Raw genomic sequence first — 56920 nt, 5'->3', positions numbered from 1 at the left:
CCGATCTGCAACGGTTCCCGTGTCGCGTGCAGGCCGGAGGGCCGGGTATGCAGCACACTGCCGGCATAGCACAGGCGGGTCAGCGAATCGCGGTTGAGCAGGTGGGCATCGATGCGTGCCACTTGGGTGGTCATGTCGGCGCGGATGCCCATGGTACGGCCGGACAATTGGTCGACCAGCTTGAAGATCCGCAGATTCATGTCCTGGCCAGCGCCGGTCAACAGCGACTCGAGGTACTCGAGCATCGGCGGCATGACCATTTCGTAGCCATACAGCCGGAAGTTGTCCAGCAGGCTTCGGCGCAACTCTTCAATCTTGCGCGCCTCGGATGGCAACACGTCGGCAATGTTCTCGGGAAGAAGCCAGTTCGGCATGACAGGAAATACGGCTTAAGAATTAATATGAACCAGGCTCAGCGTCAGCAGGCCGCAAACAAAAACGGCCAGACCGACGAAACGGATCTGTCCGTCTGTCAGTCTGGCGATGCGATTAACGGTGTCGCGCCACTGGCGGGGAAACAGGAAGGGAAAAATGCCTTCGAGCAACAGCATCAGTCCCAACGCGACAGCCAAAGTGCTTTTCACGTGCGGCCCGCATTACTTCTGGCCGGCGGGCGCCGTTCCCGCCCCAGTGCTCTTGAAATACTTGAAGAACTCGGAATTGGGATCAATGACCATCATGTCATTGCGATTCTTGAAGCTGGCACGATACGCCTCGAGGCTGCGGTAGAACTTGAAGAACTCTGGGTTCTGGCCGAATGCCTGCGCGTAGATCTGGGTCGCCTTGGCGTCGCCGTCGCCGCGGATGTTCTCCGCTTCGCGATACGCTTCGGCCAGGATCACGGTGCGCTGGCGGTCGGCGTCGGCTCGGATTTTTTCCGACTCTGCCGCGCCGGTCGAACGCAATTCATTGGCGACGCGGGTCCGCTCGGCCTTCATCCGGTCGTACACCGAGGCGTTGATCTGTTCCACGTAATCCACGCGCTTCAGTCGCACGTCGATGATTTCCACGCCGATCTGCTTGGCTTCTTCGGCCACCTTCCTCTGGATGGCGTTCATCACCTTGCCGCGCTCGCCCGAAATCACTTCCCGCACTGTGCGCTTGGTGATTTCCTCGTTCAGCGCCGCCTTGATGATCTGCGACATGCGATCCTGCGCGCGGCGCTCGTCACCGGTGAAGCTGACGAAGTACAGACGCGGCTCGGTGATGCGCCACTTGACGTAGGCGTCCACCAGAATGTTCTTCTTTTCCGCGGTGATGAAGCGGTCGGCTTCCGGCGTATCCAGCGTCAGGATGCGCTTGTCGAGGAAAATCACGTTCTGGAAGGGCGGCGGCAACTTGAAGTGCAGGCCGGGCTCGTTGATCACTTTCTTGACTTCGCCCAGTGCGAAGACGATTGCGTACTGGCGCTGGTCGACCACGAACAGGGTCGACAGCAGTACCGACAGGATGATCAGTGCGGCGATGGTGTAGGAGACAAGGCGGTTCATCAGCGCGTCTCCCTGTCACGGGCGTCGCGGCCATCGCGGGTGCGCGAGTCCCTTTGTCGTGGAAGGTCCATGGATTGCAGTTGTTCCTGGGTCGGAGCCGGCGCCGCTGACTGGTTCGGCGCGGATGCTCCAGACGATTTCGTTGCCGATTCCGAGGCGACCTGGTTGATCAGCTTGTCGAGCGGCAGATAAAGCAGATTGCTGCCGCTGCGGCTGTCTACCATGATCTTGGTCGTGCTCGAGAAAATCTGCTGCATGGTGTCAAGATACAGACGGTCGCGCGTCACCGCCGGCGCCTTCTGGTACTCCACCAGCACCTGGCGGAAGCGGGCCGAGTCACCCTGTGCGTTTGCGACCACGCGCGAACGGTAGGCTTCGGCCTCCTGCAGAAGGCGCGATGCCGCACCGCGGGCACGCGGGATCACATCGTTGGCGTAGGCCTGGCCTTCATTCTTCTGCCGTTCCCGGTCCTGCCCCGCCTTCACCGCATCGTCGAAGGCCGCCTGAACCTGCTCCGGCGGCTGCACGCCCTGCATCGTCACGTTAGTGACCTGCACGCCGGCCCGGTAGCGGTCGGTGATCTGCTGCATCAACTGGCTGACGTCGAAAGCGACCTTTTCCCGCCCCTCGTAAAGCACGAAGTCCATCTTGCTGTGGCCGACGATTTCGCGGATCGCGCTCTCGGCGACCTGACGCACGAGCTCGTCCTGCTCCCGGTTGTTGAACAGCCAGTCGGAGGCATTCTTAAGCTTGTACTGGACGGCGAACTGGATGTCGATGATGTTTTCGTCATCGGTCAGCATCAGTGACTCGCGCGCCTGCTTGTTGCGAACGTTCGAGCGGTAGCCGACTTCCACCGTGCGCACCTGCGACACGTTGACCACCTCGTGGCTCTGGATCGGGTAAGGCCAGCGCCAGTTAAAGCCCGCGGGCGTCGAATGGCTGTATTTGCCGAAAGTCAAAACCACGCCGGTCTGACCTTCCTGCACGATGAAGAAGCCGCTGACGAGCCAAAGGAAACCGATAATGGCCAGGATCAGACCGATTCCGATACCCGCGCCGCGCGACTCGGGGTTGAAGCCGCCGCCGCCATCGCCCCGGCCGCCCTTGTTGCCGAAAAGGCGGTTCAGGCGCTGGTTGAACTCGCGCCAAAGCTGGTCGAGGTCAGGCGGACCGTCATTCGGTCTTCTGTCCTGGTTTTGGTTCTGGCCGTTGTCCTGAGAACCGCGTCCCCATCGAGGGTCGTTCAAGGAGAACTTCAGGCCGATTTTTTTGAATGGAGAAACAGGCATGCTCTCGCTATCCGGCTTTATTGTTAAAGGGTTGCAACGCTGGTTATTGTGAGTGCCTCTGACGAATGGGAACGCTAAGTCCGTATATCGTTATCGTGCGATTCCGTGACCGGCAGACGATCAAGATGCGCCACTGCGCCTGTCTTCGCGAATTCGGCGACGGCCCCGCGCAGCAAGTCAAGGCCCGTCCCAGTCTGGGCGCTTATGAAGACACGCCGGATTTTATCATATTCATCACGCTCCAAAGCCGGTTCCAGGCCCGCAGCGTCAATCTTGTTCCAGACCAGAATCTGCGGGATGTGGTCGGCTCCGATTTCGGCAAGCACAGCGTTGACCTGGTCGATCTGCTCCATGCGCACCGGGCTGGCGGCGTCGACGACGTGCAGCAGCAGGTCGGCATGAATCGTCTCCTCCAGCGTGGCGCGGAACGCGGCGACCAGCTGGTGCGGCAGTTCGCGGATGAAGCCGACCGTGTCCGAAATCACGATATTTCCGGCCTCGCCCAGATAAATGCGGCGGGAGGTCGTGTCGAGCGTCGCGAAGAGCTGGTTGGCGGCATACGCCTGCGCCTTGGTCAGTGCGTTGAACAGGGTCGACTTGCCGGCATTGGTATAGCCGACCAGGGAAACCGAGAACGTGCTGTTGCGGTCACGCGCCCGACGCTGCGTCTCGCGCTGCCGCTGCAGCTTGTCCAGACGCGTGCGCAGCATCTTGACGCGGTCGCCGAGCAGCCGCCGGTCGGTTTCGAGCTGGGTTTCGCCGGGACCGCGCAGGCCGATACCGCCCTTCTGACGCTCAAGGTGGGTCCAGCCGCGCACCAGGCGGGTAGCCAGGTGCTGCAGTTGCGCGAGTTCGACCTGCACCTTGCCCTCATGGCTCTTCGCCCGCTGCGCGAAGATATCGAGGATAAGGCTGGTACGGTCGATGACCCGGGTTTTCAGGTGGCGTTCAAGGTTGCGCTGCTGGGCCGGCGACAATGCATGATTGAAGATGACCAGCTCGAGCTGTTCGCGGGCGATCGCGTCAGCGATTTCGTCCGCCTTGCCGGAACCAACGAACAGTGCGGCGTCCGGGCTGGAGCGTTTCCCGGTGATGGTGACAGCCGGTTCGGCCCCTGCCGACTTGGACAGCAGGGACAGCTCTTCCAGGCTTGCGGTAAAGTCGCCCTTACCGAAATCTACGCCGACTAATGCAGCGCGCATAAGTGGGAAGGACGGGGTAGCGATGGATTATTCCGCGTCGGACTCGACATTGATGTTGACCGCACGGGCGGGTACCACTGTGGAAATGGCATGCTTGTAGACCATTTGCGTAACGGTATTGCGCAGCAGAACGACATACTGGTCGAAAGATTCGATATGGCCCTGAAGCTTGATGCCGTTGACGAGGTAAATCGAAACGGGGACGTGCTCTTTGCGTAAGGCGTTGAGGAACGGGTCTTGTAACAGTTGCCCTTTATTGCTCATGGCAGCTCCATGGTGTTGTTGTGATGTGGAGTTGGAGGCAACTCGAAGTATTTCAAGTGCCCCTCTATACAGTGAATTACGAATGTAATCGATTTTTGCGTTTCGTGCCAAGCGAAAGGCTATTTTTCGGATTTGGCAAAGGGATTCTTGCCTGAACGCAGTTCGATACGTAATGGAGTCCCGACCAGGGAAAAAGTTTCGCGGAAGTGCTTCTCCAGGTAACGCTTGTAATTATCGTCCAGCGCCTCCAGCGCGTTGCCGTGGATAACGACGATCGGCGGGTTCTGTCCGCCCTGATGCGCATAGCGCAGCTTGGGACGTATCGAGCCCTTGCGGCGCGGCTGCTGGTGCTCGACCGCCTCGATCAGCGCGCGCGTCAGGCGCGGTGTCGACAGTTTCGCCATCGCCGCCTCGTAGGCGGAATCGATCGATTTCAACAGCGGTCCGATGCCGCTGCCCTTGAGCGCGGAAATGAAGTGGAACTTCGCGAAGAACAGGAAGTTGAGCTTGCGCTCGATGTCCATCTTGATCTCGTCGCGCTTGTCGTTGTCCAGCCCGTCCCATTTGTTCACGCCGACGACCAGCGCACGGCCGGACTCCAGCACGAAGCCGGCGATATGCGCATCCTGCTCCGAAATATCTTGCTGCGCATCAAGCAGCAGCAGCACGACGTTGGCTTCGGAAATCGACTGCAGGGTTTTGACGACGGAGAACTTTTCGATCGCCTCGAATACCTTTCCGCGCCGCCGGATGCCGGCAGTGTCGATCAGGGTGTAGTGCTTGCCGTCGCGCTCGAAAGGAATCTCGATCGCATCGCGCGTCGTGCCGGGCATGTCGAACGCGATCACGCGGTCTTCACCGAGCAGCGTGTTGACCAGCGTCGACTTGCCGACATTCGGCCGGCCGACGATGGCGATCTTGATGCCCCTGGCAGCCGGATCCGGCTGTTCTTCCTGCGCCGGCCGCTGGGAGAGCGCAAGGTCAAGTGATTCGTTGACGAGATCGAGCACCCCGTCGCCGTGCGCTGCCGAGATCACGTAGGGATCGCCCATGCCGAGCTCGTAGAAATCGGCGACGACCGAGGTGTACTTCATGCCTTCGGCTTTGTTCACCACCAGCATCACGGGACGGCCGGACTTGCGCAGGAAATCGGTGATCGTCTTGTCGTGCGGCGTCAGTCCTTGCCGTCCGTCGACGATGAACACGACGACATCCGCCTCGACCACGGCCTGTTTCGTCTGCTTGGCCATCTCGTGCATGATGCCTTCCTTGGCAATCGGTTCGAAACCACCGGTATCGATGACCAGGAAGGGGCGTTCGCCCACGCGGCCCTCGCCATAATGACGGTCGCGGGTGAGTCCCGGAAGGTCGGCAACCAAGGCATCGCGCGACCGGGTGAGCCGGTTGAACAACGTGGACTTGCCGACATTCGGTCGGCCAACTAATGCAATAACCGGCTTCATCTAATTTTTAATCCGTTGCCAAGGCGACAAGCAGTCCCGCCCTGGTCTGAAAAATTGCGTTGTTCGGACCGGCCAGCGGGGATGCCGCGATCACCGGACTACCATCGGTGCCGGCCCGGGCAACCAGCGCGCCGTCTTCGCGCGAGAGGAAATGGATATAACCCTGGTAGTCGCCGACGGCCACGCTGCGTGCCAGCGCGACCGGGGTCGACAAGCCGCGATTGGCGAGCTTGTTGTTGCGCCACACGCCGCTGCCGGTATCGCGCGAGAACGCGTTGACCGTGCCCCGTTCGTCGGACGCATACACGTTCGTTTCATCCACGGCCACGCCGACGTCGCTCGACAACTCCTTCGCCCAGCGCGGGGCGCCGGTGGCGGCATCGAAACAGGCGACACGGCCCTGGTAAGCGACTGCGCAGACGTCGCGGCCGGCGACGAACGGCGCCCCGGACAGGTCCGCGATGCGCTCCAGCTCCGTGGTCCCCTTCGGGTCGCCAACCGCCACTTCCCAGCGCGGCCCGCCGTTGGTCAGCGCCAATGCGACCAGGCGGCCGCCCGGTAATGCGACGTAGGCAGCCGTTCCCGCGATCGTGATGCCGGGTGCGGTGCGCAGCGTCAGCGGCGGCGACGTGCGCTGCACCACCCAGCGCCGGGTGCCGGTCTCCGCCTCGTAGGCTGCGATGCGGTTGTCGACGCTGCGTACCACCACCAGCCCCTGCCCCACTGCGGGCGCGGAAAGGATTTCGCTCGATGCCTGGGTTTTCCAGCGCAGTTTGCCGTCGCCGTCGAATGCCATCAGGACGCCCTTTTCGGCCGCCACCGCCACCGTATTGCCGTCGCTGCCGACACCAGCGGTCAGCGGGGCACCGGCATTGATGCGCCAGATCGCCCGGCCGTTCGCGACGTCCAGTCGCGCAACGGTTCCGTCGGCCGCGGCGGCGAAGACGCTGTTGCCAACCACGGACGGCGTAAAGAAGAAGGTGCCGGCACTGCCGACGGAAGCCGACCAGGCTGTGCGGACCGCCAGGGTCTGTTTGAAATCCGCGAGCGCTGCCGGCGGGTTGCGCGGGGCCGGCTTGCTGGCGAACGGATTCAAGGACGAGCAACCCGCTACCATGGCGAGCACTCCGGCACAGGTCAGCTTTACCGCAATACGCATTTCTTCCCCTTGTTTAATTGTTATCAGGCGGCGCCTTTGGCCGGCACGCCGCCGAGAGCGTCCAGCTTCAACTGAATCAGCTGGCGGCCCGGGTTCTTATCGCTGGTCTTGTCGAGGGCCAGCTTGTAGGCGGCGCGGGCGTCGTCGATCTTCGATTGTGCAGCAAGAATGTCGCCGCGGCGGTCGGCAACCGCAGCCGCGAACTGCTCGGGGAAATCCCCCGCCAGCACCTTGAGCGCATCATCGAACGCCTTTTCGTCCAGCAGGACGCCTGCCAGGCGGATCTTCGCGATTGACTTGTATTCGTCGCTGCCATGCTCCGCCACCCATTGCAGCTGCGCCTTGGCGGTTTTCAGGTCGTTCGCATCGAAGGCACTCTTGGCCGCCGCGAGCGCGCCCATCTCGGCGTAGGCAGTGCCGCCGAACCTCGTGGTCATGTCTGCGGCAGCGCGCTGCACCCTGGCATTGTCCTTCGCGGTCACCGCGCGTTGCAACTCCTCGTACAGCTGGCCGGCCTGTGCAGCCTGCGAACGCTGGTAATAGTTCCAGCCTGACCAGCCGGCGTAGGCGGCCAGGACGATGATGAGCAGCCAGGTCACCAGGTTGCCATACTGGTTCCACCAAGCCTTGAGCGTCGCTAGTTGCTCTTGTTCTTCAAGATCGTATGCCATGATGTCCCGTGATTAGTGGTGATGATGATGGTGCGTCGGATCGTCGCACTCGTCGTCGCAAATAATGCTGTCCAGTACGAATTCGGCGACCGATTCGAACGGCACCGTCGTCTGATTGTTCTCGGCGTCGGCCGCACGCAGATTCTTGACCGCTGCCACGCCCTTGACAACCTCGTCCTCGCCGATGATGACCGCAAAACCGGCGCCGCTGGCGTCCGCGCGTTTCATCTGGGACTTGAAGCTGCTGCCGCCGACAGGCGACGCGCAATGGAGTACCACATCAAGGCCGCCATCGCGCAGTCGTTCCGCCACGACGAAGGCTTGCATCTGCGCTTCCTCGCCCTGATGCACGACGTACACGTCGCACTGGTTCGGTGCGAATTTTTCGCCGGATGCTTTCATCAGTTCCAGCAGGCGCTCGACGCCGATCGCAAAGCCGCAGGCCGGCGTCGGCTTGCCGCCGAACATCTCAATCAGCGGATCGTAACGCCCGCCACCGCATACCGTTCCCTGCGAGCCGAGCTGATCGGTGACCCATTCAAAGACGGTACGGTTGTAGTAATCCATGCCGCGCACCAGACGCGGATTGATGGTGAACGGGATGCTGTTGTGGCGCAGGATCTTCTGCACGCCCTCGAAGTGCGCGCGCGACTCGTCGCCGAGATAGTCGAGCAGCTTTGGCGCGCCGTTGACGAGCTCTTGCATCGTCGGATTCTTGGTATCGAGGATGCGCAGCGGATTGGAGTGCAGCCGGCGCTGCGCGTCTGCATCGAGCAACTCCTTGTGCTGCTCGAAGTACGCGATCAGATCGGCACGGTGCCGGTTGCGCTCCTCCGCGTTGCCGATGGAATTCAGCTCCAGCCGGATGTTCTGCAGGCCGAGATCGTCCCACAGGCGCTGGCACAGCACGATCAGTTCGGCATCGATGTCCGGCCCGGTGAAACCGAGCGCCTCGGCGCCGACCTGGTGGAACTGGCGATAGCGGCCGCGCTGCGGCTTCTCGTGGCGGAACATCGGACCCGCGTACCAGAGCCGCTTCGGGCCGTCGTAGGTCAGGTTGTGCTCGATCGCCGAGCGCACCACGCCGGCGGTGCTTTCGGGACGCAGCGTGAGCTGGTCGCCGTTCATGGAATCGACGAAGGAATACATCTCCTTTTCGACGATGTCGGTGACGGCGCCGAGTCCGCGCGCGAACAATGCGGTCGGCTCGACGATCGGCGTGCGGATCTGCTGATAGCCGTAGCTCTTCAACACCGATTGCACGGTGTTCTCGAACAGCTCCCACAGCGGCGCGTCGGCGGGCAGGATGTCGTTCATCCCTTTTACGCCGGCGATTTTTTCTGCTTTCTTGTTTTCAGACATGCTCATCAAAAGTAATGGACAGGCCGGTCATGCGCCGGTCGTCTCTTTCCCGTAACGGGTCTTCACATAGTCCAGCACGATAGCCTGGAATTCTTCAGCGATACGCTCGCCGCGCAAGGTCACCTTCTTTTCGCCGTCGACGAATACCGGCGCCGCCGGCGACTCGCCGGTCCCCGGCAGGCTGATGCCGATGTTGGCATGCTTGGATTCGCCCGGACCGTTGACGATGCACCCCATCACCGCGACATTCATGTTTTCCACGCCCGGATACTGCTTCTTCCATACCGGCATCTGGTCGCGCAGGTAGGTCTGGATCCTGTCGGCGAGCTCCTGGAACACGGTCGAGGTCGTGCGGCCGCAGCCCGGACAGGCAATGACCATCGGCGTGAACTTGCGCAGCCCCATGGTCTGCAGGATTTCCTGCGCCACCACGACTTCCCTGGTGCGGTCGCCGCCCGGTTCCGGCGTAAGCGAAATGCGGATGGTGTCGCCGATGCCTTCCTGCAGCAGCACCGACAGTGCCGCCGTCGACGCGACGATGCCCTTGCTGCCCATCCCCGCCTCGGTCAGGCCAAGGTGCAACGGATAGTCGCAGCGTCGCGCGAGCTCGCGGTACACCGCAATCAGGTCCTGCACGCCCGACACCTTGCAGGACAGGATGATCCTGTCGCCGGCCAGGCCGATTTCTTCGGCGCGTTGCGCGTTTTCGATGGCGGACGTGACCAGCGCCTCATACATCACCGCTTGCGCATCCCACGGCTCGGCGCGCTTCGCATTTTCATCCATGATGCGCGCCAGCAGCGCCTGGTCCAGGCTGCCCCAGTTGACCCCGATGCGCACCGGCTTGTCGTACTTGCATGCGACCTCGATCATCTGCGCGAATTGCGTGTCGCGCTTGGCGCCCTGGCCGACGTTGCCGGGATTAATGCGGTACTTGGAGAGCGCCTTCGCGCAATCCGGGAAATCGCTCAACAGCTTGTGGCCGTTATAGTGGAAATCGCCGACCAGCGGAACGTCCACGCCCATCTTGTCGAGCTGCTCGCGAATGGCGATCACTGCGGCGGCGGCTTCCGGATTGTTCACCGTGATGCGCACGAGTTCGGACCCGGCGCGCGCCAGGTCCTTGACCTGGATCGCGGTCCCGATTGCGTCGGCGGTATCGGTATTGGTCATCGACTGCACCACGACCGGGGCGTTGCCGCCTACGGCCACCTCGCGCGCGCCGTAACGGATCGCCACCCGGCGGGTCTTGTGGCGGGCAAGCGGACCGGAAGGAATAGGTGTAGAGATGGGTGCCATGCAGGTCTTACTTCAGGTTGAGGCGGGCAACGTTGCTTCTCGAGCCCGATTTCAATTCAAGGGGTGTGCCGCGCAAGGTCGCGTCCACGCCGGCAGCGTTGCCGATGACGACGGATACCGGTTCGGTCACTTCTACATTTTCCGTTTCACCCGCCTTCACCACGCGCGATACGATCACGCCGCCGTTGCCCGCCCGGCGCACCTCGACCCATGAATCTTCGCGCGCCTTGATCTGCAATGCGTCCTTGCCGACGGCTGAAAGCGATTCCGGTGCGGCTGCGGGCGCCGGCTTGGCTTCGGATGCCGGAACCGCAGGTACGGCGTCCTGGGCGCCGGCCGGCGCGGTAGCGGCAGGAGCGGGATTGGCGGCCGCAGCAGCCGGTTCCGCATGGCTCTCGTCCTTCCCCGGGGCTGGCTGCACCTGATCGCCGGCAGCGCCGGGCGCGCTCGAAGCACCAGTTTTGTCCATCGGCGCCGTGGCGGGGGTATCCGGCGTGCTCACGCTGCCGTGCCGCGCCGCCCAGATCCCGACTCCCAGCAGGATGACCAGCAGGGCCCCGACCACCCACCTGGAGGAAAGGCCGGGACGTTCGTTCATTGACGGCAGGCGGGCTTCGGAAAACGGCGTGGACAGGGTCTTCCTCGGCGCCAGGGAGTCGTGCACGAGCACGGTCTCGCCTCCCAGATCCGCAAGCAGCGGGGCCGCATCGACCTTCAACAGCTTCGCATAGGCGCGCACGAATCCGCGCACAATCGGCATGCCGGGCAAGGCGGGGTAATCGTCCTGCTCGATGGCGACGACCTGCCTCGGGGCCAGATTGAGCTGGCTGGCCACCTGCTCGACTGTCCAGCCGCGCTCCTCCCGGTAGGCGGCAAGCCGCGCGCCGGGCGATACCTTCTTCATGCCGGCATCCGGTTCAACCGGCATCGCCGCCGGCTGGTCGTTGACTTCAGAATCACTCATCGAATGCTCCGCGTTGATAGGCCGCGAATTCGGCGGAGCCCCCATGGCGGCGACGCAGCTGCGTCGCCAGGCTTGTTTCCGCCGCTCGGTCGCCGAGTTTGCGTTCTATCTTGATCGCCAGCCACAGCACGTCAGCGGTCAGCACATCCGCCTTCACCACGCGGCTGATATAGAAGCGCGCGCGCTCATAATCCGCCTGGTCGAAATAGATCCTGGCCAGGTTGGTATTGGTCGATGGATTGGCGGGGTCGTACTGGAATGCCTGCGATAAATAGCGCTCGGCCGCAGCCCGGTTCTTCAGCTTGAGACTGCAGATGCCGGCATTGTGCAGTGCCTTTGCCGGCGACTGATAGGCGCGGCTCTTCAGCGCCGCCTCGAAGTAATTGATCGATTCCTTTTCCCTGCCGTTCTGGCACAGGAACCACCCGTAGTTGTTGTTGAAGTCCGGGGTGTTTGGCGACAGGCGGATCGATTGCAGGAAGTTCTCCTCCGCCAGCTTGTTCTCGCCCATGTCCATGTAGATCAGCGCGCGCATGCTGTACGCATCGGCGAAATTCGGATCGGCGGCCAGCGCCTGCCGGATTTCATCGAGCGCCACGTTCATCTGGCGCTGCTCATAGTAACCGACGGCAAGCTGCAGGCGGATGCGCGCGCGCCGCTGGCTGTCGGTCTGGTCCGCGCTGGCGGGCGGCTCGTCCGGCACAACGGCACCGGGACCGGAAGCACATCCCGCAATCAAGCACACTGCAATGCCTGACGCAGCAAGCAATCGAACAAACCGGTTTGCTGTCACTTCGACACCTCGATGATACGACCGAAATTCTTGCCGAACTTCTTCTGGTATTCCGCCATTTTCTGCATGCGTTCCTGCACCCGGGTGCGGTCCTGCACCTCGCCCGCAAGCTGGCCGCACGCGGCGTCGATGTCGTCGCCGCGCGTCTTGCGAATGGTGGTCACGATGCCCGCATCCATGAGCACCTGCGCGAACGCCTTGATGCGCGCGTTGTTGGATCGCTTCAGGCCGGATTCGGGGAAAGGATTGAACGGAATCAGGTTGAACTTGCACGGCACCGGTGCGGCAGCGTTCTGCACCAGCGCAACCAGTTCGCGGGCATGTTCGTCGGTGTCGTTGACGCCGTCCAGCATGCAGTATTCGAAGGTGATGAAATCGCGCGGCGCGTACTCGAGATAGCGGCGGCAGGCGGCCATCAGTTCGCGCAGCGGATACTTCCGGTTCAGGGGCACGAGGCCGTCGCGCAACGCGTCGTTCGATGCATGCAGCGATACCGCCAGCGCCACCGGACAATCCTGCGACAGCTTGTCGATCATCGGCACCACGCCGCTGGTCGATACCGTCACTCGGCGGCGCGACAAGCCGTAGGCATTGTCGTCCAGCATCAGCTTGAGTGCGGTGACCGTCGGCTCAAAATTCAGCAGCGGCTCGCCCATGCCCATCATCACGACGTTCGTGATCTGACGCTCGCCCTTCGGGCCAGGCTCGATGCCCTTGGCCCGGCGCAGCGCGAATTCAGCCATCCAGAGCTGGCCGATGATTTCACCGACGGTAAGGTTGCGGCTGAAGCCCTGCTTGCCGGTGGAGCAGAAGCGGCAGTTGACCGCGCAGCCAGCCTGGGTCGACACGCACAGCGTGCCGCGGTTTTCTTCGGGAATGAATACGGTTTCGACCGCGTTGCCCTGACCGACGTCGAGCAGCCACTTGCGGGTGCCGTCAGCCGAGGTATGGTCGGTGATGACCTGGGGTGCGGTGATGAGCGCGCGCGTCTTGAGCTTGTCGCGCAGCGATTTCGCCAGGTCGGTCATCGCATCGAAGTCGCTCGCGCCGAACTGGTGTATCCAGCGCTGCAACTGCTTTGCGCGAAACGGCTTCTCACCCAACTCGCCGCAATAGGCAACGAGTTGCGCGGGATCGAGATCCAGCAGATTGGTGAGAGCCGTCATAAGTGTGTTTCATTATGCGTTCATCCTTGAATTGAGAGGCAGTCCAAGGTGAGCGCAATAGCAAGTTAGCGGGAATAAACGTTCAGAGCCGGGAAGAAATACGCAATTTCGACCTGCGCGGTCTCGGTAGCGTCCGAGCCATGAACGGCGTTGGCGTCGATGGAGTCGGCGAAGTCAGCGCGGATGGTTCCCTTGTCGGCCTTCTTCGGATCGGTCGCGCCCATCAGTTCGCGGTTCTTGGCAATCGCGTTCTCGCCTTCGAGCACCTGGATCATGACCGGACCGGAAACCATGAAGTCGACCAGGTCCTTGAAGAAGGGACGCTCGCGGTGCACGGCGTAGAAGCCTTCCGCTTCCGTGCGCGACAGTTGCGCCATGCGCGCGGCAACGATTTTCAGGCCGGCGTTTTCAAAGCGGGTGTAGATTTGGCCGATAACGTTTTTTGCGACTGCGTCCGGTTTGATGATCGACAGGGTGCGTTCGATTGCCATCTGTAAAAACTCCAATAAAAATAAAGGGTTAAGATTGCCACTTGAGAAATCAACTAACCTTCTATTGTAGCACGAAAGCCCATCGCTAAAGCCTTTCCACCGTTTCTTCCAGCCATTCGATACCAGAACTTCATCCTGCCGCAGCCATCCTATACTGCAGACATGCTATGCTTTTACCAGCAACTGTTGTTCAAACATTATCGGAGGCAATATGGACCATCAACTGCAGCAAACCTACGGCGCCACCCGCGACGCGCTGCTTGTGCGCCACCGCGTGCTGCGCAATACCTACTGGCTGCTCGCGCTGTCCATGATCCCGACCGTGCTTGGCGCATGGCTCGGCGTGCAGTTCAGGTTTACGTTCTTTGCCGGCAGCCCCTTCATCGGCTTCATGGTTTTTCTGGCAATCGCATTCGGTTTCTTTTATGCAATTCAGAGAACCAAGGATTCCGGACTCGGCATCGCCTTCCTGCTCGGCTTCACCTTCTTCATGGGCCTGATGCTCTCGCGCCTGATCGGTCACATCCTCGGCTTCTCGAACGGCGCCTCGTTGATCATGACCGCTTTCGGCGGCACGGCAGCGATCTTCGCGACGATGGCATCGATCGCGACCGTGTCGAAGCGTGACTTTTCGGGCATGGGGAAATGGCTGTTCGCCGGCGTGCTGGTGATTCTGGTCGCCGCGCTGGCCAACGTATTCTTGCAGCTGCCCGCGCTGTACCTGGCGATTTCGGTGCTCGCAATCGGCATCTTCTCCGCCTTCATCCTGTATGACGTACAGCAGGTGATCAATGGCGGGGAGACCAATTACATCACCGCCACCCTGGCGATCTACCTCGACGTGTACAACATCTTCAGCAACCTGCTGGCCCTGCTGGGCTTCGCCGGCGGCGAGAACGACTGAGCGCGCAGACAAGAAAGCCGGCCTTGATGGCCGGCTTTTTTTATTTTCGGAAAGACGTCACGCGAGGTCGAATACGGCGATCGATTCCACGTGAGCAGTGTGCGGGAACATGTTCACCACACCCGCCTGCCGCAGCAGGTAACCGCCTTGATGGACCAGGTAACCGGCGTCGCGCGCCAGCGTGGACGGATTGCAGGACACGTAGACGATGCGCTTCGGCTTCATGTCCGGCTGCGCCTCCCCCATGCCGACGATCGCCTGGCAGACGGCCAGCGCGCCTTCGCGCGGCGGATCGATCAGCATGCGGTCGAACCTGCCCAGCGCGGCGAACTGTTCCGGCGTGGCTTCGAACAGGTTGCGGCAATGGAAGGAGGTCTTTTGCGCCACGCCATTGGCCTGGGCATTCTCCAGCGCGCGCTCGGTGAGCGTTGTGCTGCCTTCGATACCGACCACCTCCCTGGCCTGGGTCGCCAGCGGCAATGTGAAATTCCCGAGCCCGCAAAACAGGTCTGCCACCCGGTCTTGCGGCTGCACTTCCAGCAACTGCAAGGCCTTGGCCACGAGTACGCGGTTGATATGGTGATTGACCTGGGTGAAATCGGTTGGCTTGAACGGCATGCGGATGCCGAACTCGGGCAATGCGTAATGCAGCTGCACATCGGCCGGATAGAAGGGATACACCGTGTCCGGACCCTTCGGCTGCAACCACCACTGGATCCGGTATTCGTCGGCAAACACCTTGAGCTTTTGCTCGTCCTCCGGCGTCAGGGGTGCCATGTTGCGCATCACTAACGCGGTAACCCCCTCCCCCACTGCCAGCTCGATCTGCGGCATCTGCTCATAGATGGTGAGCGATGCGACCAGCTTCCGCAGCGGCACCAGCATGGACGAGACATGCGGCGGCAGGATTTCGCAGGTTTTCATGTCGGCGATATAAGACGACTTGCGCTCATGGAAACCGACCAGCACGCCGCCCTTCTTTTGCACATTGCGTACCGATAAGCGAGCCCGGTAGCGGTATCCCCAGGTCGGACCAAAGATCGGACGCAGCATCCGTTCCGCCCGCACCTTGCCAAGGTGCCATAGATTGTCCTCGAGTACGCGCTGCTTGATCGCCACCTGCGCGCTCGGCTCCAGGTGCTGCATCGCGCATCCGCCGCAAATGCCGAAATAGGCGCACTTCGGCTCCACCCGGAGCGATGACTCGCGACGCAGTTCGGTCAGCGTCGCCGCCTCCCATTTCGGTTTCCTGCGGAAGGACTGGAAGCCGACGCGCTCGCCGGGCAGCGCGCCCTCCACGAAGATCACCTTGCCCGGCGTACCGTCCTCGTTCTGCTGGTGGCCCACGCCGCGGCCTTCCATGTCGAGGGATTCGATGTCGATGATATTTTGCTGCATGATCAGGAAAAATGAATGGCCGGGCACTGCCGGCCCGGATACTAAACAAGAGTTCGGCAGGGTTCAGGTCACGGCGCGGGCCGCCACGCCGCCAGGTATTCTTTCCAGTGCGGGCCGTCGAGCGCGCCGAGCGATGACCGGACCAGCTCGATTTCCGTATTGTACGCGTCGCGGGTGATGGCGCCGCGCATCAACTGGAAGCGGCAATACACCAGATAGGTGTTCACCACGTCGGTCTCGCAGTAGTCGCGGATTTCCTTCAACCGGCCTTCCTGGAACAGCGTCCACACTTGCGAGCCGTCCACCCCGAGCTTGCCGGGAAAGCCGCACAGCTTGGCAAGGTCATCGAGCGGCGCATTGGCACGGCCCGTATAGAGCGCAAGCAGGTCCATCAGGTCGAGATGGCGCGTGTGATAACGGCTCAGGTAGTTGTTCCACTTGAAGTCGCGGTCTTCCTCGCCCATTTCCCAGTAGCGGGACGCGACGACGCCGTTGATCATCGCGCGATAATGCAGGACCGGCAGGTCGAAACCGCCCCCATTCCACGATACGAGCTGCGGCGTGTACTTGTCGATGATGCGGAAAAAGTCGTTGACCAGCTTCGGTTCCTGGTCCTCCAAGCAGCCGATCGAACGGACGCGGAAGCCCTCGTCGTCGCGGAACACGCAGGAAATGGCCGCGACGCGGTGCAGGTGATGCTGGAGGAAATCGGAATTCGTTTTTTCGCGCCTGTCGGAGAAGGCCTTGGCGGCAACATCCGCATCGGACATCGACGACGGCAGGTCGTTCAGCACGCGCAGGCCGGCAACATCGGGAATCGTCTCGATGTCGAATACCAGGACCGGGATCACAACAATGCGTCCTTGCCGACGCCGCGGGCGGTCAGTGCGCGCTTGAGCTTGACCAGCGCTTCTTGCTGAATCTGGCGTACGCGTTCGCGCGTGACGCTCATTTCCGCCGCCAGCTCTTCAAGCGTGGCGGGATCGTCGTTGTCGAGGCCGAAGCGGCGCACGATCACCACGCGTTGCTTGTCCGGCAGCTTCTTGAGCCAATCGTGCACCAGCACCGTCATTTCATGGTGCTCGGCACGCGAGTCCGGGCCGTCCTCGCTGTCGCCCGGCAGCATGTCCATCAGGCTGGCCTGCGGATCGTTGTCCAGCGGCGCGTCGAGCGAGGTTGCATGTTCGGACAGCGCCAGGATGTCCTGCACATCTTCCACCGGGCGGTCCACCAGATGGGCAATGTCTTCCGCCGACGCATCCTTGCCGTCGTGATGCTGGGCTTCAAGATGGTATTTGGCGCGCAGGATCTGGTTCAGCTCGCGCACCATGTGAACCGGCAGGCGCACCGTGCGAGCCTGATTCATTATCGCGCGTTCGATGCTTTGCCGGATCCACCAGGTCGCATAGGTCGAAAAGCGGAAACCGCGTTCCGGCTCGAATTTGTCGATCGCGCGCATCAGGCCGAGGTTGCCCTCTTCGATCAGGTCGAGCAGCACCACACCGCGGTTGATGTAGTGCTTGGCGATCGACACGACCAGACGCAGGTTGTGCTCGATCATTTTCTGACGGGCTTCGAAATTTCCCTGCTTGGCCAGCGTCGCGTAACGGACTTCTTCTTCGACCGTCAGCAGCGGACGCGCGCCAATCTGGTTGAGATAGTGCTGTGTCGTGTCGGTCGAGAGTTCCGCGGCGAGCACGGTCTTGAGCTCATCCACCGGATCCGCGGCGGCGCGGCCGCGCTCTCCGCCGTCGTCCCCATCGTCGATCAGTTCCGTGTCGCCTTCGTCAGCAACATTGAGCGGAAGATCATCGGCCATGTCGTCCGACGTTGCATCATCATCGAGGGGATCGTGTGGACGGCGATTCATTTAGCGGCTTGGCAAAAATTTTGACGGATCGACTGGCTTACCTTGCTGACGAATCTCGAAATGCAGTTTTACTTCGTCGGAATCGGAGTTACCCATTTCGGCAATCTTTTGTCCCCTGGTCACATTTTGATCTTCTTTCACGAAGATGGTTTTATTGTGCGCATAGGCGGACAGCAGATTGTTGGAATGTTTGACAATCACCAGATTGCCATAACCACGAATACCGCTCCCAGCATACAGCACTTTCCCCGATCCCGCCGCTAAAACCGGTTGACCCATCTTGCCGGCAATATCAATACCACGCTTGCCCTCGCCGAAGTGGCCGATGATCTTGCCTTCGGCCGGCCAGATCCAGGCAATGTTTTCGTCATCCGGCAGGGGCACGGGCTGCGTTTCCTGCGGCCTTTCAGCGGGCTTCGGGTCCACCTTGGCGACCGGCGGCGTGCTGGCATCCGGCTTTTGCATTTCCGCCAGTGCAGCTTCGGAGTAAGGCCGTTTTTCCCCTTTCGGCCCGGACTTGTTCTGGCCGGGCGGCGTGCCGAGCGGCTTCACCTCGACGCCGGAATTGGTCGTCACGCTGCCGGTTTGCGGCGCGCCTTCCGGCGGCAGGACGCGCAATACCTGGTCGACCTTGATGTCGTTCGGATTGGCAAGGTTGTTCCAAGCGACGAGGTCGCGGTAATTCTGGCCGAAGTCGAGTGCGATCTGGATCAGGGTATCGCCGCGGCGCACCGTGTAATAGCCGCGCTCGGCCTGCTTGGTCACCGGCGCCGGAGCGGCGGGTTGCGCCACCGGTTTCGGCGGTTCCGCGGGGCGCACCGGTACCGGGCGATCCACCACCGGAGCCGGCTGGCGGGGCTGCATGGTGCAAGCGGCGAGCAATGCCGGCAATACGGTCCAGAATACGAAACGTGCTTTTTTCATTCTCATACTGTTAATCATTTGGCGCCGTCGCGTCGACCGGTGTTTCAGCTTGAAACAGGATCACACCACGCCGGGGCGCAAGGGGACGAAATGGCAATCTTCCAGCGTGGTATTCGTCCATTCGAATTTTCCGACGCGCTCGATCAACTGCAGCACCTGATGACGTGCCCCCACCGGGGCGACCAGGCGGCCGCCAATGGCCAGCTGCTCCAGCAACGCCTGCGGCACCTCGAGTCCCGCCGCCGCCAGGATAATACCGTCGAACGGCGCCGCCTGAGCAAGCCCAAGCATACCATCTCCATATTGCAGCCGGATATTGGCAATGCGCAGCGGACGCAGGTTGGACTTGGCCAGTTCATGCAGCGGCTTGATGCGTTCGATCGAATACACTTCCTTCGCCACCAGCGACAGCACCGCGGCCTGGTAGCCGCAGCCGGTGCCGATCTCGAGGACCTTGTTGAGTGCGCCGCCGTTTGAATTGGCGCGCATGACTTCGATCATCCGGGCGACGATATAAGGCTGCGAGATCGTCTGGTGATGCCCGATCGGCAGCGATGCGTCGATGTATGCCTGGCTGGCGAGCGCGGGTTCCACGAAAAGATGCCGGGGTACTGCCTCCAGCGCAGCCAGTACCTTCGCATCCTTGACACCCTGCTTCGCAACCCGCGCCACCATCGCCGCGCGTACCGTCCCGGACACCATAGGTTCGGCGCGTGCGGCGACCGGCGCTGCGGCGGCACGGGGCCGTTCGGCTGCCGGCTCCACCGGCCGCGGACGTACTGCTTGCTGCGCCACATTCTGCGCCGCGTTCTTGGTCGCGGTCTGCGGGGTGGCAACCTTCATCGACGCCACTGTCTGGCTGCGCGCACTCTTTGCCGGCTTTTCGACCACGGAAGACAGCGGCAGAGGGAAGCGTCTGTCCTTGCCCGTCATGACAATCCCATCTTGAGCATGTCGAGCTGCGCGTTGTGGGTCAGGTCGATCTGCAGCGGCGTTACCGACACGTAGCCGCCGGCGACCGCGTGGAAGTCCGTGCCTTCGCCGGCATCCTTTGCCCTGCCAGCCGGCCCGATCCAGAAAATCTCGCGTCCGTGCGGGTCCTGCGTCTTGATCACCGGCTCCGATTCATGCCGCTTGCCCAGCCGGGTCGGCCGGGTACCGCGAATACGCTCGTACGGAAGATTGGGGATATTGACGTTCAATAAATACGGTTTCGGCAGCAGCTCGAAGTGACGCTCGACGAATTCGCGGGCGACGCGCGCCGCGTCGTCGACATGCGCCCAGCCCTTCTCGACCTGGGAAAATGCGATTGCCGGGATCCCGAACAGGAAGCCCTCGGTGGCAGCGGCGACAGTGCCGGAATACAGAGTGTCGTCGCCCATGTTCTGCCCCTGGTTGATGCCGGAAACAATCAGGTCCGGCTTGAAGGCCAGCCCCCCGGTCAACGCGACGTGCACGCAGTCGGACGGCGTGCCGTTGACGAAGTAAAAGCCGTTCTCGGCGCGGTACACGGAAAGCGGGCGGTCCAGCGTCAGCGAATTCGAACTGCCGGAACGATTGCTGTCGGGCGCGACAACGACGATTTCGGCGATGGGCCGCAAGGCGTCGACCAGGGCGATGATTCCCGGCGCGAGGTAACCATCGTCATTACTAACGAGAATTTTCATACGCGAATTTTAACCGAACCACCTGCCTGCCCCGAACGGATATTGACATTTTGCGGCATCCGCCTAAAATGAAACGACCGTTCTTTTTTTAATTCCAATAGCAAGGAGACACGATGAAAGCGATTGTCTGCAAGTCCTGGGGGTTGCCCGAAACATTGACCGTGGAAGACCTGCCGGATGTCGTCCCCGGCCCCGGACAAGTCGCCATCGATGTCCATGCCGCGGGCGTCAACTTCCCTGACGTCCTGATCATCCAGAACAAGTACCAGTTCAAGCCGGAGCTGCCGTTCACCCCGGGCAGCGAACTCGCCGGCGTGGTGCGGGCGGTGGGCGAAGGCGTGAAGCGTTTCAAGGCCGGAGACAAGGTGCTTGCCTTCGTGAGTCTCGGTGCATTTGCCCAGCAGATCGCAGTCCCTGAGCCCGCCGTCGTACCGCTGCCGCCCGGCCTCGATTTCGATACCGCCGCCTCCTTCACGCTGACCTACGGCACCTCGCATCATGCGGTGGTCGACCGCGCCCAGCTCAAGGCCGGCGAAACCATGCTCGTGCTCGGCGCCGCCGGCGGCGTCGGGCTGGCGGCCATTGAAATCGGCAAGGCGCTCGGGGCGCGCGTGATCGCCGCCGCGTCTACCGATGAAAAGCTCGCGGTCTGCAAGGAGCATGGCGCCGATGCGACCATCAACTACACGACGCAGGACCTGCGCGAAGCGATCAAGGCAGCAACCGACGGCAAGGGGCCGGACGTGATCTACGATCCGGTCGGCGGCGTCTACGCCGAGCCGGCGTTCCGGTCAATCGCATGGCGCGGCCGCTACCTGGTGATCGGTTTTGCGAATGGCGAGATTCCGAAGCTGCCGCTCAACCTGCCGCTGCTCAAGGGTGCATCGCTGGTCGGCGTGTTCTGGGGCGAGTTCGCCAAGCGCGAGCCGAAAGCCAACCTGGCGGCGATGGTGCAGATGATGGGATGGATGGCAGAAGGGAAGATCCGCCCGCACATCTCGGGCCGCTATGCACTCGCCGATACCCCGCGCGCGTTGAGCGACATGGCTGCACGCAAGGTGACCGGCAAGGTTGTCATCCAGCCGCAGAAATAACGCCAACCGGACTGCTCTCCTGCCATATGCCGCGGGAGAGCGTTACTCTCCTTCGGCAAGGATCTGGTGCACGAATGCAGACAGGATCAGCCTGTCGTGGATGGAAACGTCGAGGAATTCGAAGCCGTGCCGGTGGCCCTCGCCGTTTTCCGCCGGCGTTACCGAACGCAAGGCCATCTTCAGGCTCAGGAATTCATCCTGCCCGGCTGCATGCACCTTGAATTTGATCAGGCCCTCCTCGCCCTTCTGCCCCAGAACCTGCTTGATCGTTCCCGACGTACCGCCCATGGATAGGTCGGTCAACATGGCCGCCCCGGTGCGCTCCGGCGTGCCGAGCGTGACCGAAGCGATGATCGACACCTGTGCGCGTACCCCGCGCCGCACCACGGTGCAGCGCACCTCCTTCGGATAGGCGAGATGGAGATAGGGATGCGGCGAGTGCAAAGATTTCACCGCTGACGTGATGAACGCATAGGCCTTCTTGCCGGAGAAGGCGCGCACGACGAAGGTCTGGCCGTCACGCACGAACGAGAGCTTGCCGTCCACGGCCGGCGCGGTGACCATCACCGTCTTGTTCTTGACATAGCCGATGAGCCGCACGGTATAACGCACCGAGGGATTGTCGATCAGTTGCAGGTACAGGGTCTCGCCGACATACCAGCGCACGTCGTCCAGGCCGACGATGACTTCCTTGCCCGCTTGCCCCTGGTCCGCTTCGGCCGGCGCCTCGGTGGAAGCGGACGGGCGCCTCGAAGGCGAAGTCAGGAGCGGGTCCGGCGCCTGCTTTGGCCTGAGGTCCCATGCGGAGTCGTGGATGTAGCCGTTTTCGATCAGGCCCTCGAGCTGGCTCTTCGTCTCGATGACGCAGCCGGCCTGCAGCAGCAGCTTGCCGTGCCAGTCGTAGATCGCCTGCGACAAGGGCTTGCCTACGGCGAGCTCGGCCGGCCGTACGGGCATCAATGAAACAACAGGATCTGCCATGTCCCCCTTCCAATTGCCTGCTCCCTGCCCCGTCGTTCCGGGCCCCGGCACGCGTCCGGCTTGCAGACCGGACAAGTATATCCAGTCTGCGCCAGGTTTTCACTGTGATTCGCCGATTCCGGCAACGCGTCGCGTCATCCGCCTGAGGCAACCGGCTGATGCTCCGGCTCCCCGCTGAAGAATGCTTTCACCACAGCCGCGTCGCGCGTCCTGCGGAATGGCGGCAGGCTTTGCCAGATGCGGCGGCCGTAAGGTTTGGAAATCAGCCGCGGGTCGCATATCATCAGCACGCCGCGATCGGTTTCGTCCCGGATCAGGCGGCCGGCGCCCTGCTTGAGGTTGATGATGGCTGCCGGCAGCTGGTGGTGCACGAAGCCGTTCAAGCCCTTCTTTTCCAGCGCGTCGATGCGCGCGGCAAGGACCGGATCGTCGGGCGGCGAGAACGGCAGCTTGTCGATGATGACCAGCGACAGCGCCTCGCCGCGCACGTCCACGCCTTCCCAGAAGCTCTGGCTGCCGATGAGAACCGCATTGCCGGCGGCACGGAAGCGGTCGAGCAGTTCGGTGCGGCCGGCCTCGCCCTGCACCATCAGCGGGAACGCCAGGCCGCGCTTGTCGAATTCCTCGCGCAGGCGCTCCGCGGCGCGGTTGACTGCGCGGATGGTGGTGCAGAGCAGGAAGGCGCGCCCGCCGGACGCCTCGATGATCGGCAGCGCGGCATCGATGACGGCGTCGGTGTACTCGAGGGAGTTGGGCTGCGGCAGGTTCTCCGGGACGTACAGCAGCCCTTGCTCGCCGTAGTTGAATGGACTCGGCCAGGTCTGGGCAGGCTCGTTCCACAAGCCCATCTGGGATGCATAGTGATTGAAATCGTTCTTCACCGCGAGGGTTGCCGACGTGAAGATCCATGCCCGCGGTGATCCTTCGCGCTGCTTGCTGAAGATCGGCGCAATGGAAAGAGGTGTCTGGTGCAATTGCAGTGAAGACGAAAACGCTTCGACCCAGAGCACCCGTTCCTGCTCGGGGGCGACATCAGCCGGCGCCGCGGACTTCGCGGCATCCCATGCTTCCAGCCGGGTCGAAAGTTCGATTGCGCGGGCGCGGCACTGCTCGATCGTTTCGGCACGCTCGGCCTGCGTCTCCAGTACCGCAATCATGCCATCCAGTTCATCTCTAAGCTTTTCGAGCGCGGGAAAGAAAGCGCTCGAAGGCGCGATCTGACCGACCGCGAGACGCACCACATCCTGCGGAAAAGCGAGTCGGAGGTCGCGTGCGGCGCGCTCCACGGTCGAAACGAGCTTGCCCCAGTCGGCGCCGTCACGCGCATGGGCAAGGCCTTCGGCCAGCACATCGCGGCACAGCTCGAGCACCTGCGACGTCGAAACGGTGTCGCCGAAAAACAGGGTGGCGGTTTCCGGGAGCTGGTGCGCTTCGTCGAAGATGACGGTATTGGCCGAGGGGAGCAGCTCCGCCACGCCGGTATCCTTGAGCGCGACATCGGCGAAGAACAGGTGATGGTTGACGACCACCACGTCGGCCTGCTGCGCTTCCTTGCGCGCCTTCATCACGAAGCAATCCTGGTAATACTGGCATTCGGCGCCCATGCAGGTATCGCGCGTGGACGTCACAAGGTTCCACACCGATGCAGTCTCGGGCACGCGCGAGAGTTCAGCCTTGTCGCCCGAACTCGTGGTCTTGACGAAGCGGGCGATGTCGCGCAGGTAGCCGACATCCTCGCGCGCGGTCAGGCGCCCGTTCTGCAGGGTGCGTTCGAGATGGAAATGGCAGACATAATTGGCGCGCCCCTTGAGCAAGGCCACCGAGACCGGCGCATTCAGGGCCTTGCGCACGGTGGGAATGTCGCGAAGGTACAACTGGTCCTGCAGGTTCTTGGTACCCGTCGACAGGATCACCTTGCCGCCCCAGAGCAGCGCCGGCACGAGGTAGGCGAAGGTCTTGCCGGTCCCTGTGCCTGCCTCGGCAATCAGGGTTTGCTGATGCGCAATCGCGGCCGCGATCGCCTTTGCCATCTCGGTTTGCGACTGCCGAGGGCGAAAGCCGGCAACCGCCTGGCTCAGCGGACCATTATCATCAAACAACTGCTCTATATCAGTGTCGTGTACGCCGGGATCGGGCGGTAGTGCGGTGTTTTCTGTCAAGGCGGGGCTGCCGGAAGATGGGATGAGCGTGAGGGAATGAATCAGGCGGGAATATCCGGCACCAGTTGCATTTTTAATAACGTGATGTGATCCTTGAGCTGCAGCTTGCGCTTTTTCAACCGTCGCAGCTGGAGCTCATCGTGCAGCATGTCGCGGGCGAGCAATTCGATCACGGCATCGAGATCGCGGTGTTCGACCTCGAGTTCGACGATTTTTCGCTGTATTTCTTCCGTTCGGATCATGATGTCGTTGTCGGCTGCGGCTGGTAGTGGATATTTTAAGAGTGAAAACCCGGCGAGGCTAGCGATCCGGGGCGGGAGCATCGCGAGCGGTCAATTCCGTATCGCTTCTTTGCCACAACCGTGCGCAATGATGGACAAGGCTTGGGAGGTGTAACAAAACTCTACAGCAACACCTGCTTTCTTATCGCCGTGCAATAATTTTCCGCACCAGTGTAAACCAGCCGATTCCATGAGCCAATACAAGATAGAAGCCGGCACCGGGCAACACATCGGCGACCGCCATGAGCAGCAGGACAGGGCCGCCCTGTTCACCGCGCCCCGCGCGCCCGGCTACCTGATGGCCGTCGTCGCGGACGGCATGGGGGGCTTGAGCGGAGGCGCGCTCGCCGCCGAGCAGGTCATCCGCACCGCGAAGCAGGCATTCGACCTGTTTTCGCCGCAGACCGACGACGTCGAAAAACTGCTCGCCACGATTGCGCATGACGCGCATACCATCATCAAGCTGACCGCGTTTTCTTCGGAAAAGAAACCGCACAGCACGATGGTCGCGCTGGTCATCACGCCGCATCGCACCGCGGTGTGGGCCCATGTCGGCGATTCCCGCCTATACCGCTTCGATGGCCCGAACTGCGCGGACAGGACGACTGATCACTCGTACGTGGAAATGCTGGTGCGACAGGGGAAACTGTCTCGTCAGGAAGCACAAAACCACCGGCTGGCGAATGTGCTGGTCAGCGCACTCGGCTCCCACGAGAGCGAACCACAGGTGACCCTGCGGCGCCACGAGGGCTTGAAGGCCGGCGACGCGTTCCTGCTATGCAGCGACGGACTCTGGCACTACTTTTCCGACGCGGAGCTGGCAGCCGCGGTCGCCGCCAACACGCCACGGCAGGCGTCCGAAATGCTGATCACCAAAGCTCGCGAGCGCGCGACCGACGGCAAGGGCGACAATTGCACGCTTGCCATCGTCAAGCTGGTCGAGCCGCCTGCGCAGGCCAAACCGTATACCGCCGAGAAAATGAAGCGCGCGGTATAACCGCGTAACGGCCGAGGCTTATTCCGGTTTCGACGGACTCGCCGGCTGCGACTCCATTTTCTTCATGCGCTTGCGTTCCTTTTCCGCCTTGCGCTCGGCCACTTTCTGCTGCCGCTCAAGCGCGTCCTGCGCCTTTCTTTCGTAAGCGGCAACGTTCTCCGCGCGCTCTTGTGCGCGGGCCGCTTCCTCTTCCCGGATGCGCTGCAGCCTTGCTTCGTGACGCGCCTGGCGGTCGTCGGAGGTCCCGACGCGCTTGCGCACGGGTTCTGCGGGTTCGCGCTGCGCTGCCGGCGGCCGCGCTTCCTCGCGCTCTGCCTGCTGCCGCTTGGCCTCCTCCCTGGCCTGGCGCTCGGCCAGTGCCTTGTCCCGCTCCGCAACCCGGGCTTGCCGCTTGAACGCATTCGCCTCGACTTCCAACTTGTGCAGCCGGGACATGCGCCGGTGGCGGCGCTCCTGAGCGGCGTCAATGCAGTTCGATCCGAAAAACCGGGAATGGCATGCGCTTTCATCGGCAGCATAGCGCGCTTCGACCTGCTGCCGCGCGTCGCGCACAGCGGAAAGCGCCGCGTCCGCCTGCGCCGTCGAACGAATCGATCCGGTGGGATATTGCTGCACGACCGCGTTGACCGGGTCGCCGTCGGCGTTCTCCGCGTTCGCGCGAGGAACAGGCAGCGCGATGAAGAAGGTCAGAAGGAGGGAGAAGGCATGCGCCGCCATCGGGCGGTGGGAGCTCTTTTGATCCGTTTTCGGCAGGGGATGCATTGCCTTCCTCATGCGAGCGATCCGGCGACGTCGCGCCGTTCGCTATCCATGTACTCGGACGACTGCATCTCGATGATGCGTGAAACGGTGCGGTGAAATTCGTTGGCCAGCATTCCTTCAGTGTACAGCTGATCCGGCTCGACTTCAGCCGACATCAGCAGTTTGACCTTGTGGTCGTACAGCACATCGATCAGCCAGGTAAAGCGTCTTGCTTCCGACGACATCGCGGCGGACATTCGGGGCACGCTGGAAAGAATGACGGTGTGGAACTGGCTGGCGATTTCGAGGTAATCGTTTTGCGAGCGCGGGCCGCCGCAAAGCGTGCCGAAATCGAACCAGATCACCCCGCCGGCGCGCCGCAGCGCACGGATTTCGCGGGCTTCGATCTGGATGCGGGGATCCTCGTCGGCGCTCTCGGCAATCGTCGCGAACGCGGTACGCAAGGCCTGGTCGGCCGCCGCGCCGAGCGGTGTGTGATAGGCCTCGACCTGGTCCAGCACACGCTTGCGGTAGTCCACGCCGGCGTCGACATTCAGGATGTCGAGCTTGTCCTTGAGCAAGGCAATCGCCGGCAGGATGCGGTCGCGGTGCAGGCCGTCCGGGTACAGCGTGTCCGGCATGTAGTTCGAGGTCATCACAAAGGAGACGCCGTTGTCGAACAATGCCTTGAGCAGGTTATACAGGATCATTGCGTCCGCAATGTCCGACACGTGGAATTCGTCGAAGCAGATCAGGCGGTACTTCCTGGCGATGCGGCGCGCCACCTCGTCCAAGGGATCGGCGACGCCCTTCAGGTCGTCAAGCTGCCGATGCACCCCGCGCATGAATTCATGGAAGTGCAGGCGGGTCTTACGCACCACCGGCACGACGGAGTAAAAACTGTCCATCAAGAAAGACTTGCCGCGCCCTACTCCCCCCCACATGTAGATGCCGCGCGGCACCTCGGGACGGCTGATCAGCCGCTTCAGCTTGCTCGACCGCTGCGACTTGTAGGCGACCCATTCGTCATAGGCGCGCTGCAGCCGGTCCACCGCACGGCCCTGCGCTTCATCGGACTGGTAGCCGCGCTGTGCGAGCGCATGCTCGTAAAACTCCCTGACGTTCATATCGTGCGTTTCGCTAGTTGCAGCCGCCATGGGAGGCAGCCTCGTTCCGCCTTGTTTTCGGCAGTTACGCAAAAATGGGCGAGTCGCGCTCGCCCATTCCATCATTCCGGCCCGGACAGCCGGCATGCACCGGATGTCCTTCATGCCGCGGCGGCAGCAGCCTGCCGCGCTTCATCCTATTGCGGATTCAGTTCGACCGTCACGCGTGACGGATACGATCCGCCACCGAAGCGGATCGGGAAGTTCAGCCCGACGCCCACGCCGACGTTGCCGCCGCCTCCGCCCACGCCGAGACCAAGATTGGATCCGTAAGGCCCGGACGGACGGAAGATGGTTTCCGACGTCCGGTAGCCCTCCTTGTTGCAGACCACACGCAGGTCGCCACTGCCGCCGCCCACCTCGATCGACGCCGGCGTCACCACATTCCAGTTCGCAGAGCCAAGGTTGACATTGCAGTTGGCGCCCGCCACGGGCTGGCCCCGGGCTGCCGTTTCTATGTCGATCTTGCCGCCGCTCGATCCGGTCGTCGCGCAGGCTGCAATGGCCAGGGGCAGCAACAGGATCAGGCGGCGCATGTGATCTCCTTAGAAGTTGAGCGACCTCTTGTCGACCGCCAGCGCGGCTTCCTTGGTCGATTCGGACAGGGACGGGTGAGCATGGCAGATGCGGGCGATGTCTTCCGCCGACGCACGGAATTCCATCGCCACGACGGCTTCCGAAATCAGTTCGGAGGCCATCGGGCCGACAATGTGCACGCCGAGGATTTCATCGGTCTTGGCATCGGCCAGGAACTTCACCATGCCGGAGGTATCGCCGAGGGCCCGGGCGCGACCGTTGGCCATGAACGGGAAGGTGCCCGCCTTGTAGGCCACGCCTTCCGCCTTCAGCTGCTGCTCGGTCTTGCCGACCCACGCGATTTCCGGGGATGTATATATGACCCAGGGAATTGTATTGAAGTTCACATGGCCATGCTGCCCTGCGATACGCTCGGCAACCGCCACGCCCTCTTCTTCCGCCTTGTGCGCCAGCATCGGGCCGCGCACCACGTCGCCCACCGCCCAGACGTTCGGCAGGTTGGTCTTGCAGTCGCCGTCGACCGCGATGAAGCCGCGCTCGTCGAGCTTCAGGCCGATGCCTTCCGCATTCAGGCCGATGGTGTTCGGCACGCGGCCGATCGACACGATCAGCTTGTCGAACACCGCCTTCTGCGCGTTGCCCTTGTCGTCGGTGTACTCGACGGTGACATCCTTCTTGCCGGCAGTAATCGCGGCGATCTTCACGCCGAGGCTGATGACCAGGCCCTGCTTGACGAACAGCTTGTGCGCTTCCTTGGCGATTTGTTCGTCGACGGCACCGAGGAAGGTCGGCAGCGCTTCCAGCACGGTCACTTCCGCGCCGAGACGGCGCCACACGCTGCCCATTTCGAGGCCGATCACGCCGGCGCCGATCACGCCCAGCTTCTTCGGCACCGCGTCGATGTCGAGCGCGCCGGTGTTCGACAGGATCAGCTTCTCGTCGAAGGCCGCGCCGGGCAGCGCGCGCGGATTGGAGCCGGTGGCGACAATAATGTGCTTGCCGGTAATGGTTTCTTCGGACGCGCCGGCCACCTTGATCTCATAGCCGTTCGCGTCGCCCTTCACGAAGGAGCCGCGGCCGTGGAAGAAAGTGACCTTGTTCTTCTTGAACAGATACAGGATGCCGTCGTTGTTCTGCTTGACGATGGTTTCCTTGCGCGCGAGCATCTGACCGACGTTCATCGCCAGGCCCTTGACCTCGATCCCGTGATCGGCAAAGGTATGGCCGGCGTGCTCGTAATGTTCGGAGGATTGCAGCAGCGCCTTGGACGGAATGCAGCCGACGTTGGTGCAGGTGCCGCCCGGCGCCGGGCCGTTCTTGGCGTTCTTCCAGTCGTCGATGCAGGCAGTGGAGAAACCGAGTTGCGCCGCGCGAATTGCAGCGATATAGCCACCGGGACCGCCGCCGATGACCACGACATCAAAATTTTTCGACATGTTCGTACCTTAGATTTCCGCAGAATGGACAACGCACACGGAACAGGTTACCCCTGTCCCGTGTGCGCATGGCGTGACGACTTACAGGTCCAGCAGCAGGCGCGCCGGATCTTCCAGCGCTTCCTTCATCGCCACCAGGCCGAGCACGGCTTCGCGGCCGTCGATGATGCGGTGGTCGTAGGACATCGCCAGGTAGTTGATCGGGCGGATCACGATCTGGCCGTTCTCGACCACCGGACGGTCCTTGGTCGCGTGCACGCCGAGGATGGCGGATTGCGGCGGATTGATGATCGGGGTGGACAGCATGGAGCCGAAGACGCCGCCGTTGGAGATCGAGAAGGTGCCGCCGGACAGTTCTTCCAGGGTCAGCTTGCCGTCCTTGGCCTTGACGCCGTATTCTGCGATCTTCTTCTCGATGTCGGCGATGGTCATCTGGTCCGCATCGCGCAGGATCGGCACCACCAGGCCACGCGGCGAGCCGACCGCGATACCGATGTCGAAGTAGCCGTGGTAGACGATGTCATTGCCGTCGACGGAAGCGTTCAGGATCGGGTACTTCTTCAGCGCGGCGACCGCGGCCTTGACGAAGAAGGACATGAAGCCGAGCTTGACGCCGTGCTCCTTCTCGAACTTGTCCTTGTACTTGTTGCGCAGGTCCATGACCGGCTGCATGTTCACTTCGTTGAACGTGGTCAGGATCGCGTTGGTCGACTGGGACTGCAGCAGGCGCTCGGCGATACGCGCGCGCAGGCGGCTCATCGGCACGCGCTCTTCCGGACGGTTGGCCAGATTCAGGCTGACCGGCGCGGCAACCTGCTGCAGCGCAGGCTTCGGTGCGGCGGCGGGTGCCGGGGCGGGAGCGGCAGCCGGCTTGTTCTGCAGCGCGCCGATCACGTCACCCTTGGTCACGCGGCCATCCCTGCCTGTACCGGCAACCTGCGCGGCGCTCATGTTGTTCTCGGCCAGCATCTTTGCGGCGGCGGGCATCGCGATGACGGCAGCGGACGCCGATACCGGTGCGGGTGCCGCTGCAGCGGCAGGTGCGGGAGCCGCGGCTGCCGGAGCGGCCGCTGCAGCCGGGGCGGCAACGGCGCCTGCCTTGGCTTCGGTGTCGAGCTTGGCGATCACTTCGCCTGCCACGACGGTGCTGCCGTCAGCTTTGATCACTTCAACGATCACGCCGGCGTCCGGCGCGGGAAGCTCAAGCACCACCTTGTCGGTTTCGATGTCAATGAGGTTTTCGTCACGGGCGACTGCTTCGCCAACTTTCTTATGCCACTGCAACAGGGTCGCTTCTGCAACCGATTCCGACAATTGCGGAACTTTCACTTCGATAATTGCCATGTAACTCTCCGTTTCGGGTTGTTCGTGCGGCGCGCCAGCTTCTAGCACGCCGTCGGGTCTTTATTTCGTCAGCACGAAGCCTTTGAGCTTCGAGAACGCGGTGTCGAGCAGCGCCTTTTGCTGCGCATAGTGCTTGTCGTAGTAACCGACAGCAGGCGATGCGCTGGCCGGGCGGCCGGCGTAAGCCAGTTTCTGGCCGTCTTCCAGATTCTCGAAGATGTTGTGCTGAATCTGGAACCAGGCGCCCTGGTTCTGCGGTTCGTCCTGCGCCCATACCAGTTCCGTGAAGTTCGGGAACTTCTTCAACTCGGCGGCAAACGCCTTGTGCGGGAACGGATAGAGCTGCTCGATACGAATGATCGCCACATCGGAAACGCCGCGTTCCTTGCGAGCGTTGACCAGGTCGTAGTAGACCTTGCCGGAGCAGGCCACCACGCGCTTGACCTTCTTCGGATCGATCTTCTCATCGACCTCGCCGATCACGGTCTGGAACTGGCCCTTGGCGAGCTCGGACAACGGCGAGCCGGCGTCCTTGTTACGCAGCAGCGACTTCGGCGTCATGATCACCAGCGGCTTGCGGAACAGGCGGATCATCTGGCGGCGCAGCAGATGGAAGATCTGTGCGGCCGTGGTCGGCTGCACCACTTGCATATTGTTGTCCGCGCACAGCTGCAGGTAGCGCTCCAGGCGAGCGGAGGAGTGCTCCGGACCCTGGCCTTCATAGCCGTGCGGCAGCATCATGACGAGGCCCGAGGCACGGCCCCACTTCACTTCGCCGGAGCTGATGAACTGGTCGATCACGACCTGCGCGCCGTTGGCGAAGTCGCCGAACTGCGCTTCCCAGATGGTCAGCGCATTCGGTTCGGCAGTGGAGTAGCCGTACTCAAAGCCCAGCACCGCTTCTTCCGACAGCACGGAGTCGATGACGGTAAACGGTGCCTGGTTTTCGGAGATGTTTTGCAGCGGGATAAAAGTGCCCGCATCCCAGCGTTCGCGGTTCTGATCGTGCAGCACCGCATGGCGGTGCACGAAGGTGCCGCGGCCGGCGTCCTGGCCGGTCAGGCGCACCGCGTAGCCGGAAGCGACCAGCGAGGCATACGCCAGATGTTCGCCCATGCCCCAGTCGAGGTTCATCTCGCCCTGGCCCATCGCGGCGCGGTCGGCAAGGACCTTCTCGACCAGCGGATGCACCTTGAAGTTTTCCGGCACCGTGGTGATGCGTGCGGCCAGGCGCTTCAGCTCGGCCAGCGGCACGGCCGTGTCGGCGGCGTCGGTCCACTTGCGGTTCAGGAACGGCATCCAGTCGACTGCGTACTTGCTCTTGAAGTTGGAGATGACCGGGTCGACGGTATGCTTGCCGGCGTCCATCGCATCGCGGTAGGCCTTGACCATCGCGTCGCCGGCATCGGCCGGGATGGTGCCCTGCGCAGCCAGCTTGTCCGCGTACAGCTTGCGGGTGCCCGGGTGCTTGCCGATCTTCTTGTACATCAGCGGCTGCGTCAGCGCCGGGGTGTCCTGCTCGTTGTGGCCAAGCTTGCGGAAGCAGACGATGTCCACCACCACATCCTTCTTGAACTCGAGGCGGTAGTCGAGCGCGATCTGGGTCGCGAACACTACGGCTTCCGGGTCGTCGCCGTTGACGTGCAGCACCGGCGCTTCGATCATCTTCACCACGTCGGAGCAGTACAGCGTCGAACGGGAGTCGCGCGGATCGGAGGTGGTAAAGCCGATCTGGTTGTTGATGACGATGTGTACCGTGCCGCCCGTGCCGTAGCCGCGGGTCTGCGCCAGGTTCAGGGTTTCCATCACAACGCCCTGGCCGGCAAACGCAGCATCGCCATGCACCAGGATCGGCATCACTTGCGAGCCATCCTTGTCGCCGCGGCGGTCCATGCGCGCCTTCACCGAGCCTTCGACCACCGGGTTGACGATTTCAAGGTGGGACGGGTTGAATGCCAGCGACAGGTGGACCGGGCCGCCGGGAGTGGAGACGTCGGACGAGAAGCCCTGGTGGTATTTCACGTCGCCGGCCGGCAGGTCGTCCGCATGGCGGCCTTCGAATTCGGCGAACAGGTCCTGCGGCATCTTGCCGAGGGTGTTGACCAGCACGTTCAGGCGGCCGCGGTGGGCCATGCCGATCACGATTTCCTGGACACCCTTTTCGCCGGCGCGCTGAATGGTTTCATCGAGCGACGCGATGAAGCTTTCGCCGCCTTCGAGCGAGAAGCGCTTCTGGCCGACATAACGGGTATGGAGATAGCGCTCGAGGCCTTCGGCCGCGGTCAGGCGGTCGAGGATGTGCTTCTTCTTCTCGGGCGAGAAATTCGGGGTGGAACGAACCGACTCGAGGCGCTCCTGCAGCCAGCGCTTCTGTGCCGGGTCGCTGATGTACATGAATTCGGCGCCGATGGAGCGGCAGTAGGTGTCGCGCAGCGCCTGGGTCAGGTCGCGCAAGGTCGCGGTATCGGCACCGAAATAGGTGTTGCTGATATTGAACACCGTATCCATGTCGGCGTCGGCGAAACCGTAGAAGCTCGGCTCCAGCTCCGGAATGTTCGGACGCTCCTGGCGCTGCAGCGGGTCGAGGTTGGCCCAGCGGTTGCCGAGGAAGCGGTAGGCGGCGATCAGCTGCGTGACGGCGACGCGCTTGCGGCCCATTTCGGCGTCGGGGGAAGCGACGACGGTGCGGATCGGGCCCTGCTTGGCACGCTCGGCAAAGGAGGCGATCACGGGGGCGTGCGCAACGTCGGGCTTGCTCGTGCCGTCGACCGCGGGGACATTCTGCATCGCGTCGAAATATGCGCGCCAGTTGTCGGGAACGGAACCGGGATTGTTGAGGTAGGCTTCGTACAGTTCTTCAACGTACGGCGCGTTGCCTCCAAACAGATATGAATTGGAGAAATACTGCTGCATCATCTTGCTCACCTTTCTTCGCGTTTCGCGAGATTAGCGGGTTAATCTAACCTTCCGCGACACGGCCTGACCGGTTAGCGGATCGCACATCAAGTTGTGGGGGAAGGGCTACGAGACCTGAAGTGGTACGTCCGCGAGAATATCATATTTATCGTTTGTTTATCGCGGTCAACCCAAGGCAGGGGCGCGATTTTCAATGCGTGGCGGCGTCCGCACAACAGTGAGAAGCGGCGCCCTCCCCTTCCTGCTGCAAGGTGCGGCAACAACCTGCCGCGTGTCTGCCCGACAGTACCAAAATGAACGAATGTTCATACCAGGCAAGCCGCCATATCGGCGCATGAAAAACAAAAAACCCGCCGGGACCGAAATCCCGGCGGGTTTGCCTTTGACGCGACTGCCGTTCAGCGGCAGCGTTGCCGATCAGCGCTTGGCGATCGGCGCAACATCGCGCTTGGGCGAGCCGATGAACAGCTGGCGCGGACGACCGATCTTCTGCTCCGGATCGGAAATCATCTCGTTCCACTGTGCGATCCAGCCGACGGTACGGGCCATCGCGAAGATACCGGTAAACAGCGAGACCGGGATACCCAGAGCGCGCTGCACGATGCCGGAGTAGAAATCGACGTTCGGGTAAAGCTTGCGCTGCACGAAGTAGTCGTCTTCCAGCGCAATCTTTTCAAGCGCCATCGCGAGCTTGAACAGCGGATCGTCGTGCAGGCCCAGCTCGTTGAGCACTTCGTGGCAGGTTTCGCGCATCAGCTTCGCGCGCGGGTCGTAGTTCTTGTACACGCGATGGCCGAAGCCCATCAGCTTGACATTGGAGTTCTTGTCCTTGACCTTGGCGATGAACTCGCCGATGCGCTCGACGCCGCCCTGGCGCTGGATGTCTTCCAGCATGTTCAGCGCCGCTTCGTTCGCGCCGCCGTGCGCCGGGCCCCAGAGGCAGGCGATACCGGCAGCGATACAGGCGAACGGGTTGGCGCCCGACGAACCGGCCAGGCGCACCGTCGAGGTCGACGCGTTCTGCTCATGGTCGGCATGCAGGATCAGGATGCGGTCGAGCGCGCGCACCAGCACGTCGTTGACCTTGTACTCTTCGCACGGGGTCGCGAACATCATGCGCATGAAGTTGGCGCTGTAGGACAGGTCGTTGCGCGGATAAATGAACGGCTGGCCCATCGAATACTTGTAGGACATCGCCACCAGGGTCGGCAGCTTCGCGATCAGGCGGATGGCAGACACTTCGCGGTGGTGCGGATCGTTGATGTCGAGCGAGTCGTGGTAGAAGGACGACAGCGCGCCGACGGTACCAACCAGCACCGACATCGGGTGCGCATCGCGGCGGAAACCACGGAAGAAGAATTGCATCTGCTCGTGCACCATCGTGTGGTTGGTGACCGTGCTGACGAACTTCTGCTTCTGCTCGGCATTCGGCAGTTCGCCGTTCAGCAGCAGGTAGCAGGTTTCCAGGAAGTCGCAATTGACCGCGAGCTGCTCGATCGGATAGCCGCGATACAGCAATTCACCCTTGTCGCCGTCGATGTAGGTGATCGACGAGTTGCAGGCTGCGGTCGACATGAAGCCGGGGTCGTACGTAAACTTGCCGGTCGAGCCGTACAGCTTGCGGATGTCGATGACGTCCGGGCCGATGGTACCCTTGTAGATCGGAAGGTCCAGCGACGGGGAGCCGTCGGAGAACGACAAAGTTGCTTTGGTATCAGAGTTGGTCATGTCTCTTCCTTCTGGTGAGGACGGGTAGTCGATTGTAAAAAAAACCAAAAAACAAAAACCGGACGGCACCTTCGTCAGGCTGCACGCAACCTCGCGAGCAGCGCATGGACGTGGGGCAGGTCGACGTCTCCAGACGGTTCCTTGCGAGCCAACAGCAAGTCCATCAGTTCATTATCGGCCAGCTCCATGAGGCGGGAAAAAGCGTCCACTTCTTCATCCGTCAGGCTGGCTTCATGTGCGTCGAGGAAACGCGTGATGATCAGATCGTTTTCGAGCAGACCGCGACGTGCCCTCCAACGCAAACGGGCTCGCTTGACCGGATCGGCTTGATGACTGGCAGACATAATTCCTCATTCGCTTTATTTCAGGAATCCTCCGGAAGAACTACCGGAAGATTCGTGAAATAAGGCGGAAGCAGTATCCGCTTCCGCCCTTGCACAACACTTACAACTTACACCGCGCGGCGGACCATCAGTTCCTTGATCTTGCCGATCGCGCGCGTCGGGTTCAGGCCCTTCGGGCAGACGTCGACGCAGTTCATGATCGTGTGACAACGGAACAGGCGGTACGGGTCCTCGAGGTTGTCGAGGCGCTCGTTGGTGGCCAGATCGCGGCTGTCGGCAATGAAGCGGTAGGCTTGCAGCAGGCCGGCCGGGCCGACGAACTTGTCCGGATTCCACCAGAACGACGGGCAGGAGGTCGAGCAGCAGGCGCACAGGATGCACTCGTACACGCCGTCGAGTTCCTCACGCTCGGCCGGCGACTGCAGACGCTCTTTCTCCGGCGGAATCGTGTCGTTGATCAGGTACGGCTTGATCGAATGGTACTGCTTGAAGAACTGGGTCATGTCCACGATCAGGTCGCGGATGACCGGCAGGCCGGGCAGCGGGCGCAGCACGATCGGCTCGGTCAGTTCGTTCAGGTTGGTGGTGCAGGCCAGACCGTTCTTGCCGTTGATGTTCATCGCGTCGGAACCGCAGACGCCTTCGCGGCAGGAGCGGCGCAGCGCGAGCGAATCGTCGACGTCGGCCTTGATCCGCTGCAGCGCGTCCAGCAGCATCTTGTCGGTGTCCTGCAGGGTCACCGTCAGATCCTGCATGTACGGCTTCTCGTCCTTGTCCGGATCGTAGCGGTAGATTTGAAATTTGAGAGTACGTGCCATGTTCTGCCTTTAGAAAGTACGTGCCTTAGGCTTGAAGGTTTCAACGGTCAGCGGCTTGGTGTTGACCGGCTTGTAGTCGAGGCGGTTGCCCTCGGAGAACCACAGCGTGTGCTTCATCCAGTTCTCGTCGTCGCGCTTTTCGTAGTCGCGATGGGCGTGCGCGCCGCGCGATTCCTTGCGCGCTGCTGCCGATATGATGGTGGCCTTGGCAGTTTCAATGAGATTGTCGAGTTCGAGCGCTTCGACGCGCGCGGTGTTGAAGACCTTCGACTTGTCCTTGAACGACACGTGCTTGCGACGCTCGTCCAGTTCGATGATTTTCTTGACGCCGGTCTGCAGCAGCTCGTCGGTGCGGAATACGCCGCAGTATTGCTGCATCGTGGAACGAATTGCATTGGCGACATCTTGCACGCGCTCCGAACCGGTGCTGCTTTCAAGACGTGCAAGACGCTCCATCGCGCGCTCGGCGGCATCCGCCGGCAGCGGCTTGTGGCTCTTCTGCTTGAGGTTCTGCGACACGATGTGGTTGCCGGCGGCGCGGCCGAACACCACGAGGTCGAGCAGCGAGTTCGTGCCGAGGCGGTTCGCGCCGTGCACGGACACGCAGGCGCATTCGCCGATCGCGTACATGCCGTTGACCACTTCGTTCGGAATCCCGTTCTTCGGCGCGACGACCTGGCCGTTGATGTTGGTCGGGATGCCGCCCATCTGGTAGTGAATCGTCGGGACGACCGGGATCGGTTCCTTGGTCGCGTCGACGTTGGCGAACTTGTGGCCGATTTCGAGAATCGACGGCAGGCGCTTCTTGATGGTGTCAGCGCCGATGTGGCGCAGGTCCAGCAGCACGTGGTCCTTGTTCGGACCGCAGCCGCGGCCTTCCTTGATTTCCTGGTCCATCGAGCGGGACACGAAATCGCGCGGCGCCAGGTCCTTCAGCGTCGGTGCATAGCGCTCCATGAAGCGCTCGCCATTGGCGTTGATCAGGATACCGCCCTCGCCGCGCACGCCTTCGGTGATCAGCACGCCCGCGCCGGACACGCCGGTCGGGTGGAATTGCCAGAACTCCATGTCCTGCAGCGGCAGGCCGGCGCGTGCCGCCATCCCCATGCCGTCGCCGGTGTTGATGAAGGCGTTGGTCGATGCGGCAAAGATGCGGCCTGCGCCGCCGGTGGCGAACAGCGTGGTCTTCGCTTCGAGGATCATCACGTCGCCGGTTTCCATTTCGAGCGCGACGACGCCGAGTACGTCGCCGTCCTGGTCGCGGATCAGGTCGATCGCCATCCACTCGACGAAGAAGTGGGTGCGCGCACGCACGTTGCGCTGGTACAAGGTGTGCAGCAGCGCGTGGCCGGTGCGGTCAGCGGCGGCGCAGGCGCGCTGCACCGGCTTTTCGCCGAAATTCGCGGTATGGCCGCCGAACGGGCGCTGGTAAATCGTGCCGTCCGGGTTGCGGTCGAAAGGCATCCCGAAGTGTTCGAGTTCATACACGACCTTCGGCGCCTCGCGGCACATGAATTCGATTGCGTCCTGGTCGCCGAGATAGTCCGAACCCTTGACGGTGTCGAACATGTGCCAGTACCAGTTGTCTTCCGACATGTTACCCAGCGAAGCGCCGATGCCGCCCTGTGCGGCAACGGTGTGCGAGCGGGTCGGGAAAACCTTGGACAGGACGGCGACGTTCAGGCCGGCTTCTGCCAGTTGCAGCGAAGCGCGCATGCCGGAGCCGCCGGCGCCGACGATCACTGCGTCGAAACGGCGTACGGGAAGGGATTGTTTGATTGCTGCCACGATTTACATTCTCCAGATAATCTGCGCGGCCCAGCCGGCGCAACCGATCAGCCACAGGATGGTGGCAACTTGAAATACGAGACGAAGACCGACGGATACGGTGACGTAGTCCATCCACACATCACGCATGCCGACCCAGGCGTGGTAGAACAGCGAGAGGAAGGTAACGAAGGTCGCGATCTTGAACCATTGGTTCGAGAACAGGCCCGCCCAGGTTTCGTAGCTGGAAGTATTCCCGGTCAGGAAAGCGAGCAGCAGGATGACGGTGTAGAGCGCCATGACGACGGCGGTGATGCGCTGCGCGAGCCAGTCGCGCATCCCGTAATGCGCGCCAACGACCAGGCGCTTCGGTCCGATGTGGTTGTTTGCCATTTTAGAAAGCTCCGAACAATTTCAATGCGACGAGCAGCGTGAGCGGCAGGCTGACGGCGAAAACGGCGACCGACGACTTGCGGCCGCTGTCCTTGTCGAGGCCCATGTGCAGATCCATCAGCAGGTGGCGGATGCCGGCGCTGAAGTGATGCAGATAGGCCCAGACCAGCCCCAGGATCGCCAGCTTGACCAGCGGGTGGGACACATAGCCCTTGAAGTATTCGAAGGAGATTTCAGAGGTAAGGCTCTTGTCCATCAGGTAGAGGACGAAGGGCAGCAGCAAGAACATCAGCATGCCGCTGATGCGGTGCAGGATTGACACTATGCCGGCCAGCGGTAGCCGGTAGTGCACGGTTTGAGCAAAGCTCATCACACCGTATTTGCGCCGGTTTTTTTTCACGGCTTCGGACATGACATTACCTCCCAGGCTTAAAAATCCCGTAATTCTCGCCGATTTTGTGCATCACACCAATAGCTATCTGCACGGCAAACGCATTTACTCACTTGTCAAGCGGGGCTATCCCCTATTGCAACACAGGGGGCACAACCACATTCAGCTCAACTCGTTCTGGTAGTGATGACGATCAGTCAAGTACAGCCCGCGGCGCACCTCCACCGGCCGGTCGCCGTAGGTGAAGGACACGCGCTCGACGCTCAGCATCGGCGTGTTCGGCTTGACGTTCAACAGCTCTGCCGTACCATCATCGGCGCAGACGGCGCGAATCTTTTCGGTTGCGCGGATCATGCGGGTGCCGAATTCAGTCTCGAACAACCCGTACATCGGCCCCTTGTATTCGACCAGGCGCTCGGCCGTCAGGCCCTTGAAGATCACGCCCGGGAGCCAGAGCTCTTCGACGATGGTGGGCGCGCCGTCGAACGACTGCACGCGCTTGATGAAAATGACGGAATCACCCGACTTGATATCCAGCAGGCGCGCAACTTCTGCGGGCGCTCTCAGTCTCTTGACCTCAAGGATTTTGTTGTCGGCATAGTGCGGCTCGCCGGTATCGGGCATGAGCCTGAGGAATCGGTATTGCGCGCGCGCTTCGTGATGCGTTGCAACGAAGGTGCCTTTGCCCTGGCGGCGCACGACCAGGTTTTCCGCAGCCAGCTCATCGATCGCCTTGCGGACCGTTCCCTGACTGACTTTGAATCGATTGGCAAGTTCCACCTCGCTCGGGATCAGCTCGCCCGGCTTCCATTCGCCGGACTGCAGGCTCTGGGTGATCAGCGCCTTGATCTGCTGGTACAAGGGACTGAACGTGGGAGAGCTTCCGGAGGCAGTCAACCCCGCCCCCGCGCCGCTGGCGGCGCTGCTGATCGGATTGTTCGGGGCGGTACTCATAATGGGAGATTTCACCACAAAACCCTGGTTGCCGTCTAGCAAAAACTACCGGTGATATGTCTTATATAAGATATATGATAGTCGTTGACAGAGCAGCCATAAGAAGCCTACACTCGCGTGCAATATTGGCAGGATGCAAGCCGCGAGAAGCTCCGGTTGACGCCATCTACAATCGCCGGCGAGGGCCGCGATTTGGCCGTGATCGGGGAGGGTTTCGACGGTATCATTACAGGCTTGCAGAAGGATTCTACGCTTTCCGTTTTCATTCCCACTTTGGAGATTCTCATGGCTAAAGCCCCCATGCGCGTTGCCGTTACCGGCGCCGCCGGCCAAATCGGCTATTCCCTGCTGTTCCGCATCGCCAACGGCGATATGCTGGGCAAAGACCAGCCTGTCATCCTGCAACTGCTCGAAATCCCGGATGAGAAGGCGCAGAAGGCACTCAAGGGCGTGATGATGGAAATCGACGACTGCGCATTCCCGCTGCTGGCCGGCATGACCGCCCATAGCGACCCGATGACCGCATTCAAGGACATCGACGTCGCCCTGCTGGTCGGCGCCCGTCCGCGCGGCCCGGGCATGGAGCGCAAGGACCTGCTCGAAGCCAATGCGCAGATCTTCACGGTGCAGGGCAAGGCGCTGAACGCGGTCGCTTCCCGCAACGTCAAGGTGCTGGTGGTCGGCAACCCGGCCAATACCAACGCCTACATTGCAATGAAGTCGGCCCCGGACCTGCCGGCCAAGAACTTCACCGCGATGCTGCGCCTGGACCACAACCGCGCGCTGTCGCAACTGGCGGCCAAGGTTGGCAAGCCGATCACCTCGATCGAGAAGCTGTGCGTGTGGGGCAACCACTCCCCCACCATGTACGCCGACTTCACCCATGCCACCGTCGACGGCCAGCCCGCGAAGGCGCTGGTGAACGACGAAGCATGGACCAAGGATGTCTACCTGCCGACCGTCGGCAAGCGCGGCGCAGCGATCATCGAAGCGCGCGGCCTGTCTTCCGCGGCTTCCGCTGCGAATGCGGCAATCGACCACGTGCGTGACTGGGTGCTCGGCACCAACGGCAAGTGGACCACGATGGGCATCCCGTCCGACGGTTCCTACGGCATTCCGGAAGGCACCATGTTCGGCTTCCCGGTCACGACCGAAAATGGCGAGTACAAGATCGTCCAGGGCCTGGAGATCGACGCCTTCTCGCAGGAGCGCATCAACCTGACGCTCAAGGAGCTGATGGAAGAGCGCGACGGCGTGAAGCATCTGGTCGGCTAAACTTCCGATGCGAGGACAAACGGCTGCGTGCCGTTTGTCCGCTCCCTCCGGTCACACCTTCACACTGACGCTGCACATGCATCCTTCCGAGGTCTTATTCCAGGGCAAGCACAAGCCGGTATCGATCCCGGTCTGCGATCACTACGCCGGCTCCGAAAAGCTGATGCGCAAGTCGATTGCCTTGCAACAAGAACTTGGTCCGGTATTCGATATCACCCTCGATTGCGAAGACGGCGCGGCCGCGGGCAATGAAGCCGGGCACGCGGCACTGGTCGCCTCGCTGATCGCAAGCGATGACAACCGCTTCGATCGCATCGGCGCGCGCATCCATGATGTCACCCATGCCTGCGTCGAGCAGGACATCGCCGCCATCGTCACCGCGCAAACCGCGCAACGCCTTGCCTACCTCGCGGTTCCAAAGGTGGAAAGCCTTGCTGACGTGACAAGCGTGATCGAGATTATCAACCGGCATGCAAGAAAGCACGGCCGCCATGACCTGCCGGTCCACGTGCTGATTGAAACCCACGGCGCGCTCAACGACGCGCCGGCGATCGCCGCCCTGCCCCAGGTCGAATGCCTGTCCTTCGGCATCATGGACTTCGTGTCCGCGCATCACGGCGCGATTCCCGGCACCGCAATGCGCTCGCCCGGACAGTTCACGCACCCGCTTGTCACCCGCGCGAAGCTGGAAATCGCGGCCGCCTGTCATGCGCACGGCAAGGTGCCGTCGCACAATGTGACCACTGAAATCAAGGACACCTCGGTGGTGGCGAACGACGCCAACCGTGCCGCCTGGGAATTCGGCTATACCCGCATGTGGAGCATCCACCCGGACCAGATCAAACCCATCCTCAAGGCCCTCTCGCCGCGCAGCTCGGAAGTGAGCGAAGCCGCCTCCATTCTTAATGAGGCACAGGCGGTTCAATGGGGGCCGATACAGCATAATGGCAAGCTGCACGACCGCGCCAGTTACCGGTATTATTGGACGGTACTGCAGCGCGCGAAGGCGAGCGGCATGCCGCTACCCGAATCAGCAGGGAGTTTTTTGTAGTACCGCGACGCTCATCCCATTATTCCAACAGGCGCGCACTAAAGGAAATTTGTTCATGAAGACCCTATCCGCATTCGCACTCCTGGTCGCAGGACTTGCCATCGGCATGGCGCCGGCGATCGCGCAGAATGCATCCTCCAGCCAGCCCGCGCCAAAGAAAGCGCAAGCGAAAAAAGCCGCCAAGTCGGAGGCCAAGGCCGAAGACGACGACGAACCCGACGTCAAGGGCTTGCAGGCAACTGCGTTCAATTGCGAGCTCGGCAACAAGCTGACGATCTACACGGATGCGGCGAACGACCAGCAGATCGCATTACACTGGAACAAGCGCACACACCGGATGCAACGCGTGACCACTACGACCGGTGCGCAGCGATTCGAAAATGCGAAGAACGGGCTGGTCTGGATCGGCATTCCCGCCAAGGGCATGCTGCTCGATTCCAAGCACGGCAAGCAGCTCGCGAACGAATGCAAGAATCCGGAACAGGCGGGACAAAAGGTGGCGGAACGCTAAGGTTCCGATTGCCCTGGGTCCGGGGGGCATATGCGCTCCGAACCCAGGATCCGCGTTCCATATAAGGCAGTTCAGTTCTAATAATCCCCAGGAGAAGTCATGTCCAACAATACTCTGAACACGCTCAAGGAATTCAAGATCTCGGGTTCCCGGAAAGGAAAGTTCTACTCCCTGCCCGCCCTCGAGAAAACGCTCGGCGTCAACATCTCGCGCCTGCCGGTATCGATCCGCATCGTACTGGAATCGGTGCTGCGCAACTGCGACGGCAAGAAGGTGACCGAAGAGCACGTGAAACAGCTGGCGAACTGGGGGCCGAGCGCCGCGCGCGTCGATGAGATCCCGTTCGTGGTCGCGCGCGTGGTCCTGCAGGACTTCACCGGCGTGCCGCTGCTGGCCGACCTGGCCGCAATGCGCGGCGTCGCGTCCAAGATGGGCAAGAAGCCGAAGAACATCGAACCGCTGGTGCCGGTGGACCTCGTCGTAGACCACTCGGTGCAGATCGACCATTTCCGCGAGAAGAAGGCGCTGGACCTGAACATGAAACTGGAATTCCAGCGCAACAACGAGCGCTATCAGTTCATGAAGTGGGGCATGCAGGCGTTCGACACCTTCGGCGTGGTGCCGCCTGGCTTCGGCATCGTGCACCAGGTCAATCTGGAATACCTGGCGCGCGGCGTGCACAGCAAGGGCGAGGTCTACTACCCGGATACCCTGGTCGGTACCGACTCCCATACCACCATGATCAACGGCATCGGCGTGGTCGGCTGGGGCGTGGGCGGCATCGAGGCGGAAGCCGGCATGCTCGGCCAGCCTGTCTACTTCCTGACCCCGGACGTGGTCGGCGTGAACCTGAAGGGCGCGCTGCGCGAAGGCGTGACCGCGACCGACCTGGTGCTGACCATCACCGAGATGCTGCGCAAGCACAAGGTGGTCGGCAAGTTCGTCGAATTCTTCGGCGAAGGCACAGCATCGCTGTCGACCACCGACCGCGCGACCATCGCGAACATGGCGCCCGAGTACGGCGCCACGATGGGCTTCTTCCCGGTTGACGACGCCACCATCGAGTACTTCCGCGGCACCGGCCGCAGCAGGCAGGAAATCGAGGCGTTCGAAGCCTACTTCAAGGCGCAGAACCTGTTCGGCATTCCAAAGGCCGGCGACATCGACTACACCAACGTGGTCGAACTCGACCTCGGCACCGTCGCGCCGTCCCTGGCCGGCCCGAAGCGTCCGCAGGACCGCATCGAGATCGGCAACGTGAAGGCCACCTTTTCCGACCTGTTCAGCAAGCCGATCGCCGAAAACGGCTTCAACAAGAAGGCCGAAGACCTGGAGGCGGTGTACGAGACATCCAACGGCCTCAAGATCAGCAACGGCGACATCCTGATTGCGGCAATCACTTCCTGCACCAACACTTCCAACCCGAGCGTGCTGCTGGCTGCCGGCCTGCTGGCGAAGAAGGCGGTGGAAGCCGGCCTGACCGTCGCGCCGCACATCAAGACTTCGCTCGCGCCCGGGTCGCGGGTGGTGACCAAGTACCTGGAAGCCGCAGGCCTTCTGCCCTACCTCGAAAAGCTCGGCTTCGGCGTGACCGCCTACGGCTGCACGACCTGCATCGGCAACGCCGGCGACCTGACTGCCGAGCTCAATGAGGCAATCGTCAAGAACGACATCGTCGCGTCTGCCGTGCTGTCAGGCAACCGCAACTTCGAAGCGCGCATCCATCCGAACATCCGCTCCAACTTCCTGGCCTCGCCGCCGCTGGTGGTCGCCTATGCGATTGCCGGCAACGTGACGCGCGACCTGATGACCGAGCCGGTCGGCAAGGGCAAGGGTGGCCGTGACATCTATCTCGGCGACATCTGGCCGACCTCGGCGGAAATCGCCAAGCTGATGAAGTTCGCGATGAACGCGAAGACCTTCAAGGAAAACTACGCGGAAGTCCAGAGCGCCCCCGGCAAGCTGTGGGAACAGATCAGGGGCGTGGCCAAGGGCGAGGTCTACAACTGGCCGAAATCGACTTACATCGCCGAGCCGCCGTTCTTCGAGGAGTTCGACATGCAACCCAAGGCGGCAGCATCAGGCATCAGCGGTGCCCGCGCGCTGGGCGTGTTCGGCGACTCGATCACCACCGACCACATCTCCCCGGCCGGTTCGATCAAGGAAACCAGCCCGGCCGGCAAGTGGCTGCTGGAGAACGGCGTGATGAAGGCCGACTTCAACTCCTACGGCTCCCGCCGCGGCAACCATGAGGTGATGATGCGTGGCACCTTCGCCAACGTGCGGATCAAGAACCTGATGATCCCGCCGAAGGAAGACGGTTCGCGCATCGAGGGCGGCCTCACCATCCACCAGCCGAGCGGCGAGCAGATGTCGATCTACGATGCCGCGATGAAGTACATCGGCGACGGCGTGCCGACCATGGTGTTCGCGGGCGAAGAGTACGGCACCGGCTCCTCGCGCGACTGGGCCGCGAAGGGCACCCAGCTCCTGGGCGTGAAGGCGGTGGTGGCGCGCTCCTTCGAGCGCATCCACCGTTCCAACCTGGTCGGCATGGGCGTGTTGCCGCTGCAGTTCCTGGGCGACGACAGCGTGCAGTCGCTGGACATCACCGGCAACGAAAGCTTCGACCTGCAGGGCATGGAAGGCGAGATCAAGCCGCAACAGCAGGTGACGCTGGTGATCCACCGCGCCAACGGCGACAAGCAGGAGGTCAAGCTGCTGCTGCGCATCGACACGCCGATCGAGGTCGACTACTACAAGCACGGCGGCATCCTGCCGTTCGTGCTGCGCCAGCTGCTCGCAGCGTAATCCGGCGCTTGCGCCGTCACTCACCGCATCCCGGCCGGGGCGGCGCTGCAAGCCAGCTGTAAGAATACGCCGGTATTCTTAGCTCAAGAGAAACGCCGGGACATCCGGCGTTTTATTCAAGATCAGATTCTCGGAGACATATCATGTGGAAAATTTTCGTAGGCTTCATCGCATTTGCCCTGCTCGCTTTGTTCGTCATCATGAAAGGCGGGGACAAGGTCGACATGCAAGGTGAAGCCGGCCACGGCATGCCGTCGGCTTCGTCGCACTCCGAGCCGGCACCTGCGGCGCCGGCCGCTTCTGCGCCCGCTGCCTCCGAGCCTGCGCCTGCCGCATCCGCTCCGGGCGCTTCGGCGCCGGCAGGCCAGGCCGCGCCGGCCGCTTCCGAACCCGCTGCATCGAAGTAATTTCCTTCCTTTCGGAAGAGCCGCATGGCGAACCCATGCGGCTTTTTTGTTTTTTCCGCATATACTGCTTCTATCGGATCGCGTCGTCCGTCCCTCTTTGCGGCAGCTGCCTGCGGGCATCGATTGCAAGCTTTTTGGTAGGTGGTTGTCGAATCTACTACAATACGGTTCCTCAGCTTCAATCCTGATCCGTCATGCGCCGTTTTTCCAAAAGCTCGTCGAACCGACTGTCGCCAGACAGCCAGCGCCTTGTCACCCTCGCCCAGGGCTTGACGCTGGCATCAAGCCGCCTGGAAGAGCGTGCCTGGGAACGTTCCCTGGACGCGCTGATCCACAAGTCGCTCAAAGGCTCGCATCAGGAGACGCTGGATGCCGCCCTCGAACATCTGTTCCGCAGCAACCTGCGCGCGTATGACGCGCTGCTCGACACCGCCGAGGCCAACAGCGAGACTTGTGACATCGAGCATGAGGGCAGCCACTACCAGGCCTTGCTGATCGCCCTGCCCATCCTTGCATGGACGCGTTTTTCAATCGCATCCGGTCCGGTGCCGGAAGAGACGCGCCGCGCGCTGGCCGCGCACCTGCATGGCCACATCCTCGCGGCGGACACCCGTGTTGCGATCGCCCCCACGCTGTATGCGATCGACCAGCTGCCGCGCAATCATGCGGAAACCCATACCCTTGCGCAGCGCCTCGCCCAGGCCGCGATCAAGGGCACACAAGTGAAGCCGCCCGCGAACCCGCCGGAAACCGCCCCCTTCCTCGCCGACACACGCTACCTGCTGGCAGCAGTCGCGGCTCCGTCCGGAGCAGCGCTGTTCGCATGGCAGGAAAGCCTGCAGGCCGCCGGCCGCGAACAGGCGCTGGAGCAATGGCGCGCACAGGCGACCCCGAACATTGCTTCGCTGCTGCCGGGATGCGGCGTCGAGCTGCTGCTGCCGGAAGCCTATTACGTGGCCTGCCGCGAAGCCGACAAGCAGATCCGCCCGGCATCGATTCGCGCCGCCGTGCATTTCCTGACCAACACGCTGGGCATCGAACCGAGCGGCCTGCGCGCCGTCATTGGCAGCTTCAGCGAGGAGCCGGTCGGCGGGCGCGTGGACGAATACCGCATCGGCTTCACGCTGCGCCAGAACCCGGAAGTCGTCTATGGCGTGGTCTGGCCGCTGTATGACCAGGAGGATGAGGACGAAGAGGCGATCACCACTTTCGAATCGCTGACGACGCCGGAAATCCTGGATACCGACCTGCGCACGCCGCTGGAAGAAATCATCGCGCTGTTACGCAGCTGCGGCGTCACGCACATCAAGCGCCACGGCGAGCGCTTCCCGATGGAGTTCTGCGACGATTGCGGCGCGCCGCTCTACCCGGATCCGGATGCGGAACTGGTGCATGCGGAAATGCCGGAAGACACGCCGTCCAGCACCGGCCATTTCCACTGAGCTCGGGGCCGGCTACCAGCGGCTGTAAGGATTGCGCAGCAGGCTGGAGTTGAAATAGCGCGCGTCGTGCGTGACTTCCTCGCCCAGCCATTGCGGCCTGGCGAATGTCTGTGCCTCTGTCGCGAGCTCGATCTCGGCCACCACCAGGCCCGCATTCTCGCCAAGGAATTCATCGACTTCCCACAGCATGCCGTCGAACGGAATGCGGTAGCGCGACTTTTCGATGACCGGCCGCTCGCACAGATGGTCGAGCATGTCCTGCGCATCCTGCAGCGGAATAAGGTACTCCCATTCGCTGCGGGTCGCACCCGCGCTTTTGCCCTTGATCGTCAGCGTCGCCGACCCGCCTTCGATGCGCACCCGCACTGTGCGCTCCAGCGCGGACGAGAGATAGCCCTGGCGCAGCAGCACGCCCTGCCCCAGCGCCTTCCAGCTATCGTCCAGCACCAGGAATTTGCGTTCGATCTCCACGCCCATCTTCAGCCTCGCTTCAGCACATGCAGGATCGGCTGCAGGATCGCCCGTCCGAGGCGCGCGCTGCGCGCGCCATTCCAGCCGCTTGTCTCGTCCGGCAGGTCGGCATTGTCCTTGAACGGCATTTCCAGCGTCAGCGAAATGCACTTGAAGGTATGGCCGACGTATTTCGACGCCAGCTGCAGCATCTCCTCCCGGTACTTGCTCGCCTCATAGCCGTGCCTGGTCTGGAAATCGGTACTGGCCTGCAGGAAGCTGTCGATGAAGGCTTGCTGCTCGGCCTGCTGCTGCTGCGTGAAACCTTCCAGCATCTCGCAGCCGGCGACGAACACGTAGGGCAGCGTTTCATCGCCATGGATGTCGAGGAACAGGTCGCAGCCGGTCTCGTGGAGCCTGTTGCGCACCGCAAGGACTTCCGGACTGCGCTCGGTTGACGGCGCCATCCACTCGCGGTTCAGGTTGGCGCCGGCTGCATTGGTGCGCAGATTGCCACGCACTGCGCCGTCCGGATTCATGTTTGGAACGACGTAAAAGACCGCCTGCTCCAGGAGGCTGCGCGCGACCGGATCGGCGCGGTCGAGCAAGGCGTCGAGCATGCCCTCGACGAACCATTCGGACATGGTTTCGCCGGGATGCTGGCGCGCGATGACCCAGACCTTTTTCCCGGCGGAGGGATCACCGGCCACCACAAGATTCATGTCGCGGCCCTCGACGGTGCTGCCGATGTCGAGCACGCGTGCGCCCGGAGACGTTTCGACCCGGCCCAGCAGTTCGAGGTGACGCTCCCAGGAATACGGCTCGAAGTAAGCGTAATACACGCTGTCGCGCTCTGGCGTGTGGCGGATCGTCAAGACCTGCCCGTCGTAGTCGGTCGGCACCCGGAACCAGGTTTTCCTGTCGTAGCTGGCTACCGCCTTGTAACCGTCCCATCCGTGCGCGAACGCCGCCTGTCCGGCATTGCGCAGTTTCATCGTGCACGCCTGGGCACGGGCGCCTTGCAGGCGGAAGTAAAACCATTGCAGGACATCCGCATGGGAATCCTTGCGGATGTTGAGTTCGATGGAAGCCGGGTCGTCCGCGCGCAGAACTTCTATTGCGCCGGCATCGAATTGGTCGCTGATCTTGATTGCCATGTCGGGTGGGCGGGCTGCGAGCGCGCAGCCCGGATTTCTCCATTGGGTAGGGATGCTATTCTGCGGGTTTTATCCGGCGCCGCAAAGCCTGATGACGCCGCGCCCGCAGCGTATTGCGTGCCGCGCCGGCCATTGCCGCACTGCGGGGGCGATCGCCGACGTAAGGCACCTCGCGACGGCGCAGCAGACAACGTGCCGGGTGACAGGCAGCCTGGCCGGGACCAATCTTTCCTTGCATGCATGGCAGAAAAGCCTGTCTCTGCTATAATTGCGAGCTTCGTCGGGGCGTAGCGCAGCCTGGTAGCGCACTTGCATGGGGTGCAAGGGGTCGCGAGTTCGAATCCCGCCGCCCCGACCAATGAAATCAAGCACTTACAGAAAACCACCTTCGGGTGGTTTTTTGTTTTCCGAAGCTTGGCAAGGAAAAATTCGATGATGGGTGAGGATTGAAAATCTTCGTGTCCTGGCTCGATTCCGCCACGGGCCATCAGGAAAAAACAAGAGCTTACAGATTCCGCTCTGTAAGCTCTTTTGTTTTACCGGCCGTCATGTAAGCGCGACTTAACCAAACGAAAGGACTACCCGCCTCCCCGGGTGTACTTCAGCCCCTGTTCGTCCTGTGCGACTGGGCCTGCCGCGAACGGCGGCCAATGACAGACGTTGCCTGTGTCGCCGATTCCCACGCTCCGATTCTCTCAGTTTGTTGCAGCGGATTGGCCGTCTCCTACAGAGACGCCATCACTAATCGCGTATGACCATACTTCAAACTCAACCGGTTTTACCCGCCCAAAATATGTAGCAAAAGCAGCGTCGACAGCATCAGCGCCATGGGCAACCTTTATGTGCCGAACATCTGGCCTGTTGTAGCGCGGGTCGAAGACACGCCAGACACCTTCCACGTAAACCTCCACATAAGCATGGAAATCAATACCGATGTCCGAATCCGGTATAGAGGCACCGATGAGCGGTATGTGTCCTGCCGCATAGCGAGCGGGAATATCCAGCGCTCTGCAGAGTGCAACCATGACATGTGCAAAATCCCTGCATACGCCGTAGCCGCGTCGGAGTGCTTCGCAAGCCGAGAGAGTCGGATCTCCGGAACCGTACCGATATTCGAGATGATGATGGGTCCAATCGCAGATGTTCTGCACCGTTTTCAGCCCCTTGTGAGTGCTGAACTGCTTCGTAGCGAACCCCACAAGTTTGTCCGCCTCGCAATACCGGCTCGGTAAAGTGTATCGAACAATGTTGAATGGCAGCTGGCTGCCTTCGCTATCGTCCAACCGTGGCCCGTAATCAATATTTGGCGTGGGCAGGACAAGCACCGCGTCGTGCCTGAATTCGTTTAGCCCCGGCAGGAGGTTAGTCCTGAGCACTTTGTTTCCATGCGAGTCAGTGAACTGGTGTAATGCTCCTCCGCTTCCGGCTGCGACCTCCTCGCTCAGGATCCTCTGGCCGAAACCTGGTGCGGGCTGAACGAGAAGCAGTATTTGCGATCTTTCTTCCGCAATGTAGGAAAGGGAGCATCCGAGACGAATGACCACGGAATCGGCCGAATTCTCCGCGCCATCGGGAACAAATTGCCGATGCGGAGGTGTTATATGGATCGCTGTGTGAGAGGTCATGCAAATGGAACGGTGTGGGTCAAGGTATGAAGTAATAACAATTCTGCGTCAACATAGATAACCCGTCTGTTAGACGCCTGACAAAAGTCCTCGTCTGACGGGCAAGTACAGCTATGGGACTGGCGTTGCAGCATGCGTTCATCGGCGCACGAAAAACGGTTCCGGTCATTGGCTGGAAGCGTCGTGAAAGCAGCCGAAGGTCGCATCAATCCAGTCGGAAGACCACAAAGAGTTCCTGCGGGTATCAGACAAAATGGTTCTGAACGGAATATCGGGAAACGAGTCAGGGCAAGGCGACCGGCTTGGACGACGTGAATGAGCGCTTGGCCAATTTGGCCAGCCAGAAGCAGGTCGCCGAAAAATTACTGCTTGATATTGCTTTCGTCAGGATGCCGTCACGAGGTAGTACCCGCAAGAGCGCCTTTGAAACCGGCCAAGAAAAAAATCCCGCCAAGGGACGGGATAAGGCGTGCTCCCAGGCAGGAGTAGGAGGAACCAATGCTTATATTATGGAGATGCATAAACCGCATTTCTGTTCGATCGCTGACATAAAGCAGCGAAGCACCCAAATAATTTAACCTTTATTAAACGTGGGAGAGCCGTCGCGGTGATGGGAATCGCTGCCGCTTCTTCCAGAAAGCCAAAGCCGCTTCGTCCGCGGATGCCAGTGGCGGCGTTCCTTTTCACGATGGGAGCGCTTCATGCGGCCGGCGGGCGGTAGCTCGGCCGACGGCCGGCAGCGCCGCCGATTTTCTCTGGCACGTTCCTGCCTGTCGCTTAGCTGACTCGTTCAGGCCTCGTTCTCTCCCAGCCCCGAACCATCAGCCTTCTTTGCCAGCCCCTGTTCCACTTGGGCAAGGAAGTCCTTGTAGTCGACAGGCTTGACGATGTAGCCGTCGCAGCCTGCTGCGCGAATGCGCTCCTCGTCGCTGCGCATCGCCAGCGCCGTGAGCGCGAATACCGGAATCCGGCGCGTTGCCGCGTCGGCCTTCAGCAAAGCGGTCGCCTCGAGTCCGTCCATGCCCGGCAATTGCACATCCATCAGGATCAGGTCGGGCGGCCGCTGCTGCGCCGCGCGCAGGCCGGTCTCGGCATCGATGGCCTGAATGGTTTCGTGGCCGGCCTTTTCCAGAACGAAGACCGTCAGTTTCATGTTGGCGGGATTGTCTTCCACGATCAGGATACGTGCCACCTTACCGTCCTTTCCCGGGCAGTGCCCGTCGCACTTCGCCAATGAAGCGCCCGTGATTGAACTCCGCCTTCTGCATGATTTCCTGCACGCGGCCGATCAGCCGCAGGCGGTCCTCGGCGACGATCTGCTTCGCGGTGACGATGACGACCGGGATCGAACGCGTGACAGGATCGTCCTTGAGCGCTTCAACGACGTCGAAACCATTCATCGCCGGCATCATCAGGTCGAGCACGATCAGATCGGGACGATGTTCCCGCGCCAGCTCAATGCCCTCCTGGCCGCCGTATGCCGGCAGGACCCGGCAACTCGCGGCCTCCAGATGCGCACGGACCAGTTCCACCGCCTTGCGGTCGTCATCCACCACCAATACCGTGCGCGGCGTCTTGTCGACGGTGGGCTGGAAGCCGATCGCTTCCAGCGCCTGGATCAGGTCCGAGCGGCTCACCGGCTTCTGCAGGACGCCGGCCGCGCCCAGCGCCAGGCCGCGATTGCAGTTCGCCATGATGGACACGATGACGACCGGGGTGGCCGTCAGCTGCGGTTCGCGCTTGATCCGCTCCAGCATCTCCCAGCCGTCCATGCCCGGCAGCAGGATGTCCAGGATGATGACGTCGGGCTGCTCGCGCAGCGCCGCTTCCATCCCTATCTCGGCGGTCGTGGTGCGGATGATGCGAAAGCCGCCGTCCTCCAGTTGCACGCGCAACAGGTTGGCCGCCATCTCATCGTCTTCGATGACGAGCGCAAGCGGCGCGGGGTTTGGACCGGATGCAAGCGCCGGCGCAAGCATGCCTGACAGCGCCGCCGCTGTCGCGTCCGCGGGGCGGTGCCACGGCAGCCACACCGTGAAGGTGGAACCCTTGCCCGGTTCGCTTTGCAGCCCGACGCCGCCGCCCTGCAATTCGGCCAGCCGCTTCAGCAGCGTCAACCCGAGGCCGGTGCCCTCGTAGCGGCGCGAGAGTTCGCTGTCGATCTGCAAGAAAGGCTGGAACAGCCGCGCCTGGTCCTCGGCCGAGATGCCGATGCCGCTATCGCTTACCGCCAGTTCGAGGTAATGCGAATAACTGCCGCCGGGGAAGCGCTCGCGCCCGACCTTGCGCGCCACGACGCGCACGCTGCCGCCTTCCGGCGTGAATTTCACCGCGTTGGACAGCAGGTTATAGAGGATCTGCCGCGTCTTGCGCACATCCAGCCAGATGTCGTCGAGGCCGTCCTCCACCTCGGACGACAAATCCAAGCGTTGCGCAGTCGCTCTTTCCCGCACCACCTGCAAGCCGTCGCGCACCAGCTCGCCGACCTGGCAGCACTCACGCTCAAGCGTCATCTTGCCTGCCTCGATTTTCGAGAGGTCGAGGATTTCGTTGATCAACGCCAGCAGATGCTTGCCGCTGCTGTAGATGTCTGTGACGTATTCCTTCTGCTGCGGCGGAAGTTCGCCGGTCAGGCCGTCCTTCATCACCTCGGAAAAGCCGATGATGGCGTTGAGCGGCGTGCGCAGTTCATGCGACATGTTGGCGAGGAAATCCGACTTGAGTCGATCGGCCTTCTGCAACTGGAGATTCTTCTCGGCCAGCATGCCGTTGGCGGCCTCGAGCTCCTGTCCGAGCCGCTCCAGCTCCGCCGACCGTTCGCGTGCGCGCGCATTCGACTCCACCAGCCGCGCGTAGAGCACGCTGTTCTCCAGCAGCAGCATCATCAGCACAAAGGTGGCGGCGAGCAAGCCGTAGATCCTGCCCGCATAAAAGCCGAGGTCGAACCGCCCCTGGTTCAGCACCGCCGACAGCGCGATGTCGAACAGCCACGCGCACATCACCACCATCAACCACAGGTCGATCACCGACCGCGGACGGTGCCGCCACAGGATGAAGAGGGCCAGCAGGCTGAACGCCCAGGTGCTCGAGACGACCACGATCATCGAAGGCGAGTAGCGGTTGCCGACCATGATTGCCGGGAGCAGCGCCTGCCCCTTCGTGGCCAAAAGCACTGCCGCCGCGACCAGCAGGAAGGCTGCGCCGACGCCTGCGCCAACCGTCATTCCCGTACCGCTGCTGCGTGCCCCAGGCTGGTCCTTGGCCAGTGCATAGGCGATCACGAACAGCGGAAACCCCACATGCCAGAACATATATAGCCAGGCAGTACTCTGCGGTCCCGCACCCAGCAGGCCCGAGGGCGCGAACAGGCCGGGAAAGGTCAGCGCATGCGCGATCGCAATGAAAGCCGTAAACAGGTAGCCCGACGCCAGGATCGCAAGCCCGCGCGAGCGCAGGATGCGGAACTGTCCGTACAGCAGGATCGCCGTGATCAGGTCGCTGACCACCAGCGCGGACTGGTAGACCGGGATGAACGCAGTCACGGGGGCAAGCTGGACTTTCGCGAAGGGCACGGCCGCCAGGAAGAAGGCGAGCGAGACTGCAAACACGGCGAGTGCAATCCGGCGCTGCCCGCGATCCGGCTGCATGGTGGCAAGGAATGCCGTCGAGTCGTTCATGGGCTCCTGCATGGTGCCGCCGTAACTATTCATGGCGGGACCCGACGATTGAGCGAAAGGAAACGTCCCGAAGTGCGTCACTCCGCGCACATGGGAAGACAAGAAGGTGGACGAGCTTTTGCATTTTATGATTGGCAACCATGATGAAGCGCGATATGGAGGCCGCTTGCGCAATATCGGATGTATGTCTGAACGCCCTGCGTCATGTTACATCGGAACGAGCCCAAAAACTTGCATTCCTTTCATCGCGCCGCCTGCCAGCCTTCAGTTCGAAGTAAATGAATAGACCTTCGCCCCCGAAGCGGTTGGTGATAGGAGGTTCGACTTTCAGAAAATGGCACGCGAACCGGTAATGCGTGATCGGCCGATTCACTAACATGGTTGCGCAAATGCATGCGTGCGTGTGTTGCTACAAATGGCATTTCTACCGGGTCATTCATTGCGGCCCCGGCAACGGGGGTTTGTGGAGTACACGGGTTTTCCGGGACCCTAACGATGCAATTGTGACATGTCAAAGACTGCCTCTTAACGAGCAGTTACTGTCGAATGGCTTTCATCATCCGGTGCAATCGATGCCGCAAGCCAAACCATTAAATAAATCCGCCTGGAAGGGGCCGCCTCCGCTGAATGAATCGGACGCTCCCTTGCTTGCCGGCCTGCAGCCCCCGGCACCAAAGGGTGAAGAAATACACATCGTTCCTTTGCCATCGATGACGGCTTTTCCGGCCCATAGCGCAAGACCACCACGTCCAGGCTGACACCGGAAAGCTCGGGGAGCGCGCCGAAAGCCAATACCAGGTGCAGATACGCCTCATGTAACAAGCCGTCCGGCAGCAGCCCGCCGCGGCCCATCATGCCCGGCATGACAACAAGTGTGGATATCCGCACCGGCGAGAGAAGATTCTGCATTACCTGCTGCAGCCGATCGTGAAGCCAAAGGCCGCAAGGATTCATGAGCGCTGACGCGATATCGTGCGGCGGGCCGTCACGGCGCGCCCTTTGTGGATGGGTTCAACCGGGACAAGGCCAGCGGCGCCCTCGGCGCGCCGGCCTGTCCGCCTTTGACACTGCGTGAGGATAATAATGGCAACAATTAATGGCACTACCGGCGCGGATTCCCTTGTCGGGACAAGCAATGCGGACACAATCAACGGCCGCGGCGGCAACGACACCATACGCGGCGGCAGCGGCAAGGACACGATCACCGGCGGCGGCGGCAACGACACCTTTGTCTACCTGGCGACGACCGATTCGCCGCGGAGCAGCAACTGGGACATCATCACCGATTTCACCAAGGGCAGCGACCGTATCGACCTGACCGCCTTGCTGGGAACCACTGACCTGGCCTGGGGCGGCACGACGCCGACCGCGAATGGCGTTTGGTACACGAAAAACGGCACGACCACCTCGATCTTCATCGATACCAACGGCGCGCCGGCAACGCCCGAGATGCGGATCGACCTGCAGAACACCAGTGCCCTTGTGCTAAGCGCCAGCGACTTCCTCGGCGTGCGGGCAGCAACGGGTGCGGCGCCGGTCATCACATCGCCGGCGACGTTCAGCGTGGCTGAGAATACGACGGCAGTGGGCACGGTGACGGCGACCGATGCCGACAGCACCACGCTCACATACAGCCTGGTCGCCGGTGGCGACGCTGCGCGGTTCAGCATCAACGCCAATACCGGCGCGCTGAGCTTCGTCGCCACACCGAACTTCGAGGCACCGGCCGATGCCGGCGCCAACAATGTCTACAACGTCACGGTACGGGTAAGCGACGGCACCCTGAGCACCACGCAAGCCGTTGCGGTGACGGTGACCAATGTGAACGATGCAGCGCCGACAATCACTTCGCCGGCGGCGTTCAGCATTCAGGAGAACACGACGGCGGTGGGCACCATCACCGCGACCGACGCCGACAGCCCGACCATCACCTACAGCCTGGTGGCCGGCGGCGATGCGGCGCTGTTCAGCATCGACGCCGGTACCGGCGCGCTGCGCTTCGTCGCCGCGCCCAACTTTGAAGCGCCGGCCGATGCCGGCGCCGACAATGTCTACAACCTCACCGTGCAGGCCAGCGACGGCAGCCTG

54 protein-coding genes and 1 tRNA gene (1 of these 55 cut by a window edge) are annotated in these 56920 nt (G+C 62.0%); 12 read left to right on the top strand and 43 right to left on the bottom strand.

The genetic code is table 11. The features are described from left to right. From VEC01_RS16410 to ndk, 15 genes are all read right to left on the bottom strand, one after another. A protein-coding gene (locus tag VEC01_RS16410; protein WP_324901980.1) for an ATP phosphoribosyltransferase regulatory subunit crosses the window boundary here: on the bottom strand, positions 1 to 374 show its start. 778 nt of this gene lie to the left of the window's left edge; 374 of the gene's 1152 nt are visible here — the first part of the coding sequence; its start codon is at positions 372 to 374; the stop codon falls past the left edge of the window. Positions 375 to 389: 15 nt separating this feature from the next. Further along, positions 390 to 584: a DUF2065 domain-containing protein gene (locus VEC01_RS16405; RefSeq protein ID WP_324901979.1), complete on the bottom strand. Its 195-nt coding sequence runs from the start codon at positions 582 to 584 to the stop codon at positions 390 to 392. A 12-nt stretch (positions 585 to 596) separates the two neighbouring features. Continuing rightward, entirely contained in the window at positions 597 to 1490 is an 894-nt protein-coding gene (hflC, locus tag VEC01_RS16400; RefSeq protein ID WP_324901978.1) for a protease modulator HflC, read from the bottom strand. After that, complete coding sequence (hflK, locus tag VEC01_RS16395) at positions 1490 to 2782, bottom strand: FtsH protease activity modulator HflK (RefSeq protein ID WP_324901977.1); 1293 nt, start codon at positions 2780 to 2782, stop codon at positions 1490 to 1492. Before hflK ends, hflC begins: the two co-directional genes overlap by 1 nt. 74 nt (positions 2783 to 2856) lie before the next feature. Beyond that, positions 2857 to 3984 (bottom strand): GTPase HflX, encoded by a 1128-nt coding sequence (gene hflX / locus VEC01_RS16390; RefSeq protein ID WP_324901976.1) that lies wholly within the window; start codon positions 3982 to 3984, stop codon positions 2857 to 2859. A gap of 27 nt (positions 3985 to 4011) precedes the next feature. After that, positions 4012 to 4248, bottom strand: a complete 237-nt coding sequence (gene hfq, locus VEC01_RS16385) for an RNA chaperone Hfq (RefSeq protein WP_057291543.1) — start codon at positions 4246 to 4248, stop codon at positions 4012 to 4014. A 119-nt stretch (positions 4249 to 4367) separates the two neighbouring features. Continuing rightward, positions 4368 to 5711 carry a ribosome biogenesis GTPase Der gene (gene der / locus VEC01_RS16380; protein ID WP_324901975.1) on the bottom strand — a complete coding sequence of 448 codons (1344 nt, stop codon included), beginning with the start codon at positions 5709 to 5711 and terminating at the stop codon, positions 4368 to 4370. Between the two features lie 7 nt (positions 5712 to 5718). Further along, a complete protein-coding gene (gene bamB, locus VEC01_RS16375; protein ID WP_324901974.1) occupies positions 5719 to 6870 on the bottom strand; it encodes an outer membrane protein assembly factor BamB in 1152 nt (383 codons plus the stop codon). 23 nt (positions 6871 to 6893) lie between these two features. Then, on the bottom strand, positions 6894 to 7541 hold the full coding sequence (locus VEC01_RS16370) for a tetratricopeptide repeat protein (RefSeq protein ID WP_324901973.1): 648 nt from the start codon (positions 7539 to 7541) through the stop codon (positions 6894 to 6896). A gap of 12 nt (positions 7542 to 7553) precedes the next feature. Beyond that, complete coding sequence (gene hisS, locus VEC01_RS16365) at positions 7554 to 8903, bottom strand: histidine--tRNA ligase (RefSeq protein WP_324902006.1); 1350 nt, start codon at positions 8901 to 8903, stop codon at positions 7554 to 7556. Between the two features lie 27 nt (positions 8904 to 8930). After that, positions 8931 to 10202, bottom strand: coding sequence for a flavodoxin-dependent (E)-4-hydroxy-3-methylbut-2-enyl-diphosphate synthase (ispG, locus tag VEC01_RS16360; RefSeq protein WP_324901972.1), 1272 nt, complete (start codon positions 10200 to 10202; stop codon positions 8931 to 8933). A 7-nt stretch (positions 10203 to 10209) separates the two neighbouring features. Next, on the bottom strand, positions 10210 to 11166 hold the full coding sequence (locus VEC01_RS16355) for a helix-turn-helix domain-containing protein (protein ID WP_324901971.1): 957 nt from the start codon (positions 11164 to 11166) through the stop codon (positions 10210 to 10212). After that, positions 11159 to 11959, bottom strand: a complete 801-nt coding sequence (gene pilW / locus VEC01_RS16350; RefSeq protein WP_414691466.1) for a type IV pilus biogenesis/stability protein PilW — start codon at positions 11957 to 11959, stop codon at positions 11159 to 11161. Before pilW ends, VEC01_RS16355 begins: the two co-directional genes overlap by 8 nt. Beyond that, positions 11956 to 13125 (bottom strand): 23S rRNA (adenine(2503)-C(2))-methyltransferase RlmN, encoded by a 1170-nt coding sequence (rlmN, locus tag VEC01_RS16345; protein ID WP_324901969.1) that lies wholly within the window; start codon positions 13123 to 13125, stop codon positions 11956 to 11958. Before rlmN ends, pilW begins: the two co-directional genes overlap by 4 nt. A 65-nt stretch (positions 13126 to 13190) precedes the next feature. Next, complete coding sequence (ndk, locus tag VEC01_RS16340; RefSeq protein WP_324901968.1) at positions 13191 to 13616, bottom strand: nucleoside-diphosphate kinase; 426 nt, start codon at positions 13614 to 13616, stop codon at positions 13191 to 13193. A gap of 211 nt (positions 13617 to 13827) precedes the next feature. Between ndk and VEC01_RS16335 the strand changes: the two genes are divergently transcribed. Then, a complete protein-coding gene (locus VEC01_RS16335) occupies positions 13828 to 14520 on the top strand; it encodes a Bax inhibitor-1/YccA family protein (protein ID WP_324901967.1) in 693 nt (230 codons plus the stop codon). Between the two features lie 57 nt (positions 14521 to 14577). Here the strand turns inward: VEC01_RS16335 and rlmD are convergent, their stop codons facing one another. The 6 genes from rlmD to surE all read right to left on the bottom strand — a co-directional run bounded on the left by rlmD (position 14578) and on the right by surE (position 20379). Next, a complete protein-coding gene (gene rlmD / locus VEC01_RS16330; RefSeq protein ID WP_324901966.1) occupies positions 14578 to 15918 on the bottom strand; it encodes a 23S rRNA (uracil(1939)-C(5))-methyltransferase RlmD in 1341 nt (446 codons plus the stop codon). A gap of 68 nt (positions 15919 to 15986) precedes the next feature. After that, a complete protein-coding gene (locus tag VEC01_RS16325) occupies positions 15987 to 16769 on the bottom strand; it encodes a 3'-5' exonuclease (protein WP_324901965.1) in 783 nt (260 codons plus the stop codon). Further along, entirely contained in the window at positions 16766 to 17788 is a 1023-nt protein-coding gene (gene rpoS, locus VEC01_RS16320) for an RNA polymerase sigma factor RpoS (RefSeq protein ID WP_324901964.1), read from the bottom strand. Before rpoS ends, VEC01_RS16325 begins: the two co-directional genes overlap by 4 nt. After that, positions 17789 to 18712, bottom strand: coding sequence for a peptidoglycan DD-metalloendopeptidase family protein (locus VEC01_RS16315; RefSeq protein ID WP_414691465.1), 924 nt, complete (start codon positions 18710 to 18712; stop codon positions 17789 to 17791). A gap of 60 nt (positions 18713 to 18772) precedes the next feature. Next, complete coding sequence (locus VEC01_RS16310; RefSeq protein WP_324901962.1) at positions 18773 to 19645, bottom strand: protein-L-isoaspartate(D-aspartate) O-methyltransferase; 873 nt, start codon at positions 19643 to 19645, stop codon at positions 18773 to 18775. Next, entirely contained in the window at positions 19642 to 20379 is a 738-nt protein-coding gene (surE, locus tag VEC01_RS16305) for a 5'/3'-nucleotidase SurE (RefSeq protein WP_324901961.1), read from the bottom strand. Before surE ends, VEC01_RS16310 begins: the two co-directional genes overlap by 4 nt. A gap of 113 nt (positions 20380 to 20492) precedes the next feature. Between surE and VEC01_RS16300 the strand changes: the two genes are divergently transcribed. Next, entirely contained in the window at positions 20493 to 21473 is a 981-nt protein-coding gene (locus tag VEC01_RS16300; protein ID WP_324901960.1) for an NADPH:quinone oxidoreductase family protein, read from the top strand. 42 nt (positions 21474 to 21515) lie between these two features. Here VEC01_RS16300 and VEC01_RS16295 read toward each other — a convergent pair whose 3' ends face one another. From VEC01_RS16295 to VEC01_RS16285, 3 genes are all read right to left on the bottom strand, one after another. Then, positions 21516 to 22454: a flagellar brake protein gene (locus VEC01_RS16295; protein WP_324901959.1), complete on the bottom strand. Its 939-nt coding sequence runs from the start codon at positions 22452 to 22454 to the stop codon at positions 21516 to 21518. Positions 22455 to 22588: 134 nt separating this feature from the next. Next, positions 22589 to 24484 carry an ATP-dependent DNA helicase gene (locus tag VEC01_RS16290; protein ID WP_324901958.1) on the bottom strand — a complete coding sequence of 632 codons (1896 nt, stop codon included), beginning with the start codon at positions 24482 to 24484 and terminating at the stop codon, positions 22589 to 22591. Between the two features lie 170 nt (positions 24485 to 24654). Continuing rightward, a complete protein-coding gene (locus tag VEC01_RS16285) occupies positions 24655 to 24855 on the bottom strand; it encodes a YdcH family protein (RefSeq protein ID WP_324901957.1) in 201 nt (66 codons plus the stop codon). Positions 24856 to 25084: 229 nt separating this feature from the next. On the opposite strand from VEC01_RS16285, the gene VEC01_RS16280 reads away from it, so the two are divergent. Further along, positions 25085 to 25891, top strand: a complete 807-nt coding sequence (locus VEC01_RS16280) for a PP2C family protein-serine/threonine phosphatase (RefSeq protein WP_324901956.1) — start codon at positions 25085 to 25087, stop codon at positions 25889 to 25891. A gap of 18 nt (positions 25892 to 25909) precedes the next feature. Here the strand turns inward: VEC01_RS16280 and VEC01_RS16275 are convergent, their stop codons facing one another. The 13 genes from VEC01_RS16275 to VEC01_RS16215 form a co-directional block, all read right to left on the bottom strand. Next, positions 25910 to 26665: a hypothetical protein gene (locus VEC01_RS16275; protein ID WP_324901955.1), complete on the bottom strand. Its 756-nt coding sequence runs from the start codon at positions 26663 to 26665 to the stop codon at positions 25910 to 25912. After that, a complete protein-coding gene (gene zapE / locus VEC01_RS16270; RefSeq protein WP_324902005.1) occupies positions 26662 to 27759 on the bottom strand; it encodes a cell division protein ZapE in 1098 nt (365 codons plus the stop codon). The genes VEC01_RS16275 and zapE overlap by 4 nt, the downstream gene beginning before the upstream one ends. 176 nt (positions 27760 to 27935) lie before the next feature. Then, positions 27936 to 28334 carry a hypothetical protein gene (locus tag VEC01_RS16265; RefSeq protein WP_324901954.1) on the bottom strand — a complete coding sequence of 133 codons (399 nt, stop codon included), beginning with the start codon at positions 28332 to 28334 and terminating at the stop codon, positions 27936 to 27938. Positions 28335 to 28343: 9 nt separating this feature from the next. Continuing rightward, positions 28344 to 29771, bottom strand: a complete 1428-nt coding sequence (lpdA, locus tag VEC01_RS16260; protein WP_324901953.1) for a dihydrolipoyl dehydrogenase — start codon at positions 29769 to 29771, stop codon at positions 28344 to 28346. An 81-nt stretch (positions 29772 to 29852) separates the two neighbouring features. Next, positions 29853 to 31115 (bottom strand): 2-oxoglutarate dehydrogenase complex dihydrolipoyllysine-residue succinyltransferase, encoded by a 1263-nt coding sequence (gene odhB / locus VEC01_RS16255; protein WP_324901952.1) that lies wholly within the window; start codon positions 31113 to 31115, stop codon positions 29853 to 29855. A 60-nt stretch (positions 31116 to 31175) separates the two neighbouring features. After that, a complete protein-coding gene (locus VEC01_RS16250) occupies positions 31176 to 34031 on the bottom strand; it encodes a 2-oxoglutarate dehydrogenase E1 component (protein WP_324901951.1) in 2856 nt (951 codons plus the stop codon). A gap of 417 nt (positions 34032 to 34448) precedes the next feature. Beyond that, on the bottom strand, positions 34449 to 35759 hold the full coding sequence (gene gltA / locus VEC01_RS16245; protein WP_324901950.1) for a citrate synthase: 1311 nt from the start codon (positions 35757 to 35759) through the stop codon (positions 34449 to 34451). Positions 35760 to 35833: 74 nt separating this feature from the next. After that, positions 35834 to 36103, bottom strand: a complete 270-nt coding sequence (locus VEC01_RS16240) for a succinate dehydrogenase assembly factor 2 (RefSeq protein WP_324901949.1) — start codon at positions 36101 to 36103, stop codon at positions 35834 to 35836. A gap of 107 nt (positions 36104 to 36210) precedes the next feature. Next, positions 36211 to 36921, bottom strand: coding sequence for a succinate dehydrogenase iron-sulfur subunit (locus VEC01_RS16235; RefSeq protein ID WP_324901948.1), 711 nt, complete (start codon positions 36919 to 36921; stop codon positions 36211 to 36213). Positions 36922 to 36930: 9 nt separating this feature from the next. After that, entirely contained in the window at positions 36931 to 38709 is a 1779-nt protein-coding gene (sdhA, locus tag VEC01_RS16230) for a succinate dehydrogenase flavoprotein subunit (protein ID WP_324901947.1), read from the bottom strand. Positions 38710 to 38712: 3 nt separating this feature from the next. Beyond that, a complete protein-coding gene (sdhD, locus tag VEC01_RS16225; RefSeq protein ID WP_324901946.1) occupies positions 38713 to 39081 on the bottom strand; it encodes a succinate dehydrogenase, hydrophobic membrane anchor protein in 369 nt (122 codons plus the stop codon). A 1-nt stretch (position 39082) separates the two neighbouring features. Further along, entirely contained in the window at positions 39083 to 39493 is a 411-nt protein-coding gene (gene sdhC, locus VEC01_RS16220) for a succinate dehydrogenase, cytochrome b556 subunit (RefSeq protein ID WP_324901945.1), read from the bottom strand. A gap of 141 nt (positions 39494 to 39634) precedes the next feature. Next, a complete protein-coding gene (locus tag VEC01_RS16215) occupies positions 39635 to 40426 on the bottom strand; it encodes a GntR family transcriptional regulator (protein WP_324902004.1) in 792 nt (263 codons plus the stop codon). Positions 40427 to 40711: 285 nt separating this feature from the next. Between VEC01_RS16215 and VEC01_RS16210 the strand changes: the two genes are divergently transcribed. The 6 genes from VEC01_RS16210 (at position 40712) to VEC01_RS16185 (ending at position 47923) form a co-directional block, all read left to right on the top strand. After that, a complete protein-coding gene (locus tag VEC01_RS16210) occupies positions 40712 to 41701 on the top strand; it encodes a malate dehydrogenase (protein WP_324901944.1) in 990 nt (329 codons plus the stop codon). Between the two features lie 76 nt (positions 41702 to 41777). Next, the gene (locus tag VEC01_RS16205) at positions 41778 to 42752 is read left to right on the top strand and encodes a CoA ester lyase (protein ID WP_324901943.1); all 975 of its coding nucleotides are present in this window, start codon (positions 41778 to 41780) and stop codon (positions 42750 to 42752) included. A gap of 55 nt (positions 42753 to 42807) precedes the next feature. Further along, positions 42808 to 43263 carry a hypothetical protein gene (locus VEC01_RS16200; protein WP_324901942.1) on the top strand — a complete coding sequence of 152 codons (456 nt, stop codon included), beginning with the start codon at positions 42808 to 42810 and terminating at the stop codon, positions 43261 to 43263. 99 nt (positions 43264 to 43362) lie between these two features. After that, complete coding sequence (acnA, locus tag VEC01_RS16195; RefSeq protein WP_324901941.1) at positions 43363 to 46074, top strand: aconitate hydratase AcnA; 2712 nt, start codon at positions 43363 to 43365, stop codon at positions 46072 to 46074. Between the two features lie 143 nt (positions 46075 to 46217). After that, positions 46218 to 46481 (top strand): hypothetical protein, encoded by a 264-nt coding sequence (locus tag VEC01_RS16190; RefSeq protein ID WP_324901940.1) that lies wholly within the window; start codon positions 46218 to 46220, stop codon positions 46479 to 46481. 194 nt (positions 46482 to 46675) lie between these two features. Then, the gene (locus VEC01_RS16185) at positions 46676 to 47923 is read left to right on the top strand and encodes a DUF2863 family protein (RefSeq protein ID WP_324901939.1); all 1248 of its coding nucleotides are present in this window, start codon (positions 46676 to 46678) and stop codon (positions 47921 to 47923) included. Between the two features lie 12 nt (positions 47924 to 47935). Here VEC01_RS16185 and VEC01_RS16180 read toward each other — a convergent pair whose 3' ends face one another. Next, entirely contained in the window at positions 47936 to 48400 is a 465-nt protein-coding gene (locus VEC01_RS16180) for a CYTH domain-containing protein (RefSeq protein ID WP_324901938.1), read from the bottom strand. Positions 48401 to 48402: 2 nt separating this feature from the next. After that, complete coding sequence (locus tag VEC01_RS16175) at positions 48403 to 49530, bottom strand: M14 family metallopeptidase (RefSeq protein ID WP_324901937.1); 1128 nt, start codon at positions 49528 to 49530, stop codon at positions 48403 to 48405. Positions 49531 to 49811: 281 nt separating this feature from the next. Between VEC01_RS16175 and VEC01_RS16170 the strand changes: the two genes are divergently transcribed. Continuing rightward, positions 49812 to 49888, top strand: a tRNA-Pro gene (locus VEC01_RS16170). A gap of 337 nt (positions 49889 to 50225) precedes the next feature. Here VEC01_RS16170 and VEC01_RS16165 read toward each other — a convergent pair. Then, on the bottom strand, positions 50226 to 51074 hold the full coding sequence (locus tag VEC01_RS16165; RefSeq protein ID WP_324901936.1) for a transglutaminase family protein: 849 nt from the start codon (positions 51072 to 51074) through the stop codon (positions 50226 to 50228). 383 nt (positions 51075 to 51457) lie between these two features. On the opposite strand from VEC01_RS16165, the gene VEC01_RS16160 reads away from it, so the two are divergent. Then, on the top strand, positions 51458 to 51733 hold the full coding sequence (locus VEC01_RS16160; protein ID WP_324901935.1) for a hypothetical protein: 276 nt from the start codon (positions 51458 to 51460) through the stop codon (positions 51731 to 51733). A gap of 212 nt (positions 51734 to 51945) precedes the next feature. Here VEC01_RS16160 and VEC01_RS16155 read toward each other — a convergent pair whose 3' ends face one another. The 3 genes from VEC01_RS16155 to VEC01_RS16145 form a co-directional block, all read right to left on the bottom strand. Beyond that, positions 51946 to 52347, bottom strand: coding sequence for a response regulator (locus tag VEC01_RS16155; RefSeq protein WP_324901934.1), 402 nt, complete (start codon positions 52345 to 52347; stop codon positions 51946 to 51948). A 1-nt stretch (position 52348) separates the two neighbouring features. Further along, a complete protein-coding gene (locus VEC01_RS16150) occupies positions 52349 to 54832 on the bottom strand; it encodes a response regulator (protein WP_324901933.1) in 2484 nt (827 codons plus the stop codon). A 525-nt stretch (positions 54833 to 55357) separates the two neighbouring features. Beyond that, a complete protein-coding gene (locus VEC01_RS16145; protein WP_324901932.1) occupies positions 55358 to 55741 on the bottom strand; it encodes a hypothetical protein in 384 nt (127 codons plus the stop codon). Positions 55742 to 55915: 174 nt separating this feature from the next. On the opposite strand from VEC01_RS16145, the gene VEC01_RS16140 reads away from it, so the two are divergent. Beyond that, positions 55916 to 56920, top strand: a 1005-nt coding sequence (locus tag VEC01_RS16140; protein ID WP_324901931.1) for a cadherin domain-containing protein, incomplete at its 3' end; no start/stop codon positions are given.

The sequence above is a fragment of the Noviherbaspirillum sp. genome (assembly GCF_035627455.1).
GTDB lineage: Bacteria > Pseudomonadota > Gammaproteobacteria > Burkholderiales > Burkholderiaceae_D > Noviherbaspirillum.
Note: the sequence above shows the minus strand (reverse complement) of the source record. Positions and strands in the feature narration are given on the sequence as shown.

Bases quoted from the DNA above. Each gene is read 5' to 3' on its own strand.
- hisS (WP_324902006.1), bottom strand. From the start codon at position 8,903: ATGTCTGAAAACAAGAAAGCAGAAAAAATCGCCGGCGTAAAAGGGATG.
- VEC01_RS16310 (WP_324901962.1), bottom strand. From the start codon at position 19,645: ATGACGGGCAAGGACAGACGCTTCCCTCTGCCGCTGTCTTCCGTGGTC.
- hfq (WP_057291543.1), bottom strand. From the start codon at position 4,248: ATGAGCAATAAAGGGCAACTGTTACAAGACCCGTTCCTCAACGCCTTA.
- hflK (WP_324901977.1), bottom strand. From the start codon at position 2,782: ATGCCTGTTTCTCCATTCAAAAAAATCGGCCTGAAGTTCTCCTTGAAC.
- der (WP_324901975.1), bottom strand. From the start codon at position 5,711: ATGAAGCCGGTTATTGCATTAGTTGGCCGACCGAATGTCGGCAAGTCC.
- VEC01_RS16285 (WP_324901957.1), bottom strand. From the start codon at position 24,855: ATGATCCGAACGGAAGAAATACAGCGAAAAATCGTCGAACTCGAGGTC.
- VEC01_RS16150 (WP_324901933.1), bottom strand. From the start codon at position 54,832: ATGAACGACTCGACGGCATTCCTTGCCACCATGCAGCCGGATCGCGGG.
- rlmD (WP_324901966.1), bottom strand. From the start codon at position 15,918: ATGCAGCAAAATATCATCGACATCGAATCCCTCGACATGGAAGGCCGC.
- VEC01_RS16315 (WP_414691465.1), bottom strand. From the start codon at position 18,712: ATGAAAAAAGCACGTTTCGTATTCTGGACCGTATTGCCGGCATTGCTC.
- ispG (WP_324901972.1), bottom strand. From the start codon at position 10,202: ATGGCACCCATCTCTACACCTATTCCTTCCGGTCCGCTTGCCCGCCAC.
- ndk (WP_324901968.1), bottom strand. From the start codon at position 13,616: ATGGCAATCGAACGCACCCTGTCGATCATCAAACCGGACGCAGTCGCA.
- acnA (WP_324901941.1), top strand. From the start codon at position 43,363: ATGTCCAACAATACTCTGAACACGCTCAAGGAATTCAAGATCTCGGGT.
- VEC01_RS16210 (WP_324901944.1), top strand. From the start codon at position 40,712: ATGGCTAAAGCCCCCATGCGCGTTGCCGTTACCGGCGCCGCCGGCCAA.
- VEC01_RS16280 (WP_324901956.1), top strand. From the start codon at position 25,085: ATGAGCCAATACAAGATAGAAGCCGGCACCGGGCAACACATCGGCGAC.
- VEC01_RS16235 (WP_324901948.1), bottom strand. From the start codon at position 36,921: ATGGCACGTACTCTCAAATTTCAAATCTACCGCTACGATCCGGACAAG.
- VEC01_RS16200 (WP_324901942.1), top strand. From the start codon at position 42,808: ATGAAGACCCTATCCGCATTCGCACTCCTGGTCGCAGGACTTGCCATC.
- rlmN (WP_324901969.1), bottom strand. From the start codon at position 13,125: ATGACGGCTCTCACCAATCTGCTGGATCTCGATCCCGCGCAACTCGTT.
- VEC01_RS16335 (WP_324901967.1), top strand. From the start codon at position 13,828: ATGGACCATCAACTGCAGCAAACCTACGGCGCCACCCGCGACGCGCTG.
- VEC01_RS16370 (WP_324901973.1), bottom strand. From the start codon at position 7,541: ATGGCATACGATCTTGAAGAACAAGAGCAACTAGCGACGCTCAAGGCT.
- rpoS (WP_324901964.1), bottom strand. From the start codon at position 17,788: ATGAATCGCCGTCCACACGATCCCCTCGATGATGATGCAACGTCGGAC.
- VEC01_RS16355 (WP_324901971.1), bottom strand. From the start codon at position 11,166: ATGAGTGATTCTGAAGTCAACGACCAGCCGGCGGCGATGCCGGTTGAA.
- VEC01_RS16215 (WP_324902004.1), bottom strand. From the start codon at position 40,426: ATGAGTACCGCCCCGAACAATCCGATCAGCAGCGCCGCCAGCGGCGCG.
- sdhC (WP_324901945.1), bottom strand. From the start codon at position 39,493: ATGTCCGAAGCCGTGAAAAAAAACCGGCGCAAATACGGTGTGATGAGC.
- VEC01_RS16265 (WP_324901954.1), bottom strand. From the start codon at position 28,334: ATGCGCCGCCTGATCCTGTTGCTGCCCCTGGCCATTGCAGCCTGCGCG.
- bamB (WP_324901974.1), bottom strand. From the start codon at position 6,870: ATGCGTATTGCGGTAAAGCTGACCTGTGCCGGAGTGCTCGCCATGGTA.
- VEC01_RS16240 (WP_324901949.1), bottom strand. From the start codon at position 36,103: ATGTCTGCCAGTCATCAAGCCGATCCGGTCAAGCGAGCCCGTTTGCGT.
- VEC01_RS16145 (WP_324901932.1), bottom strand. From the start codon at position 55,741: ATGCAGAATCTTCTCTCGCCGGTGCGGATATCCACACTTGTTGTCATG.
- VEC01_RS16185 (WP_324901939.1), top strand. From the start codon at position 46,676: ATGCGCCGTTTTTCCAAAAGCTCGTCGAACCGACTGTCGCCAGACAGC.
- VEC01_RS16180 (WP_324901938.1), bottom strand. From the start codon at position 48,400: ATGGGCGTGGAGATCGAACGCAAATTCCTGGTGCTGGACGATAGCTGG.
- zapE (WP_324902005.1), bottom strand. From the start codon at position 27,759: ATGAACGTCAGGGAGTTTTACGAGCATGCGCTCGCACAGCGCGGCTAC.
- gltA (WP_324901950.1), bottom strand. From the start codon at position 35,759: ATGACCAACTCTGATACCAAAGCAACTTTGTCGTTCTCCGACGGCTCC.
- sdhD (WP_324901946.1), bottom strand. From the start codon at position 39,081: ATGGCAAACAACCACATCGGACCGAAGCGCCTGGTCGTTGGCGCGCAT.
- VEC01_RS16205 (WP_324901943.1), top strand. From the start codon at position 41,778: ATGCATCCTTCCGAGGTCTTATTCCAGGGCAAGCACAAGCCGGTATCG.
- hflX (WP_324901976.1), bottom strand. From the start codon at position 3,984: ATGCGCGCTGCATTAGTCGGCGTAGATTTCGGTAAGGGCGACTTTACC.
- VEC01_RS16250 (WP_324901951.1), bottom strand. From the start codon at position 34,031: ATGATGCAGCAGTATTTCTCCAATTCATATCTGTTTGGAGGCAACGCG.
- VEC01_RS16190 (WP_324901940.1), top strand. From the start codon at position 46,218: ATGTGGAAAATTTTCGTAGGCTTCATCGCATTTGCCCTGCTCGCTTTG.
- lpdA (WP_324901953.1), bottom strand. From the start codon at position 29,771: ATGTCGAAAAATTTTGATGTCGTGGTCATCGGCGGCGGTCCCGGTGGC.
- VEC01_RS16175 (WP_324901937.1), bottom strand. From the start codon at position 49,530: ATGGCAATCAAGATCAGCGACCAATTCGATGCCGGCGCAATAGAAGTT.
- surE (WP_324901961.1), bottom strand. From the start codon at position 20,379: ATGAAAATTCTCGTTAGTAATGACGATGGTTACCTCGCGCCGGGAATC.
- odhB (WP_324901952.1), bottom strand. From the start codon at position 31,115: ATGGCAATTATCGAAGTGAAAGTTCCGCAATTGTCGGAATCGGTTGCA.
- hflC (WP_324901978.1), bottom strand. From the start codon at position 1,490: ATGAACCGCCTTGTCTCCTACACCATCGCCGCACTGATCATCCTGTCG.
- VEC01_RS16295 (WP_324901959.1), bottom strand. From the start codon at position 22,454: ATGGCAGATCCTGTTGTTTCATTGATGCCCGTACGGCCGGCCGAGCTC.
- VEC01_RS16290 (WP_324901958.1), bottom strand. From the start codon at position 24,484: ATGGCAAAGGCGATCGCGGCCGCGATTGCGCATCAGCAAACCCTGATT.
- VEC01_RS16300 (WP_324901960.1), top strand. From the start codon at position 20,493: ATGAAAGCGATTGTCTGCAAGTCCTGGGGGTTGCCCGAAACATTGACC.
- VEC01_RS16275 (WP_324901955.1), bottom strand. From the start codon at position 26,665: ATGAGGAAGGCAATGCATCCCCTGCCGAAAACGGATCAAAAGAGCTCC.